We start from the raw sequence: 55,397 nt of genomic DNA, 5'->3' as shown, positions 1-55,397 counted from the left end.
TTCGTTTAAAGCGTTTGAATGCAAGCACCATGCACCTGCTCCGCGCTATAGTAGCGTCAAAATGGCCCTTTGCGGCCAAGCAGCTTTAGGAGGACAACACCATGGGTCCCTTCCCGCACGATGCACCGCCCGCAACGATCAGCAAGGCCAATCCCGCCGGCACCGACGGCTTCGAATTCGTCGAGTTCGCGCATCCCGAACCGGAAAAGCTCGCTGACCTTTTTACCCGCATGGGCTATGTACCGGTAGCCAAGCACCGCACCAAGAACATCACCGTCTGGCGGCAGGGCGACATCAACTATGTCGTCAATGCCGAACCGGACTCGCATGCAATGAAATTCGTCGACAAGCACGGCCCCTGCGCTTCCTCGATGGCCTGGCGGGTGGTCGATGCCAAGCACGCGTTCGACCATGCTGTCGCCAAGGGCGCCACACCCTATGAAGGAGTCGACAAGGCGCTCGATGTGCCGGCGATATCAGGCATTGGCGGCTCACTGCTTTATTTTATCGAGGTCTACGGCGACAAAGGCTCGGCCTACGAAGCCGAATTCGACTGGCTGGGCGAGCGCGACCCGAAGCCGGAAGGCGTCGGCTTCTATTATCTCGATCACCTCACCCACAATGTCTATCGCGGCAATATGGACAAATGGTGGGATTTCTATCGTGACCTGTTCGGCTTCAAGCAGATCCATTTCTTCGACATCGACGGCAAGATTACCGGCCTGGTCAGCCGCGCCATCACCTCGCCCTGCGGCAAGATCCGCATCCCGCTCAACGAGTCCAAGGACGAGACCAGCCAGATCGCCGAATATCTGAAGAAGTACAATGGCGAAGGCATCCAGCACATCGCCGTCGGCACGGACGAGATCTACGGCGCCACCGACAGGCTGGCAGCCAACGGGCTGAAGTTCATGCCCGGCCCGCCGGAAACCTATTACGAGATGTCTCATGCCCGCGTACACGGCCATGACGAGCCGATCGAGCGGATGAAAAAGCACGGCATCCTGATCGACGGCGAAGGCGTGGTTGACGGCGGCACGACCAAGATCCTGCTGCAGATCTTCTCGAAAACCGTAATCGGCCCGATCTTCTTCGAATTCATCCAGAGGAAGGGCGACGAGGGTTTTGGCGAGGGCAATTTCCGTGCGCTGTTCGAATCGATCGAGCAGGACCAGATCAAGCGTGGCGTGCTGAAGGTGCAGGCGGCGGAGTAGGCAACGCCTATTTGGGCAAGCCGGCGGCCTTGCGCAGAATGTCGTTGATGCGGCTCTGCCAACCGGGACCGCCGGCGCGAAAGCGAGCGACCACATCGCTGTCGAGGCGCAGCGTCACCTGCTTCTTGGGATTGTCGAGCGCCGGCCGCCCGCGCGAACGGCGAATGCTCTCGGCTAGGTCCGGAAAAACTTCCGCGAAGGGACGAGCGTTTCGAAAATCCTCCTCTGTCCATTCCGGATTGTCCGAAACGGCATCCCAATCTTCCTTGCTGTAGCCGCGCCCCGGTTCGAATTTTGTCTGCAGCTTAGGTTTTGTCATTGTACAACTTTCTTTCAGCCGGGTTGGCTGGGCGCATCGAAATGATCGAGATGCCCTCGGAGCCGAGCCGGGCAAAGATCACGGCAACGACCCCGTCAATCATCCGACCGATTGCCATCCGACCAATTGCCATAAGACGATCAGCTAAGGAAAAATTCCTCATCCAGCGCGGCAAAATCCAACCCGTGTTTCTCGATGTCGGCCAGCCGTTTCGGTTCGTCCCAGACGATCTTCATTCGAAATTTATGTACCTACAATAATTAAGTCAAGCATTTTCGTAACTACAATTAATTGCCGCCATCAATCGCCAACCGCTCGACCTCCGCTTCCCTCAGTTGCAGATCATAGTCGAGGAAGAACTCGTCGAGTTGCGGCGGCTCTACCAAGGTGCCGGACAGCATCGCATGCACCTGGCCGCGATGATGGATGTCGTGGATGAAGAGGTGGGCGAGCAGGTCGCCGATGCGCTCCGGTATTTTTCCGTCCTCGCGCCGGTCGGTGATGACGCGGCAGTCGAGATCGTCGGCCGACAAATGATCGCAAAAGGCGATGAGCCGCCGGTCGGCCGCGACCTGGGCGGCAAACAGCGCTTGTGGTTCATCGAACGGCACGAAATCGTCATGGGCCGCGGCGCCAACGCCGCCCTCTTCGAGAAAATCGAGATAGAGATGATCGACCGCCAGGATGTGGTTGAGCGTTGCCATGATCGACGGAAAGAAGCTGGTTCGCTCGGCTTCGAATTCACCGGGCTCAAGCTGCAGCACGGCGCGATAGAGCCGGTCGTTCGACCAGAGGTTGTTGCGCGCCATGCGGCTGAAATGGTCCAGCAAGTCCATGACTTCACTCCGCTGACTGGACCAAGGACACGCCCGCCCACAGAAGCGCAAATCCGGCGAGAACGATCAGCAGCAGACGGTTCATGCGCCGGCGCATGGCTTGCGTCTCCTCGTCCCGCGCCACGTTCGTGTTGGTCACGGTGTGGAACATCATCGCGTTGCGCGGAAAGCCGCTGCGGTTGGTAAGCCCGGGCGAACGCGCCTCGATCCTATAGCTCAGCCGGATCGCCTGGATGAAGATCGCCAGCATGACAAGAGCCCAGACACCGCACAGAAGATAGACCGTCTCGCCTGTCATTCTCCGTATTTCTCGACCTTCTGCTCGATCGCACCAAAAATCGAATGTCCGATCCTGTCCTTCATCTCTATGCGTACCGTATCGCCAAGGCGCAGGAACGGGGTCGTCGTTTCGCCGGCCTCGATCGTCTCGATCATGCGCAACTCGGCAATGCAGGAATAGCCGGCGCCGCCCGCCGAGACAGGCTTGCCAGGGCCGCCGTCAAGCTTGTTGGAAACCGTGCCCGAACCGATGATGGTGCCGGCGGCCAGCGGCCGGGTTTTCGCGGCATGCACAATCAGCGCCGGAAAATCGAAGGTCATGTCCACGCCGGCGTTGGCGCGGCCGAACGGCTTGCCGTTGAGATCGACCAGCAGCGGCAGGTTGACCTTGCCGCCATCCCAGGCCTCGCCAAGTTCGTCCGGCGTCACCGCGACGGGCGAAAACGCCGAGGACGGCTTTGATTGGAAGAAGCCGAAGCCCTTGGCAAGCTCTGGCGCGGTGAGGGAGCGCAGCGTGACGTCATTGACCAGCATGACCAGCCGGATCGCGGCTCTTGCCGCATCGAGGCTTGCGCCTATCGGCACATCGTCGACGACGACAGCGACTTCCCCTTCCATGTCGACGCCAAGAGCCTCGTCGACCGTGCGGATCGGATCACGCGGCGCGATGAAACTGTCCGAACCACCCTGGTAGATCAGCGGATCGGTCCAGAAGCTTGCCGGCATCTCGGCGCCGCGCGCCTTCCGCACCAGTTCGACATGATTCACATAGGCCGAGCCATCGGCCCACTGGTAGGCGCGCGGCAACGGCGAATGGGCATCATGCTCGTGAAAGCGCGCTGACGGGACCGCATTGTTCTCCAGCGATTCCGCTATTGTCGCCAGATGCGGCGCAATCCGGCTCCAGTCGTCGAGCGCCGCCTGCAGCGTCGGCACCAGAAACGAGGCATCGGTGAACCGCGTCAGGTCGCGCGAGACGACGACCAGCCTTCCGTCGCGCGTCCCGTCCTTCAATGTGGCAAGCTTCATGCGGTTTCCTCTCCTGATGCGGCTTTGGTGCCGCTTTGAATTTTGTTATACGCATGATCTCTTCCGAAAACCGTTCTCACTTTTCGCTAACGCGGTCCTTCGGTTCGGGATCATGCTCCAGTCCCACAACAAGGCCGTCGTGGGCAATCGTCAAGTCTCCGGCCCATGTTTTCCTGACGGCGGCGATCCAATCGGCCTCGCCGATCTCGGGATCATCGGCCGGGATGAGGTGGTTGAGCACCAGTCTTTTGGCTCCTGCGTCACTGGCGATGCGCCCCGCCTCCTCAGCAAAACTATGGCTGGCGAGCAGATGCTCCCTCAGCCGCGCGCCATTGCCGGTTTTCGCGACGAGCCGCTCGATGCCGTCTTCCAGCATGGCTTCATGGACGAGAATGTCGGCGCCTTTGGCGAAATCCGCCAATGGCGGAAAGAACGCCGTATCGGCGGAAAACACCACGCTCTGTCCGGCATGCTCGAAGCGCAGCGCAAAGCAGTCGTTCACCGGCGGATGGTCGACGCGTAGCGCCAAAACCTTCAGGCCGCGCTCCTCCATCACCCGGCCTTCGCCGAACTCGAAGATCGAAACCAAATCTGCGATATCAGGCCGGCCTTCGTCGACTATGCGTATCTCGATGTCGAATTCCATCGCCTGGCAAAAGCGCTGCCAGTAATGGCCGGTGCCGGGCGGGCCGAACACGGTGACCGGTGTCGCCAGACCCGCCGTCCAGGCGGTGTGGATCAGCGGACCGAGTTCCAGCACATGGTCGGAATGCAGATGCGTGATGAAGACCAGGTCGAGCGACTTCAGGCTGATGCCGGTCTCGGCCAGCCCGTGCGTCACGCCAAGCCCGCAATCCACGACGATGGTACGTCCGCCGAATTTCAGCAGCGACGAACTCGGCCACGGACCGCCCGGCCGGAGCGCCGGGCCGCCCTTCGAGCCCAGCAGCACCAGCCGATCCCGCATTGGATCAGCGCTCAAGACCAGTCGCCCTCGGGCGTGCCGTTGAAGCGCTTCTTCAGATCGGCCCAGCAGTCGATGTAATTGTCCTGCCGGGTTTCAACCTCGGCGGCGTAGCGGGTCAGCATCTGTGGGAATCGCGTCTCGAACATGAAGGCCATGGTGTTGTCGAGCTTGACCGGTTTCAGCTCGGCGCGCGAGGCCTTTTCGAAGCCAGACGCGTCAGGCCCGTGGGCCAGCATCAGATTGTGCAGGCTGATGCCACCGGGAACGAAACCCTCTTCCTTGGCGTCGTACTGGCCGTGGATCAGGCCCATGAACTCGCTCATGATATTGCGGTGATACCAGGGCGGGCGAAACGTGTTTTCGGCCACCAGCCAGCGCGGCGGGAAGAGGACGAAGTCGATGTTGGCGGTGCCCTCTTCGCCGCTCGGCGCGGTCAGCACCGTGAAGATCGACGGATCGGGATGGTCGAACAAGATCGCGCCGACCGGCGAAAACGTTGCAAGATCATATTTGTAGGGCGAGTAATTGCCGTGCCACGCCACCACATCCAGCGGCGAATGATCGAGTTCGGTGACATGGAACTGGCCGCACCATTTCACGATCAGCCGGCACGGCGCCTCCTTGTCCTCGAACCAGGCGCAGGGCGTCTTGAAATCGCGCGGATTGGCCAGGCAATTGGCGCCGATCGGGCCACGATCCGGCAGCGTCAGCTTGGCGCCGTAGTTCTCGCAGACATAGCCGCGCACTGTTTCATCGACCAGTTCGACCTTGAACACGAGGCCGCGCGGCAGCACGGCGATCTCGCCCGGTCGCAATTGAATGACGCCCATCTCGGTGACGAAGCGCAGCGCCCCCACTTGCGGCACGATAAGCAACTCGCCGTCGGCGTTGAAGAAATGGTCGTCGGCCATCGATCGGTTGGCGACATAGACATGGGCGGCCATGCCGGTCTGGCCGAGCACGTCGCCGGCGGTGGTGATCGAGCGCATGCCGGCAATGAAGTCGGTGGGTTCCTTCGGCATCGGCACCGGGTTCCAGCGGTACTGGCCAAGCGCCAGTTCGTGATCGCCGACATTCGGCGCGCTTTTCCACAGCGGATAATCCGCCACCTTGAAGCGGCCGGTGTGCCTGACGCTCGGCCTGATGCGATAAAGCCAGGAACGCTCATTGGTGCCGCGTGGCGCGGTGAAGGGCGAGCCCGAAAGCTGCTCGGCATAAAGGCCGTAGGCCGGCCGCTGCGGCGAATTCCGCCCTTGCGGCAGCGAACCGGGCAAAGTCTCGGTTTCGAAGTCGTTGCCGAACCCCGGCATGTAGGAAAAGGCCATGGCATCCTCCCTGGATTGACCAAATTGGTTTCATTTGTAACCATCGAAAATGTAACTATCAATCGTGATGGAGCAGACCATGGAGGCTGACACCCTCGAACTTGAAAGCTTCCTGCCCTACCGGCTCTATCGCCTTGCCGATGCTGTCAGCCGCGAATTTTCCAAGGTTTACAAGGACCGCCACGGCCTGACGCGGCCCGAATGGCGCACGCTGGCCGGTCTCGGCCAGCACGGCACGATGACGGCAACAGCGCTCGGCGAACAGTCGGCCATGCACAAGACCAAGGTTTCGCGCGCCGTCGCCGAGCTCGAACGACGCCGCTGGCTGACGCGAAAACCTGATGAAAAAGACCGCCGTGTCGAGCATCTGACGCTGACCAACGCGGGCCTTGCCGCCTATCGCGAGATGGTGCCGTTGGCAAAAGCGTTCGAGCGGGACTTGCTGGGAAGGCTGAACGCGAGCGAGCGAGCGGCGGTCACGGATGGGATGGCGGCACTTAAGGGGGCATTGGATAGATCAACGACGCAGCTATGAAACTGCTACGCAGCGATCCTTCCCACCCCTCCAACGTTTCCGGAACGGCACCCGGCCAACACTCACCAGTCCATCACCACCTTGCCGGAATTGCCGCTCTTCATCGCCTCGAAGCCGGCCTGGAAGTCATCCACACCGATGCGGTGCGTGATCAGGCCGCCGACATCGAGCGGACCCTGCACCAGCGCGATCATCTTGTACCAGGTCTCGAACATTTCGCGGCCGTAAATGCCCTTGAGATGCAGCATCTTGAAGATGACCTTGTTCCAGTCGATCTCGAAGCCGGTCGGCGCGATGCCCAAAATGGCGATCTTGCCGCCATTGTTCATGGTGTCGATCATGTCGCGGAAGGCGGGTGCCGCACCCGACATTTCGAGGCCGACGTCAAAACCTTCGGTCATGCCGAGCGCCGGCATGATATCGCGCAGCTTTTCCTTCGACGCGTCGACCACATGCTGGACGCCGAGTTTTTTCGCCAGCGCCAGCCGCACCGGGTTGATGTCGGTGATGACCACCTTTCGCGCGCCGACGCACTGCGCCACCAGCGCACCCATGATGCCGATCGGCCCGGCGCCGGTGACCAGCACGTCCTCGCCGACCAGATCAAAGGACAGTGCGGTGTGGACCGCATTGCCCAGGGGATCGAAGATTGCGGCGATCTCGTCGGGCACATCGTCGGGGATCGGCACGACGTTGTGCTGCGGGATCGCCAGATATTCACCGAAGGCGCCTGGCCGGTTGACGCCGACGCCGAGCGTGTTGCGGCACAGATGCCCCCTGCCCGCCCGGCAATTGCGGCAATGGCCGCAGACGATGTGGCCTTCGCCCGAAACACGCTGGCCGATCTTGTATTCGGTGACCGCCGCGCCGAAGTCGGCGACTGTGCCGACGAATTCGTGGCCGGTCACCATCGGCACCGGCACGGTCTTCTGCGCCCACTGGTCCCAATTGTAGATGTGGACGTCGGTACCGCAGATCGCGGTCTTCTTGATCTTGATCAGAACGTCGTTCGGGCCGATTTCCGGCACCGGCACTTCTTCCATCCAGATGCCCGGCTCGGCCTTGGCCTTGACCAGCGCCTTCATCATGTTCGACATTCTTTTGTCCCTTGAAACTCTTGATCCGGAATCTCTTTTCGGTTCCGGCCGTTCAGGAAATCACACCAAGTTCGCGCCCGACCGCGCCGAACGCCTCGACCGCACGGTCGATGTCGGCGCTGGAATGGGCGGCCGACATTTGCGTGCGGATGCGCGCCTGGCCCTTCGGTACCACCGGAAACGAGAAGCCGATAACATAGATGCCGCGCTGCAGCATGCGCGCCGCCATCTCCTGCGCCAGCGTCGCATCGCTGAGCATGACCGGAACGATCGGATGATCGGCGCCGGTCAGCGTAAAGCCGAGCTTACCCATTTCAGACCGGAACCGCGCCGCATTGGCATACAGGCGCTGACGCAGCGCATCGCCATTTTTGATCAGTTCGAAAACCCGGATCGATGCGCCGGCGATCGCCGGCATCAGCGTGTTGGAAAACAGATAGGGACGCGAGCGCTGGCGCAGCCAGTCGACCACCTGGCTCTTGCCCGATGTGTAGCCGCCCGACGCGCCGCCCAATGCCTTGCCGAGCGTGCCGGTGATGATGTCCACCCTGCCCTCGACGCCGCAATGCTCGGCCGAGCCGCGCCCGTTCTTGCCGACGAAGCCGACTGCATGGCTGTCGTCGACCATCACCATTGCATCGTACTTGTCGGCGAGATCGCAGACGCCCTTCAGATTGGCGATGATGCCGTCCATGGAAAATACACCATCGGTGGCGATCAGCCGAAAACGGCAATCCATTGCCTCCTTCAGCCGCGCTTCCAGATCGGCCATGTCGTTGTTGGCGTAACGGAAACGCTTTGCCTTCGACAGCCGCACGCCGTCGATGATCGAGGCATGGTTCAGCGCGTCGGAAATGACCGCATCCTCCTCGGAAAGCAGCGTCTCGAACAGGCCGCCATTAGCATCGAAGCAGGAGCCATAGAGGATCGTGTCCTCCATGCCGAGAAAGCCAGAAATCGTCGCCTCGAGCTGCTTGTGCTCTTCCTGCGTGCCGCAGATGAAACGCACCGACGCCATGCCATAACCATAGCGGTCGAGTGCCTGCTTGGCCGCATCGCGCAAGTCGGCGCTATCTGCGAGGCCAAGATAATTGTTGGCGCAGAAATTCAGCACCCTCTCGCCGCCCACCTCGATCTTAGCCGATTGCGTCGAGGTGATCACCCGCTCGGATTTGTAGAGGCCGGCCGATTTCAGCCCTTGAAGCTCGCTGTCGATATGGGAGAGGAATGCCGCGCTCATGATCTGGCCCTGTTGAGATTCAATGGACTGTCGCCCCGCGCGGGCGAAAAATCCACCGCAAAAGCGACGGCTTCGGTGACCCGACGGTCAGTGGCCAGAATGCCGCCCCAGAATGCCGCCAAATGGCAGATGTTCAAATGCAGCTGCGGCGCGAAAGAAGGCGATAACCATTTTGCGAGCTTTCCACCGCTGCTGCTCTGTCGGCTTCCGGAGCTGTTAACCTTTCAAGCCAATGGTTCTCATACCCAACAATCTGTCGGCGAGAGGGACCGCCCCAGAAAATGTCGCAGCAACCGATGCAAACCATTTCGGGCAAGCTCATACTGCTGATCAAGGCAGGCTATTGGCTGGCGCTGCTGATCATTGCAGCCATGGTGATGGCCTCCTTCATCCTTCTCCAGCAGATGATGGCTGGCCATCGGCACGACGACACGCTGCTCGATATTGTCGGCATGCAAAAGGTGCTGTCGCAACGCATTGTCTTCCTTGCCAACGCGGCAGGAGCAGCTACGCGCAACCAACAACCGGCTCTGGTCACCGCATTCAAACAGGCCACGGCCGACTTCGAGAGGAACTACGACCTTCTGCTCGAGCGTGTGGTCGCCGACCCGGCGTCGCCGGCAAGGCTCGATCCAAAATCAGTCGAGAACGTCCTTTTTGCCAAGCCGTTTCATCTCGATTACTTCTCGGTCGGGCTTATCGCCAACGGCGAACGCCTGGTTTCGGCGTTTGAATCGCAACTCGGCATGGCCGACAATGGCGGCTACAAGGGTGGCGGCGAACGCGTCAACCTCGACGCTTCCGTCCCCAATGCGGCCCTGTCGGGCTATGCGGCACTCGGCCAGCGCATCAGCGCCCAAGCCGACGCGCGATCGGAGAGCCTTCTCGATCTCCATCGAACGCTGTTCTACTCCACCCTCGGCGTCATCGTGCTGGTGGCACTTTTCATCTTCAGGCCGATGTCGAACGCCATCCTGCGCAAGACGCGTGAACTGATCGATACCCGCAATTCCATGGCCTTCATCGCCGTGCATGACGGCCTTACCGGCCTGCACAACCGCACCTTCCTGACCGACCATTTCGATACGCTGATCAAGGGCGCGCAGCGCCGGCGAGAGCGGCTTGCGGCGGTCCACCTCGACCTCGACCGGTTCAAGCAGATCAACGACACGCTTGGCCACGCCGCCGGCGACTATGTGCTGGTGGTGACGGCGCAGCGCATGCGTGATTCTTGCCGGGCGTCGGATCTCTGCGTGCGTCTCGGCAGCGACGAGTTCGTGATGATCCTCAACGGTGCCGGCGGCACCGAGGACATCAACACGGTCGCCGGGCGCGTCCTGTCGCAGATCAACGAACCGATCGTCTATCGGGGCGCGACCATCCTTCCGGGCGCCAGCGCCGGCGTCGCCGTCTATCCGGTCGACGCCGACAATGCGCAAGATCTGCTCGTCCATGCCGACCTCGCGCTCCACGCCGCCAAGAAGCAGGGTGGCGGCAGTCTCTCATTCTTCTCCGAGGAGTTGCGGCATGAACTCGACTACCGCAAGCGGCTCGAGCATGACATCAGGATCGCTATCGCGGAGAAGACGTTCCAGGTCTATTTCCAGCCACAGGTTTCGTTGTCGAACGGCACGATCGGCGGCATCGAGGCGCTGGTTCGCTGGAGACATGCCGAGCGCGGCATGATCGCACCGGGCGAGTTCATTCCCATCGCCGAGAAATGCGGACTCATGCCTGCGATCGGCCGCATCGTCATCGCCAAGGCAATCGGCGAGGCGGCGGAGTGGAACCGTGCCGGCATTGCCTTCGGACGGCTCGCCGTCAACGTCTCCGGCTCCGAATTGCGTGAGGCCAATTTCGACGCCTTCCTCTTCGGTGCGCTGGAAAAGGCTGGGCTGCCGCCACAAAAACTGTCGCTCGAGATCGTCGAATCCGTCATTCTCGACGACGAGAAGACCGGCATCGCGGCAAAGCTGCGGCACATCCGCGCCGCCGGCGTCCATCTTGAACTCGATGATTTCGGCACCGGCTACGCGTCGCTCAGCCACGTCAACCCGAACGAGATCGACAGGCTGAAGATCGATCGCCGCTTCGTCCAGAACATCAATGAGAACGGCGACAACACCAAGATCGTGCGTGCCATCACCGAACTCGCCCGCGGCCTTGGCATCTCGATCGTCGCCGAGGGCGCCGAAACCGAGGCTGAGCTCGATTCGCTGATGGCGATCGGCTGCGACCAGGTGCAGGGCTACTCGATCGCCTTCCCGATGCCGCAGGACCAGGTACGCGAATGGCTGCTCGCGCGGGCGCCGAAGAGAGCCAGGCTGACGGTGTTGCAGGGAAGGCTGGCGTAAGGCGCCAACCTGACACGCCGCTTCGGAAATGGCGGCCTGATGGGGTTACGGCCGGTCTGTAGCTGGCTGCCGCTACATCTTGGGCTCGCTGAACAATGCGTTCGGCAGTTGGGATCAATCGACATTCGCCCGCAGCGTCGCCAAGACTTCCGCGAACTCCGCCAGCCTGTCGTCCGACAACCCGGTCCGCAGCCGCTTGTCGAAGGCAATGGCTGCCGTGCGTAATTTCAGGAACAGCGCCTCTCCCGCTTCGGTCAGCTCGACCTGATGGACGCGGCGGTTTTCCGGATCGCGGCGCCGGGTCAGCAAACCTTGCGTCTCCATCGCGTTCAGGTGGTGGGTCAGCGTCGCGCCTTGGATTCCGATCATGCCGGCGAGCTCACGCTGGTTGGCCAGTTCGCGCGACTTGATCGACAACAGGGTGACCCAGACCGGCAGCGTGCCGCCCGCCTCGACCAACGTGGCGTCAAAGGCCTGGGCGACAAGCTTTGCGGTGCGGGCGAGATTCATCCCGACTGGCGGGCGGTCAAAAAGCGTCATGATCCGACACTAGAGTAAGGGAAAGGCCGATGGAACTGGCCCTTTGACTTTACATTGACATCTAATCATTTGATATCTAACTTTATGGTTGGCGGTAGGAAAGGAGGAACGCGGTCATGCAGTATGTCTACATCATCGTCCTCGGCTTTCACGTATTGGCCGGTGTGTTCTGGGCTGGAACGACCATCGCTGTCGCCCGCGATCCGGAGATTCGGATCGAACGGTTTTTCCGGCCGCAAATGAACGCGGCCGGCATGGTTTTCCTGACCGGCGCCCTGCTCTGGTATTTCTTCCACAGCGGCTCTTTCGGTTCGATGGAAATGGTTCTGGCCCTGGGTATCGCGACGGCCTTGATTGCCGCCGGCGTCCAGGGCGCGCTCGTCGGCTCAGCCAGCAGGCAGCTTGCCGGAACTGATGCGGCGACGGAAACCCAGCTGCGCGCGAAGATGACACGAGGCGAACGCATCGCTGGTGGGCTGCTGATCATCACCGTACTCTGTATGGCCACCGCCAGGATGTTCTGAGTAGGGCCTGCCGCAATCACGGTTCACTGGCGAGGCGGACAGCACCGGCAGCCAGTCGGCCTTGTTCCAGCCGGTACGGCGACCGAGATAGGTGATCTGGATCATCACCTTGCAGTCATGCTCGTGGCAGGCATCGGCGAGTTCAGTGAGCCAAGGCACGATGCGGTCGTCATAAACCTGCCGAAGGCGGCGGGCTGTCGCGCGAGACGATCGCCGAACCGGCGGTCATGGTCAGCGCCATGCCGCCCTTGGCCTTTTCGGCGTGGTAGAGCCGGTAACGCTCTTTCGGCATGCCGTCCTCGGAAAAGGCCGGCTCATGGCTGGTCGACATGATCCGATTCTTCAGCGTCAAATGTTTGAGTTGGTAGGGCTGGAGAAGCGGATCGCTGGTGGTCATCGTCTTCCTGTTTCAAAGTGTGCTAATGAGCGGCAAATTTTTGTTTTTGCGCATGTCGTACCCAAATCCGCGCACCCTCGGGTCGGGCCCGTGGGCAGGCTTTTGGGCGACATGCAGTAAGGAACCCGCCGATGACCGATACGAAAAACCTTACCCAGCTCGGCTCCAACGTCGAGGCGCCACAGAACCCTGAAGCAGCAGTCCTGGAGACCGTGCCGTTTTCGCGCGGCGACGGGCCGCCGGCAATCGTTCGCTTCACCTGCCCGGAATTCACCTCGCTCTGTCCGGTCACCGGCCAGCCGGACTTTGCCCACATCGTCATCGACTATGCACCCGACACGCTGCTGGTGGAATCGAAGTCGCTGAAGCTGTTCATGACCTCGTTTCGCAACCATGGCGCCTTCCATGAAGAGTGCACCGTCATGATCGGCCGCCGCATCATCGCCGCGACCAAACCACTGTGGTTGCGGATTGGCGGCTATTGGTATCCGCGCGGCGGCATTCCGATCGATGTGTTCTGGCAGACCGGCGCGCCGCCGGAAGGCGCATGGCTGCCCGACACCGGTGTTGCGCCCTATCGCGGACGCGGCTGAATTCTGCTGCGAGATGTTCGGCGGGACAGCAGGTACGCCAACTCTGGTTTTCGAGCGCCATCAGGCGATCGACGCTGTATGTCCCATCCTTCATCGGTCCCATCTCACTCACACTGATATTGGCTGAGCGCCCATTCGCCGGTCACCGACAGAAGGTCCGATATCTTCCAGTCGCCGTCGACCTTTTTGAACTTCCATTCCAGCCGGTGCGGATTGCCGGCAACGACAAAGGCGACGATGACCTTGGCCTCATCGCCTTTGGCCGCTTCAACAGTCTTCAGGCTGTTGTCGATCTCGGCCCTGTCGTACGCCGCATTGTCGAGCGCCATGTTGGGATCGAGGCATTCGCCCTGCCCCGATTTCCGCAGCGCATCGTTTTTGTCGAGCACCGACTTCGCGGGATCGACGAAATGGCTGCGCTGAGCCGGATCGAGCTCGAGCCCGACATGCTCGTAAAACGGTTTCACCACCGCCGTCGGCGAACCTGGCCGCACCGGAGCTGCCCGTGCATTTTCTGCTGGCGGCGACGCGGCCACCGGAGTTGCAGGTGCCGCATTGTCGGCCGGCGCATTTGCGGGCGGCGCGCTGAACAGGCCCTGGCCTGCGGTGCTGCTCAAACCCGCGGCCAGCAGGCACGCAGTCGCCAGGGCCAGGGCGCGGGCCATGGCATCACTCCGGAGTCTGGCCAGCCAGGCATTCGAGCGCACTCAGCGTCCAGCCGCTGGTCTTCGAGGTGATGTCGGCAACCTTCCATTGGCCGTCGACCTTCTTCAGCGACCAGACCATTTCGCGTTTGGATTCATCGTCTTCCGGGAAAAGGTTGAAGGTCACTGTCACGTTGGCGCTGTCGCCATCCACTGCTTCGGACAGCTTCAACGTCTTGGCGACTGTCTTCTCGTCAAAGTCCTGCGCGTCGAGACCGGGGGCGAAGTCGATGCAAGGCACCTCGTCCGGCTTGTTCTTCTGCGCCTGGTCGTTGAGGTCGAACAGCCTTGTCACCGGCTCGGTGAAACGGTCGCGGTATTTCGCGTCGGCCTCGAACTTGACCTCGGGCATGTAGAAGAACTTCACCGCATTGGAGGCCGGCCCGGCCAGGGCGGCCGCAGGCGCTGCGATCGAGAGAGCGGCGGCAAGCACAATCAGTCTCATCCGATAATCTCCAGGCTTTCGTGGTTTGAACCCGTTCAATACCACGAATCCTGCATCCCGGCTTTTTTGCGGCCCATGAAATCCGCCACATGAAATCCAAGGGGGCGTTAACTCAGACGCCCCTGGGCGTAAAACTCAGGCGTCCAGCCAGACGTTCTGGAGATCCATCTCGAAAGTCTGGTGGACAGCGTAGTTCTTCACCTTCTTGTTCATGTGGTAGAAGCGCGGAAGTCTGAACCATGATTTTTGCGCGGCCATTGATGATCCTATTGCCCCGCTGCGCAAGCTCGACAAGTCCCTGCAAACGTGCCCTCGGTAGGCTGGCATTCGCGTAATTCCTGTCCGACGTTGGACTGAAAATGCCGCGTTCGCTATCTATCAACCATAAGATGCCACTGGAGAGCCAAAGCAGGATTCCTGCGGAACAACTCCCAGGCCAGGCCCGCTCGGAAGCCTGATGTGTCCCTCTTCAACGGACACACCGTTCTTCTCGTCATAGTGGCCTTCGATATACGGAGCCGCGATCCAGACGCCCTCGTTCAGGCGGGGACTGACCGTCGCACCGATTTGAACACAGGCAGCGGCGAGGATATCGCCGCCCCACCCATCGTCGCAAGTGTGGGGCATTGAACGTGCCTCGCAAAGATCACGCACCGTTGCCATTGCATGGAGACCACCAATGCGCGTCACATTCGGGTCAACGGTCTCGTGACCATCCAATCCGGTAAACGCATCCTGTTTGCCTGCCTTCGACACTTTTGATGTAACCAAGCACCACGTCGTTCGTTGCGACGGCTTTCGACCCTCGGAAGTAGGGACCGTAGAGTGGAGAAGACTCCTCGAGCATTGTCGGACTTACCAGAGGTCAACGTGAACGATCCTTCCTCACGAAGGAATCCAAGTCCAAGTCTGACAAGGTTCACCTGCCCCATGAGTTTGCCTTGCAAGCCGATTGCATATTGCTCGATGGTGAACTCGGCGAGCGGGGCGAAATGAACCCTGCCCGCTGTGCATATCAGGGCATCGAACTCGCCGACCTGGCTGAACATTCGACTTATGGACGAGGGATTGTCGATATCGACCTGGAAATCGCCGGTGCTTCGGCCGACAGCGATGACATCGTGGCGCCTGCCGAGTTCGGCCGACACGGCCTTGCCGATTTCGCCACTCGCACCAACATGAACGATTCTCACGAAGCCCTCGCCTCTGCGCCTTAAACGCCCAACGGTTCAAGCGATCGGCGAAGCTCCGCTTCCTGATCTGCCGATAGCTTTCTCAATGGGCTGCGAACATTGGGGCGAAGAGCTGGATGATCGATCTGCGCGATCGCAGGTCGTGTGAGAACTGGTCGAAGGCCACGAACGCTGTGTCTAAAAAATATTGCAGGGCCTCACTTCTGTTCATCTCGGAGCCCTTGTTGTGAGCGGACGCTATCGTCCGTTGCCGGACGCTAGATATCTTTCGCCAGTCGCAGGGCGTCGTAGATCGCGGCGTGGGTGTTGCGAGCTGAAACGGCGTCGCCGATACGAAAGAGTTGGAATTGGCCCTGCGCATTCCGCACCACCGACTGTGGTTGCCCGGCGATGAGCTCATCTTGCGAAATCTCTCCGTGATTGGTCGATTTCGGTTTCAGTTCGAAATAGATGTCGTCCAGCGGAATGGTGCCGTGATTGACGACAACCTGATCCACGACGCGCTGTTTGGATATGCCGCCGTAGTCACTGCCGACATTTGCAATGAGCTGATTGCCATTCTTTTCAACTGACTCGAGCCGATAGGTAACGGTGAAGGTCACATCGAGTTTTTGAAGAGACCTCATGTAGGGCACGAGGTTCATAGCCATGACCTCGGGTGAGAATGACCGGTCCGGTGTCATGATTTCAACCTTCGCTCCGGCGCCGGCGAGGAATTCCGCGGCCTGGAGTGCCGCGTGGTCACCGGCGTCGTCGAAGATGAGGACATTGGTTCCCGGCTTTGCGTCTCCGGAGATGATGTCCCAAGACGACACCACGAACTCGTTGCCCTTGGAAAGGACGTCGGTGTGCGCCACCCCGCCCGTTGCGACGATGACAACGTCCGGATTTTCCGCCTCGATGGTTTCGGCTTCCGCCCAGGCATTGAACCTGATGGTCACTCCATGTTTTTCGCACTGGGCCATGCGCCAATCGATGATGCTCATCATCTCCTTGCGGCGCGGGCTCAGCGCTGTCAGCCGGATCTGCCCTCCAGGGTCGCTGGCGGCCTCGAAGACCACGACCTCGTGTCCCCGCTCACCCGCCACGCGGGCGGCCTCGAGGCCAGCCGGACCTGCACCGACGACGACAATCTTCTTGCGGCTGTCGGCCTTGGCGACAATATGCGGCATGGTCAGCTCACGGCCGGTCGCGGCGTTGTGAATGCAGTATGCCGCCCCGCCCTGATAGATACGGTCAAGGCAATAGTTAGCGCCCACGCAGGGCCTGATTTCGTCTTCGCGCTTTTCGATGATCTTGCGCACGATGTGGGGGTCGGTCATATGCGCGCGCGTCATGCCGATCATGTCCACCTTGCCCGATGCGATCGCGTGGCGGGCAGTCGCCACATCCGGTATTTTCGCTGCGTGGAAAGTTGGGAAGTTGGTCGCGGCACGAATCTCGCCGGCAAAATCAAGATGCGGCGCATTCGCCATTCCCTGAATTGGAATGACGTCCGTCAGGCCCGCATCGGTATCGATGTGCCCGCGGATCACGTTGAGGTAATCGATCAGTCCGCTTTCCTTGAGACGCTTGGAGATTTCCATGCCCTCGGACTTGCCAGTGCCACCGGCGAGACGTTCATCCGCAGTATATCGCACGCCCAGGATGAAGTCCTCGCCGACCCGTGACCGGATCGCCTTCAAGACATCCATGCAGAAGCGCATGCGGTTATCAAGCGAACCGCCATAAGGGCCGTCAAGTTCGTTCGTGAGAGGAGACGTGAACTGGTCGAGCAGGTGGCCGTAAGCCTCCAACTCGACGCCATCCATCCCGCCCGCCTTCATCCGCTCAGCGGCATCCGCAAAGTCCTTGATGATGCGCTCGATATCCCAGTCTTCAATTTTCTTGGGAAACGCGCGGTGGGAGGCTTCACGATGATGGGACGGCGCCACAACGGGAAGCCAGTCACCTTTGTCCCAGCGTGTACGCCGTCCAAGATGGGTTAGCTGGATCATGATAGCGGCGCCCTCTTCGTGCACCGCATCTGTCATCTGCCTGATCCACGGCACGATCTCGTCCTTGTAGGCGAGCAGGTTGTTGAAAACCGGGGGGCTGTCCTTCGAGACCGCAGCGGACCCGGCTGTCATCGTCATCGCCACACCGCCCTTCGCCCTTTCAACCGTGTAGGCAAGATAGCGCTCCTTCGGCATCCCGTCCTCCGGATAAGCCGGCTCGTGGGAGGTCACGATGATGCGATTGCGCAGGGTCAAATGCTTGAGTTTGTACGGCTGCAGAAGGGGATCGCTCGACATCTGACGGACTCCGGGCTGAGATGGCAAGTGCGAACGCTATCGAAAATGTACATGCATGTCAAGTTTCGCTTCTGAGAAGTCGATGGAGTCGACATAGGTGTACATTTTGCTGGTTTTCACTTTGATATTTTGTTAGGCTGATCACTCATGGAGCAAATTTCGAACGATAGCGGATGGCGCGGATCGCCGGAGGGGTGGCTTGAAGCCGCCTACGACCTGCTTCTTGAATCCGGCGTCGACACGGTGAGAATATCGCCACTGGCCAAGAAATTGGGCCTGTCGCGCACCAGCTTCTATTGGTTCTTCAAGGATAGAGAAGAACTGTTGGCTGCCCTCGTGACCCGTTGGCGGGACAAGAACACCGGCAACCTCGTCAAGCAGGCTGAGGCATATGCCGAGACGGTCGCCGAAGCGATGCTGAACGTTTTCGACTGCTGGCTCGACAAATCCTTGTTCGATTCCCAGTTCGAGTTCGCAGTCAGAAGCTGGGCGCTTCAATCCCCTGACATTCTGGCGGAGGTGCAGAAAGCCGACCAGACCCGTCTCGATGCGTTGAGCCAGATGTTTGTCCGCTTTGGTTACGACGAAGGCTCAGCCGATGTTCGAGCGCGCACCATCTACCTCGTGCAGATCGGCTACATCTCAATGCAGACCAGCGAAGATCTCGCGGACCGCATGAAGCGCATTCCCGGGTACGTGGAGATTTTTACAGGTAAGGCCCCGCGGAAGCGCGAACTCGACCGGTTCTTCGCCAGACACGGCCATTCGGCGGGCTGAGGAAGCGTTTCGACAATGGGTGAACCCTTGAGCATCGGAATAATCGGCGGAGGTGGCTGGCTTGGACGCGCTATCGCCGAGGCCATCATTGATGCGCAAACAGTCGCCGCAGAGCACCTGACGCTCTCTCATCGAAGTGGGCAACCCGACTTTCTGCCAAACGCTACATGGACCAGGGACAACCAGGAACTGGTGGATCGATCTGATGTCATCATCGTCTCGGTCCGGCCCCAGGATTGGCCTGCCATCGACATTACTGCGTCCGGCAAGCTCGCCATGTCGGTTATGGCCGGGATCACTCTCGACCAACTAGCGGGACGTCTTAAAACCGACCGCGTCGTCCGCACGCTTCCGAATGCAGCGGCAAAGGTGCGGAACTCCTATACTCCCTGGATAAGCTCTCAGAGCGTCACCGCCGATGACCGCAATGTCGTTCGCCGGATTCTGGAGGCCTGTGGCGCTGCCGATGAATTCAAAACAGAAGCAGATATCGACTATTTGACGGGCCTCACCGGATCCGGTCCAGCCTTTCCGGCGCTTTTGGCGGCGGCGATGATGGACGACGCCCTCAGCCGAGGAATGGATCCAGATATTGCCCGGCGGAGCGTCAGCGCGGTGCTTGTTGGAACCGGAAAACTCCTCGAGGCTCGTCCAGACAATCCCCAAGATATCGTCCAGACCTTCCTCGACTACCGCGGCACCACCGCGGCAGCGATCGAGGCCATGCGCGCAGCCGGGTTTGAATCTGCCGTGGCAGACGGCCTTGCCGCGGCGCTCCAGAAATCCGTGACTATGGGACAAGCCACCTGACTGCCGAACGAGCCGGGGCCTCCCTCCGACCGCTGGTGAGAACTATGTCAAAACTCTTTCCGCATCTGTTCTCGCCAGCAAAGCTGGGCAGTCGCACCCTGCGAAATCGGATCGTGTTCGGGGCTCACACCGCCAACATGGCCGAAAATGGCGTGCCGACCGAACGACACGTTGCCTACTATGCCGAGCGAGCGCTCGGTGGGGCCGGCATGATTGTTGTCGAACCCATGCCCGTCCATCAGGCCGCCGTCCTGACACGCGGCAATTTTCGACCTGGCGACGATAGCGTCATTCCTCATTTCCAACAGGTCACGCGCGCGATCAAGGACCACGGGGCGATCGCCATCCAGCAGCTCTATCACGTCGGAGCGCATGGGGATTCGGACAACTCATTTCACGCGCATTGGTCGCCCTCGGGCCTGCCGAGCTATCATGACAGCGACGGTTCCCACGCCATGTCCGAGGGTGAGATTTGGGAAACCATCGACAGCTTCGTTCAGGCGGCGCGCCGCTGCCAGGAAGCCGGTTTCGACGGCGTCGAAGTCTGGGCTGCTTATCTCGGACTGGTCGATCAGTTCTGGACGCCCTGGACAAACCGACGCGAGGACCAATGGGGAGGGTCGCTCGACAACCGCACGCGGATCTCCAGCGAGATCCTAACCCGCATCCGCGAAACATGCGGCCGAGATTTCATCATTGGACTCTCGGTCAGCGACGAACCCGACTACACAGTAGCGCTCAGTCGCCAGGAACTGGCGGAGATCATTCGGCTGCACGATGAACAGGGGCTGATCGATTACGTGACCTGCGGCACCGGCAGCTACCTCGATTTCTACAAGATAATGCCGACCTTTCTCTATCCGGAGAAGCTTGGCACCGATCTCGCAACGACCCTCAAGGCCGTGGTCAAGACGGCCCTCGTCGTCGCCGAAAGCCATATCAGGACGCCTGAAAACGCCGAAACCGTGCTCGGCGAGAAAGCTGCAGATCTGATCTCGATCGTCCGGGGCCAGATCGCCGATCCGCATCTGGCACGCAAAGCCGCGGCAGACCGGCCCGAGGATGTGCGCGGATGCATATCCTGCAACCAGATGTGCTGGGGCCGTCGTTCGCGCGACTACTGGATCAGCTGCCTTATCAATCCCTCTGCGGGGCGCGAGTTTGAATGGGGTGGTGACCGGTTCACGTCCGCTGCCATCAAGAAACGGGTGCTTGTCGTCGGCGGCGGTCCCGCCGGCCTCGAGACGGCTCGGGTAGCCGCCGAGCGAGGGCACGACGTGGTGCTGGCTGAAGCCTCCAGTAGATTGGGCGGGAACTTTCTGCTCGCAGGACTGCAGCCACGCCGAGGGCAAATCCTCGACCTTCTCGGGTGGTATGAGCGCCAGCTTGACAAGCTGAACGTCGACGTTCGACTCAACACCTACGTCGAGGCTTCGGAAATCGCCTCTTTCCAAGCTGATACCGTCATCCTGGCCACGGGATCGGTGTCGCCCGAAACCGGATTTCAGAAGGCTTTGCCGGCAATGCCGAGCCTGCCAGGCATCGGAAAGGGCAATGTTTTCTCGATCGAGTCCGTTATGGCCCGCCATGCACGACCAGGTAAGCGCGTGCTTTTGCTCGACGAGGGCGGAGGCTGGCGCGGTTGTGGCACGGCCTGGAAACTTGCCGAGGATGGCCATCAAGTGACCATTCTCACGCCCGATCCGTTGGTCGGCAAGGAGCTGCAGCGGACAGCTGCCGATTTCCCGCTGCGACGGACATTGCGCCAGCTTGGCGTCACATGGTTGTTGGATGTCAGCGTGCTGGAATGGCACGGGGACGGCGTGACCATCGTTGACCACAACACCCGTGGAGAGAGCTTTGTGCCGGGCGATTGCCTTGTTCTCGCAACCACCAATGTAGCAGCGAATTGGCTGGCGAAAGAGTTGGAAAGCACGTCCCAGCCTTTCATGGAGGTCGGCGACGCCGTCGCTCCGCGCCAGGCGCCCTATGCCTTCCACGACGGACGGAAAGTTGCCTTGCGGCTATGACACGCGGAGGTTGTGCTTGCGCTTCATGAAGTCCTTGGCGGTCTCGACTGCCACGGCCGCGTCGCGGCAATAGGCGTCGGCGCCGACGGCCTTGCCGAATTCCTCGTTGAGCGGGGCGCCGCCGACCAGCACGACGTAGTCGTCGCGGATGCCCTTTTCCTTCATCNTGTCGATGACGACCTTCATGTAGGGCATGGTCGTNGTCANNAGCGCCGACATGCCGATGATGTCAGGCTGGTGCTGTTCGATGGCGTCGAGATATTTTTCTACCGCATTGTTGATGCCGAGGTCGATGACGTCGAAGCCGGCGCCCTCCATCATCATGCCGACAAGGTTCTTGCCGATGTCGTGGATGTCGCCCTTGACCGTGCCGATCACCATCTTGCCCTGCTTCGGCGCGCCGGTGGCGACAAGCAGCGGACGCAGGATGAACATGCCCGCCTTCATCGCGTTGGCGGACAACAGCACTTCCGGCACGAACAGGATGCCGTCGCGAAAATCCTCGCCGACGATGCGCATGCCTTCGACCAGTGCCTCGGTCAGCACCTTGTAAGGCACCCAGCCGCGCTCAAGCAGGATGTTGGTGCCTTCCTCGATCTCTTCCTTCAACCCGTCATAGAGGTCGTCGTGCATCTGCTGCACCAACTCGTCGCCGGAAAGCTCGGAAAGGATGATCTCGTCGTCGGACATTTTTAATCCAGCTGCACACAGTGACGTTTCAAAAGTCGGCCGGCACCTGCCCGTGCGAACAAGTGCCGGCCTAGGTAGCCCCGGGAGTCGGGCTTAAGCGTCCAGCCAGACGTTCTGGAAGTCCATTTGGTAGGTCTGGTGCATTCCGTAGTTCTTCACCTTCTTGCTCATGTGGCTGTAGAGCTTCTGCCAGAACGGCTGGATGATGACGCCGGAATCCTGCAGGATCTGCTCGACGTCTTTCATCACCTCCTTGCGCTTGGCAGGATCAGCCAGCGAGAGCGCCTGTTTCAGCTTGGCGTCGAAATCCGGGTTGGCATAGGCCGTTTCGTTCCAGGCCTCGCCGGTGCGATAGCCGAGCGCCAGCACCTGGACGCCCAGCGGCCGCATGTACCAGATGGTCATCGAGTACGGATACTTCGTCCAGTCATTCCAGAAGGTCGAGCCCGGCAGCACCGTACGCTTCACCTTGATGCCGGCATCGCGCAATTGGCCGGCGATCGCATCGCCGGTGTTCTTCTGCCATTCGTCCTCGACGGTGATCAGCTCATGCTCGAAGTCGGCCTGCCCGGCATCCGCCATCAGCTTCTTGGCGGCGGCGGCATCGCGTGTCTTTTTGGGCAGCGGATAGTATTCGGGATGGATCGGGGCGACATGGTGGTTCTCGCCGACGGTGCCGAGCCCGGCGTAGCCGAGCTGCATGACGGCATTGTTGTCGACAGCCATCTGCAGCGCATTGCGCACTCGCTGGTCGTCATAGGGCTTGTGAGTGATGTTGGTGCGGGCAACGAGCGTGGTCGCCGTCGCAACCTCCGACTTCACCAGGTCCATCTTATCAAGGGCATCGATGAAGTCGGCCGGCGTTTCGAAATCGAGGTCGATCTCGCCGGATTCGAAGGCATTCAGCGTGGCATTGAAGTCAGTTCCGTAGTCGATGAATTCGACGCTATCGAGAGGCGCTTCACCGCCCCACCACTTGCCGTTCTCGCGCCGCTTGACGACCGCCTTCGTACCTACTTCATAGGACACCAGTTCGAAGGGCCCGGTACCGATTGGCTTCTTGATCGGGTCGGCGCCATCCTTGTCGAAGTCGCGATGCACGACCAGAGCCGGATAGTCGGTGAAGCCCGGTATGATCGCGATGTCGGGTTCGGACAGCTTCAGCTTGACCGTGTGGTCGTCGACCTTGGTGATGGCGCCATCCCTGGCCTTGCTGGTTTTTGCGTCGATCAGCGCACCGACGCGCGCGGCCATTGAATTGCCGGAAGCGCCCTTCTCGCACCAGCGGTTGAGATTGGAGACCACGTCATCGGCGTTGAAGGCATCGCCATTGTTCCAGGTGATGCCTTTGCGCAGATGCAGTGTGTATTCGGTGGCGTCGTCATTGACGTCCCAGCTTTCGAGCAGGACCGGCTCGAACGTGAACTGGTGCGTATAGCGGACGAGCGGCTCCAGCCAAGTCCGGGTGACGTTTGCCATCTCGGTCCAGTCATAGGTGCGCGGATCCTTCTGCGCCTTGACCGACATCGCGACGTGCAGCGTTCCGCCCTTTTTCGGTTCATCGGCCAGGGCCCGTTCCGGCACGGCAAGACCGATCATACCGTAGGCAAGGGCGGTCGATGCCCCGAAGGCGCTTGCCAGCGCCAGAAACTCGCGCCGGTCCATGCGACCCGCACGCGTCTCTTCCGCCATCACCTCGATGGCGCCCGGCACGCGATCACCGTTGCTTCTGAAGAATGTCATTTTTTCCTCCCGTTCTGGTTCTCGTCAGGTCTTCGCCTGTCCTATTAACTAACGCTGTCCGGCAGCTTCTCCTCGCGCAGCGCGATCAAATCTTTGAGACCATCGGCGATGCCCTCATCGAGCTTCGGCTCCTCATAATCCGCGAGCATGTTGCGCGCTTTCTCGCGGCCGCGTGTGTCGTGGTCCTTTGCCCCTTCAGCCTTCCACTGTTCGTACGAATTGAAATCCATGATGCTGGGCATGAAGAAGGCCGACTGGAAATGCTCGAGCGTGTGCTGGGTGCCGAGGAAGTGGCCCTGCGGCCCGACCTCACGGATCGCCGCCATCGCTTCCTTGAAATCGTCAAACGACAGCCCGCCGGCATATTTGTACCAGCCGACAAGCTGTTCGCAGTCCGTCGCGAATTTTGAATAGCCGCAGGTCAGGCCCGCCTCGAGCCATCCGGCGGAGTGCCAGATGTAGTTGGCGCCGGCAAGGATAGCGGCATGCATCAGCATGTTCGCCTCGTAGCCCGCCTGGGCATCGTTGAGTTTCGACCCGACATGGAAGCCCGACGTGCGCCATGGCAGCCGGTATTTCCGCGCCAGTGCTCCCATCAGATACATCATCTGGGCGGCCTCGGGCGTGCCGCCCATCGGCGCGCCGGTCTTCATGTCGACCGTGACCATGAACTGTCCGTAGATCTGCGGTGAACCGGGACGCAGCAGCTGCGTGAAGGCGACGCCCGCCAGCGCTTCGGCATTGACCTGCGCCACCGCTCCCACCGCCGAGGCCGAAGTCGAGGCGCCGCACAGCGCGAACGGCGCCAGGATCAACGGCTGGTTGTGACGCGCATAGACCTTCATCGCGTCCAGCATGGTGGCGTCCCATACCAGTGGCGAGTTGCAATTGGTGATCGCGACCAACACAGGGTTGTCACGGACGAAATCCTCGCCGAACACGATGCCCGCCATCGCCATCGTGTCTTCGGCGCGATCCTTTGATGTCACGATGCCCATGAACGGCTTGTCGGAATGCTTCAGCGCCGAATGGATGATGTGGAGGTGACGCTTCGGCACCGCAATTTCCATCGGCTCGCAGATGATCGAGCTCGACGAATGCAGCGCCGGGGCCATGTAAGCGAGCTTGTGGAAATTCTGAAGGTCGGCGAGCGTGCCATAGCGCCTGACGTTGTCGAGGTCGCGCACGTAAGGCGCGCCATACATCGGCACGAAGATGGAATTCTTGCCGCCGACGCGGACCGAGCGCTCAGGGTTGCGCGCATTGAGCGTGAACTCCGGCGGGACTTTCGAGACCAGCTCCATCAAGAGCGCGCGGTCAATGCGGACGCGCGTCTCAGAGACATCGGCCCCGGCGGCCTGCCACAGTGCAATGGCCTCGTCGTCGCGGAACTCGCAGCCAACCTCTTCCAGGATGGAGAGCGACTCCTGGTGGATCAGTTCGACCGCCTCGTCCGGGACCATTTGGTATGCGGGTATGTTGCGAACCAGCGTCGGAAACGACGCCATCGGAGTTCCCCGCAGCGCCTTGCGGCCCAGGCGGCCGCCACCTCGGCGGCTGGCGTGTTCGGTGACTTCGGCGGCCGGTGCATTCATGGCAACTCTATCCTCCCAGAGCCAGTCAACTTAGCGAGACAAAATACAGCTGTGACGCTGGAAAATCCTGATCTCTTGTATAAGTTCAGCTTATGCGAAGCCTGCGCCACCTGCTGCCGTCCGCCGGCAGCCTGATCGTTTTCGAAGCCGCCGGCCGGCTGTCGAGTTTTACCGCCGCCGGGCGAGAGCTTGGCATGACGCAGGCTGCCGTGTCCTACGCGATCCGCGGGCTTGAAGAGCAGCTCGGCGCGAAACTCTTCCAGCGTCGCCATCGACAAGTCAGCCTGACCGAAGCCGGTGACCGCTTTCATGCCGACGTCTCGCTTGGCCTGTCGCACATCCGCAAGTCGGCGGAGGATTTGCGCCTACAGGCGACCGGCGGCCATGTGACGCTTGCCGCGTCGACGGCCTTCGGCTCCTTCTGGATGATGCCGCGCCTGCAGCAGTTCCGCGACGAACTGCCGGGCATCGACCTGCGCATCCAGACCGCCGACCGCGATCTCGACATCATCGCCGAGGGCATCCCGCTCGCTGTGCGCGGTGGCGAGCCCCGGGAATGGCCGGACTATCATTCATTGCCACTGGCCGACGAGGAGATATTCCCGGTTGCCGGCGTGAGCTATGTGGCGCGGTTCGGGCTGCCGGAAACCGTCGAGGATCTGCCATCACACCGGCTCATCCATCTCGAAGAGCCGTTTCGCGAAGCCGCGAGCTGGGACGAGTGGTTCGCCTCGGCCGGGGTCAACATCACCGATGCCGGGCGCGGATTGCGCATCAACGATTATGCGCTGGTGATCCAGGCGGTCATGGAAGGCCAAGGCATTGCGCTCGGCTGGGGCCACCTCGCCGAGCGCCTGCTGGCGTCGGGACTGCTGGTGCGTGCGACCGGCCACACGATGACGACCGGCAAGGGCTTTCATGTCATCTGGTCGAGAAACCGCGACCTCAGCGACAATGCTCGCAAGGTGCGGGACTGGCTGGCCGCGCAGGCGTGAGGCTCCCATTAATGCTCAATCAACCGTCACGACGATCTTGCCGAATTGCTCGTTCGACTCGAGAAAGCGATGCGCTTCGACGATTTGCTCGAATGAAAAGGTTTTGGCGATTACCGGCTTTAGCGAACCCGACATCAATCCGTCGACGATGAACGCCTTGGCAGCTTCCAACTTCACCGGATCGCCAGTGATCTCATGGACGAGATAGCCGCGCAGCGTCAACGTCTTGGCCAGCACATCGAACAGCGGGAACGGCGTCGGCTCGGGGCTCAAGCCGCCATATTCGATGAGAATGCCACCCCGTGCCATCGCCGCCGTCAGAGGTTCGAAAATCGGGCCGCCGACTGCGTCGAAAACTACTCGGATGTTGTCCGGACTGGCGATTTCCTTCAGCCGGGCTTCCAGATCTTCGTCCGCTGAAGCGACGACATGGGCCGCCCCGAACTTGAGCAGGGCCTCTCTCTTGGCAGATGTCCGCGTCACCGCGATCGCGGTCGCACCAACGATGTTGGCAATCTGGATCGCGGCAAGTCCGACACTGCTCGATGCCGCGGTAATGACGACGAAGTCGTCTCTGCTGAGCTTGGCAATGTCGATCAGTGCGCCATAGGCGGTGAGATATTGCATCCAGACGGCTGCCGCCTCTTCCCAGGCAAGCGATGGCGGGTGCTTGGCCACGAGATGGGCGGGATATGTGGCAATCTCACCATAGGCGGGCCAGCGGGCCATCGATAATGGCGGCACGACGCTGACGGCGTCACCTGGCGCAAAACCGTGCACGGCTTCGCCGACCGCTTCGACGACACCCGCTGCCTCAAGGCCAAGACCGGAAGGCAACGGCGGCGTCTGGATATAAGTGCCCGAACGCAGCAGCGCCTCGGCCCGGTTGAGACCCAATGCCTTGACCCGGATCTGAATCTCGCCCCGACCGAGCGCGGGAATATCGAGATTCTCGATGCGCAGAACCTCGGGACCACCATGCTCATGAAAGCGAACAACACGTGCCATGCGGCCATAACTCCAAAATATTTGAACCGAATACGCTATGCCATCGGCCATCCGGCAGATAAATGCTTGCATGGGCAAGACAGTAGAAACTGGGAGTTTTGAATATGGATCGCCTTACGAGCATGGCCGTGTTCGTCAAAACCGTCGATCTTGGCTCGTTCGCGGCGACTGCTGCCGCTCTCGATCTGTCCGGACCGATGGTTGGCAAGCATGTCCGGTTTCTCGAGGAGCGTCTGGGCGTGCGCCTCATCAACCGGACCACACGCCGCCAGAGCCTGACCGACTTCGGGCGCGCCTACTATGAGCGCTGCCGGATGGTACTCGCTGAAGCCGAAGCTGCGGATGCACTGGCGGCCGATCAACTTTCCGAACCACGCGGAAAGCTGCGCGTCATCATGCCCGTACACTTCGGCCGGCGCTGCGTTGCCCCGATCCTGCTGGAGCTTGCGCAGCGATATCCCGCTCTGGAACTCGACCTGTCTTTCAGCGATCCCATCGCCGATCTTGCAGAGGATGGCTGCGATCTTGCCATCCGGACCGGCAATCTGGAGGATCAGGCCGGCGTGATGGCGCGGCGCGTCGCGCGCCAGCGCATGGTCGTCTGCGCGTCGCCATCCTATCTCGAGATGCACGGGCAGCCACGGCGGGTAGAGGATCTCGGCAGCCACCAGACCATCATCTACCGCCGTTCGGGCCGTGTCGTTCAACCGTGGCTGTTTCCGCGTGATGGCCAGCGTGCGCTGGAGGTCATGCCGGTCAGCCGGCTGCGGCTCGACGACCTCGCTGCGATCGCCGATGCTGCGGCAGCCGGCATGGGGCTCGCCTGGCTGCCATACTGGCTGGTCCGTGAGCGCATTCAGGCCGGCGCACTTGTCGTGCTGTTGCCGGAACAGCCGGGATTTCTTTACGACGCCTATGCGCTCTGGCTGCAGACGCCTCACTTGCCGCTGAAGGTCCGCCTTGCCGTCGACGCGCTGGCAGCGGCACTGCCCAGGCTGATGACGTGAAATGCAGGAGCACGGTGAGCGGCGCGGATTCCTGAATTCGCCCCTCCCGCTTGGGCGACGAATCCGCGTATAGTACCCCATGCCCATTCGCCAGCTTTCCGAAACGATGATCAACCAGATCGCCGCCGGCGAAGTCATCGAGCGTCCGGCAAGCGTGGTCAAGGAACTGGTCGAGAACGCACTCGATGCCGGCGCTGCGAGAATAGAGATCGTCACCGCCGGCGGCGGGCTGAACCTGATCCGCGTCACCGACGATGGCTCAGGCATCCCGGAAAAGGAACTGCCGCTGGCGATCGCACGCCATTGCACCTCGAAGCTCGCCGATGACATTCACGACATCCACTCGCTCGGCTTTCGCGGCGAAGCGCTGCCGTCGATCGGCTCGGTGGCGCGGCTGTCGATCCGCTCGCGCACCGCCAACGGCGACAGCGCCGCCGAGATCGGCATCGAAGGCGGCCGCGAATCTGCCGTCAAGCCGGCGGCCGCCAATCGCGGCACCACGGTCGAGGTGCGCGACCTGTTCTTCGCCACGCCGGCGCGGCTCAAATTCATGAAGGGCGAGCGCGCCGAAAGCTCGGCGACCAGCGACGTGATCAAGCGTATCGCGATTGCTTTCCCGGCCGTGCGCTTCACGCTGGCCGGCTCCGACCGCTCGACGCTGGAACTGCCGGCGACCGACGACAGCCCGGAAGGCCGGCTGCGCCGCGTCGCGCAAGTGATGGGCGCCGACTTTCCGGCCAACGCGATCGCCATCGACGCCATGCGCGACGGTGTACATCTTGCCGGCCACGTTTCGATACCATCCTTCAGCCGCGCCAACGCGCTGCAGCAATACGCCTATGTCAACGGCCGGCCGGTGCGCGACAAGCTGATCGCCGGCGCCATCCGCGGCGCCTTCGCCGACGTTCTGCCGCGCGACCGCCATGCGGTGACGGTGCTGTTCCTGACGCTCGATCCGGCCATCGTCGACGTCAATGTCCATCCGGCCAAGGCCGACGTCCGCTTCCGCGATCCGGGGCTGGTGCGCGGGCTGATCGTCGGCGCCATCCGCGAGGCGCTGGCCAATGCCGGCATCCGTGCCGCCACATCAGGGGCGGCCGGCATGATGGCGGCTTTCCGGCCGGGCGCAGCATCCTATGCGCATCCAGGACCGGCCAACGGCCATCGCAGCTACGAAGCGGCCTACCGGGCCTACGGCTTCGCCGGTTTCGATCCGGCCCGCTCGCCGCAACGGCCGCTGGATGCAGGATCTGCAAATGGCGGCTTCGGCGAAAACGATCAGGCGGCGTTCGATGCCGGTTCGCTTCACAGCGCCGACGCGCGCGCCGGACAAGACGAAGCGGCGGAGACGCTGCTCGGCATGGCGCTGGGTGCCGCACGCGCGCAAGTACACGAGAACTACATCGTCGCGCAGACCAGGGATTCGCTTGTTATCGTCGACCAGCATGCGGCGCATGAGCGGCTGGTCTACGAGGCACTGAAGAACGCATTGCATTCGCGCGCCGTGCCGTCGCAGATGCTGTTGCTGCCCGAGATCGTCGATCTGCCGGAAGAGGATGCAGAGCGGCTCGCCTTGCATTCCGAAACACTGGCCCGCTTCGGCCTCGCCGTCGAGCGCTTCGGCCCGGGTGCGGTCGCGGTGCGCGAGACGCCGTCGATGCTCGGCGAAACCAATGTCCAGCAGCTGGTGCGCGACCTTGCCGACGAGATCGCCGACAACGACACCGTCGACACGCTGAAAGAGCGGCTGGACAAAATAGCCGCGACCATGGCCTGCCACGGCTCGGTGCGTTCCGGCCGCCTGCTCAAGCCGGAAGAGATGAACGCACTGCTGCGCCAGATGGAGGCGACGCCCGGGGCCGGCACCTGCAACCACGGCCGCCCGACCTATATCGAGCTCAGGCTCGCCGACATTGAGAGGTTGTTCGGGCGGCGATGAAGAACTCGCAGGGCGCAGCCCCCACCCGGACCTTCGGTCCGACCTCCCCACAAGGGGGAGGTAGGGAGCCTAGCCGCGGACGCCTCGCGAGGAACTTACCCTCCCCCTTGTGGGCCCTTGTGGGGAGGGTCGCTGCAAAGCAGCGGGGTGGGGGTCCGAAAAGACCCGCTGTATAGCGGCTCTTTTCGAGTCAAGAGACAGCCCCAACCCTCTGATTCACCGCCTCAAATTCACCACGATGACGCCGCCGAGCGCCAGCGCGCCACCGATGATGCCGAGCGGCGTCGGCACCTCGCCCAGCCAGAAGAAGCCGATCAGCGTCGCCACCGGCGAAACCAGATAAAGGAAGTTCGAGGCACGCGCCGCCGGCAGCCGGGAAAGTGCTGTCGCCCAGGCGGCGTAGGCGATGAGGCTCGGCACGATGCCGAGAAAGACGACGGCGCCGAGACCGGCGGTATCGGCAACTGCCGCCTGCGCCAGGCCGTTCGGCAGGAAGGGCAGCAGGCAGAGCGCGCCGAGCAGCATGTTAGAGGCCGAAATGGTCAGCGGATGATGGCGGGCAAACAGCGGCTTTTGCACGATGGTGTTGACCGCCGAGCACAGCGCCGAGCCGAGGACCAGCAGCGCGCCATTGTTGAAATGCAACCCTTGCCCCTCGCCCATGGCGATGATGCCGATGCCGGCGAAGGACAGGAATGTGCCGGCCCAGGCCAGGCCCGAGAAGCGTTCGCCAAGCAGCGCCATGGCCATGATCGCGGTGAAGATCGGGCTGACATTGATGATGAAGCCGGCGGCACCCGCCGAGACGGTCAGCTCGCCGAAATTGAGCATCGCCGTATACAGCGCGACGAAGACGGCGCCGCCGAAGGCAAAGCGCCACAATTCATCGAGCCGGGGCAGCGCCGGCCGCTTGACGGCGAGGAAGATCGCCGCCGGCACCGCCGCGATGGCGAAGCGCAGCGCGCCAAGTTCCAGCGGCCCGAAAGCGACGAGGCCGGCACGGATCGCCGGAAAGGCGGAGGCCCAGCCGACCACTGTCAACGCCACCGCAATGGCCGCCGTGGTGTCGATCCGCTGTGTCGTATTCAACGTGCCGGTACAAGCGTTCATTTCATTATTCCCGCGTTTCATGCTCTCAACATACAAAGCGCCTTTCCCGATCGGTTGACAAACGACCAAATCGAGGGTCAGCTGTGACTATGGATCACAGCTCAGACGCGATGCTGCCGCTCGAAACCCTGCGCGCCTTCGACGCCGCGGCACGGACGGGCAGCTTTTCGGCCGCTGCCGAAAAGCTCAATCTCACCCATGGCGCCGTCAGCCGGCAGATCGCCAAGCTCGAGGACTGGCTCGGGCTGAAAGTGTTCGATCGCGGCGCGCGAGGAGTCTCGCTGACGATCGAAGGCAACCGCCTGCATCTGCGCACCACTGAGGCCTTCGCGCTGATATCGAGCAATTCGGACCGCTGGATCGAGCCGCGCGGCACCGCCGTGGTGCGGCTGACCTCGATTCCCTCGGTCAGCGGGCTGTGGCTGATGCCGCGCATGGCGGCGCTGGAAAACAATCCGTCCAGGCTGCGCATCGTGCTCGACGTCGATATCCGCCAGGCGGACCTTGCCGACGAGGGCATCGATCTGTCGATCCGCTGCGGCCGCGGCCGCATCCCCGGCCGCGTCTCGGTGCAGCTGTTCGAGGAACATGTGTTTCCGGTCGCCTCGCCGGACCTCGCCCGCGAGATCGGCCGAGGCGACCCTGCCCGGCTGCTCAAATTCCCGCTGATCAACGATTCCGACGCCTCGGCCTGGCGTGCCTGGTTTGCCGCACAGGACATCGACTATCGCCCGCGTCCGCAGGACCGCCGTTTCGAGGACTACAATCTGGTGCTCGGCGCCGCAGCCCATGGTCTCGGCATCGCGCTGGCGCGGCCGCCGATGACCGAGGAGCAACTGAAGTCTGGCCGTATAATCGCCGCCGACGAGCGCGTCGTCCTCAGCCCGATATCCTACTGGCTCGACCGGCCTATCGGGCGCCCGCGCGCCGCCGCAGCCGAGCTTGCCCGGCGAATCGCGGCCCAAGCCGGACTGGCGGCGGAAAAGATCGAGGATTTCATCGCAGCCGAGCAGTAGGATGCGGGGCATCCACTTTGCCGGCCTGCTCGGCTGGTTGCCGTCCGAAACGAAGCCGACTGAAGCCAATCTTGCCTCGCTCCGAGCTTGACCTTGCCGGCATTTTGTGGCGATGACATCGTCATGAACCTTGGCTCCATGTCATGATGAATCGCTTTGAAGGCCCCGGCGGCAAGGAAGCCCGTATCCGCTACCTGGACGGCGACTTCCAGGTGACCAGCCCCGGCGCCTTCGTGCGCTGTGCGGTCACCGGCGAAAGCATACCGCTCGATGAGCTCAAATACTGGAGCGTCGCCAGGCAGGAGCCCTATGTGAGTGCCGCGGCCTCGCTGCGCCGCGAGATCGAGGCACATCCCGAACTGCGCAGCCGACGTTAGTCCGACGCAGATGAAAGCCGTTCTGTAGCGATCCTGTCCCGCCGGCGTCTCCGCAAATGTTCGACGGCCGCGGCGCTTGAAGGTTCTCTGGATCACCCCTGCAGCTTGCGCTGCCGCCAGGCATCCAGCGTCTCGTCGATGATGCGTTCGGGCACGTGGTCGGGATCGAACACGGTGTCGATCTCCAGCACATCGAGCTGTCCGAGGAAATCGGCCGACGCGGCATCGTGGCGCAGCCGGGCGGCGTCCTTGGCGGTGGTGATGAGGCCAAGTCCGGCACCTCGCGCTGTCGTTGCCAGTTCGGCCAGTTCGTCCTTGCCATAGAAATGATGGTCAGGAAACGACCGGGCCAGCGCAACCTCGCCGCCGGCCTGACGGACCGTGTCGAAGAATTTGTCGGGATGGCCGATGCCGGCAAAGGCCAGATATCGCTTGCCGGCCAGCCCCGCCTTGCTGGTTGGCCGCGTATGCGCCTCGAAGATCGGCCGACCGGCGCGCGCCGCCTGGCGAACGACGGCATCGGCAGCAAGGCCCTCGCCCATCTTCAGCAGTGCGCTGGTGAAAACCAGTTGGTCGACGATGCCAGCCCTGAGCGGACCGCCGGGAATGACGCGGCCGTTGCCGACGCCGTAGCGTGCGTCGACGACGACCAGCGCATAGTCGATGTGGATGCGCGCGCTCTGGAAACCGTCATCCATGATCAGGAAATCACAGCCATGCTTTTCCAGCAGGAGGCGTGCGCCGGCGGCACGGTTCGGCGTCACTGCGACCGGCGCATGCGCAGCCAAAAGCAGCGGCTCATCGCCGACATGCTTGGCGGCGTCATGGTGCGGATCGACGACATGCGGCCGCGCAAAGGAACCGCCATGGCCGCGCGACAGGAAACCTGGACTGAGCTGCATGCGCCTGGCCTGCCGGGCCAGTGCGATCGCCACCGGCGTCTTGCCGGTGCCGCCGACGGTGAAGTTGCCGACGCAAAGCACCGGCGCCTCGATCTTCTCGCGCGCCGCTGATCGCATGCGGCGGCCGGCAACCAGCGCATAGACAGCCGACACCGGCGCCAGCGCCAGCGCCCGCCAGTCCGGTTCTTCCCACCAGAAGGGGGGCGCTTCGCTGGCCATCTTAACGGCCGTTGGCGCCCTTGAGGCGCGATTTGACGACCAAAGGCTGAATGTAGGGTTCGAGCGACTTCAAGGTGAGCGCCAGCGCGCCGCGCATCTCTTCGACAGTCGCCGCACCGGCGGCCATCATCTCGTGGCGAGCCACCTCGTTGGTCAAAAGGAAATTGACGGCGCCGGCCAGCATGTCGCGGTCGCGCACCAGCTTGGCACCGCCGCTATCGAGCAGGCGCTGATAGGTCTCGCGAAAATTCTGGACATTGCGGCCGGCCAGCACCGCCGTGTCGAGCATGGCCGGCTCCAGCGGGTTCTGGCCACCCTCCGAGGTGAGCGAACGGCCAACGAAGGCGATCTCTGTCAGCCGGAGATAAAGCCCCATCTCGCCCATCGTGTCGCCGAGCAGAATGTCCGTATCGGCGATGATCCGGTCGCCCTTGCTGCGCCGAGCGAGTTTCAGGCCCATGCCGGAAATCTGCGCGGCAAGCGCTTCGGCGCGATCGGGATGGCGCGGCACGACGATGGTCAAAAGACCGTGGTGCCGCTTGTGCAGCATCGCGTGAACCTCGGCGGCGACCGCCTCCTCGCCGTCATGGGTCGAGATCGCCGCCCAGGTCGGGCGGGCGCCGATCTGGCGCTTCAGCGTGTACAGCGCCCTTTCATCGGCCGGCGGCGGCGTGGTGTCGACCTTGAGATTGCCGGATACGGTGACCGGCCGGGCGCCGAGCGAGAGGAAGCGCTCGCCGTCGACATCCGACTGGGCGACAACATGGGCGAGATTCTCGAACAGCGCCTCGGCTATGTTGGCGCGCTTCTTCCAGGATTTGTACGAACGGTCCGACAGCCTGCCATTGACCAGCACCTGCGGCACACGCCGTGCGCCGAGTTCGAGGATGGTCATCGGCCAGATCTCCGATTCGGCGATGATCGCCAGATCCGGCCGCCAATGGTCGAGGAAGCGGCTGACCGCCGGCTTGAGGTCGAGCGGCACGTATTGGTGGATGATGCGGTCGCCGAGCCGTTCCTCGGCAACCTGAGCGGAGGTGACGGTCCCCGTCGTCAGAACGATATTGACGCCGTAGTCGAGGATGCTCTCGACCAGCGGCACGACGGCGATCGTCTCGCCGACGCTCGCCGCATGGATCCAGATCAGCGGCCCTTCGGGGCGCTCGCGCCCGGCGATGCCATAGCGCTCGCGCCGGCGAATTCGATCCTCCTTGCCTCTGGAGGTGCGCCAGGCGACATAGGGCCCGACCAGGGGATAGGCGGCTGCGCCTGCGAAACGATACGCCGTCAGGAAAGTGCGCGCCCAGCGCTCGCTCATTTTGGGCCATCCACGAGGCGGTAGGCCTCGGCGGTCGCGGCGTTGAGCGCGGCCGTGACCTCCTGGCGCTTGCGTTCCATTTCAGCCTCGTCGGCATTGGCCGGAACGAACACCGGCGCTCCAAGCACGATCGAGGAGCGGCCGAACGGCAGATTGATCGTGGTCTTGTCCCAGCTGCGCTCCAGCACCTTGCGGCGGCTGGTGGCGATTGCGGCGGGCAGGATCGGCCGGCCCGAAAGCCGCGCCAGGAGAACGATGCCAAGCCCAGCGTCGCGCGGCGTGCCATGCGGAATGTCAGCGATCATGGCGACGTTCTTGCCGGTGGCGAGTGACTTTTTCAGGGCGATCAGCGCTTTGGCGCCGCCCTTGTCGCGACGCTTCGAGCCTTCGCGTCCACCCGAGCCGCGCACCGCCTCGATCCCGAATTTCTCGATCATCAGTGCGTTGAGCTCGGCATCGGCACTACGCGACACCATGGCGACTACTGGCCGTCCCCCGGGATAGTAGGCCGGAGTCAGAAGATGCTGGCCGTGCCACAGCGCGATGATGGCGGGTTCGAACTGCGAGTAGGCGCCGCCCGATATCTGCGCCGATCCGTCGACAGCACGATTGGTCAGGCGGACGAGGCGAACGAACTGCGCAAACAGGCTGGCGATGGCGTTCTTGACGAATCGCGATTGCGCCAGCGGTTCGCGTATCTTGCGCCAGAATGTCTTCGGGGTGCCACCGCGACGCCGCCTTGCCGCGGACCTCGTGGCCGGCCCTTTCACGCCTTCATGATCCATCAATATCAACCGGCAGGCTTGTTGTCGGGGTCGAGCAACCGGTGCAGGTGAACGACGAAATAACGCATGTGGGCGTTGTCCACGCTGGCTTGGGCCTTGGCTTTCCACGCCGTTTGCGCGGATTGATAATCCGGATAGATGCCGACGATGTCGAGCGCGTCGAGATCACGAAATTCTGTCCCGCCCAGCGTCTTCAGTTCGCCGCCGAACACCAGGTGCAAAAGCTGCTTCTTGCCGTCTTCCGCGGTCATGTCGGTCCTTCACATATCGTGAGTTTGTGACAGGTCTAGACCAAAGCCGCCGACTTTGGAACCATTGATGACATGTTCAACCATCCAGCCCTGCGACGACGGCGGCGAGGACGGGGAGCAGTTCGCCGCTGCCGGCAACCAGCGCGCCATGCTGGATCACTTCGCCGGCATAGCGCGGTGCGCGGCCCTTCTGGTCGAGCAATGCGCCGCCGGACTCGCGCAGGATGAGATCCGCCGCGGCGATGTCCCAGTCATGTGCATTGGGTTTGACGAAGGTCGCGTCGAGCTTGCCATTGGCGACCATCGCCAGCCGGTAGGCGAGCGAGGGAATATAGGGCACGCGGCTCAGCCGCCCCTGCCATTGCGCCGGCATCAGGGCGATCAACGGCTTCGGCCCGCCAATTTCGACCATCGCTGCCGGGCGGCGCACGGCAATGCGACTGCCATTCAGGAACGCCCCCTCACCTGGCAGCGCCCAATAGGTCTCCTCGGTGGCGGGGCATTCGAGAACGCCGGCAAGCGTGCGGCCGTCCTCGACCACCGCGACGCTGACGCACCAGGAGCGCAGGCCTTCGAGGAAGCCGCGCGTGCCGTCGATCGGATCGACGACGAAGGTGCGGCGGGCGGCAAGCCTTGCCGGATCGTCGGCCGTCTCCTCCGACAGCCAGCCATAGTCCGGCCGCGCTGCAAGCAAGGTTTGGCGCAGATAGGCGTCGGCGGCGTGATCGGCCTCGCTCACCGGTGAGGTGCCGCCCTTCATCCACACTTGCGGATTGTTGCCGAAATAGCGCATGGCGATGGCGCCCGCCTCGCGGGCAGCGTCGCGCAGCAGCGGCAGATCCTCACGAGCCCCGGCGGCGGAGGCGACCTGGTCAAGCTCCGGCAAGGGTCATGCCTTCGATCAGCAGCGTTGGTGCGGCGGTGCCGAAATTGCGATCGAGATCGCTCGCCGGAACCATGTTGAGGAACATCGTCTTCAGGTTCGAGGCAATGGTCACTTCCGCAACCGGATAGGCGAGCTCGCCATTCTCGATCCAGAAGCCGGAAGCGCCGCGGCTGTACTCGCCAGTCACCATGTCGACGCCCTGGCCGAACACCTCGGTGACGTAAAAGCCTGATTTGAGCGACTTGATGAGGTCCTCGGGCGTCCGCTCGCCCGGCTCGATGGCAAGATTGGTCGATGACGGCGAGACCGAGGAGCCGTTGCGCGAGCCGCGCCCGTTGGTGGTCAGCCCCAATTCCCGCGCGACTGAGGTCGACAGGAACCAGTGGTTCAAAACGCCCTTCTCAACCATGAGCAGCTTTTCGCCCTCGATGCCTTCGCCGTCGAACGGACGCGACGCCTGGCCACGGAGCCGGAGCGGCTCGTCGGTGACGGTGATCGCGGCCGCCGCCACCTGCTTGCCCATCATGTCGCGCAAAAAGCTGGTCTTGCGCGCGACGGAGGCGCCATTGATGGCGCCGGCGAGATGGCCGGCGATGCCGCGGGCGACGCGCGGGTCGAACACCACATCGACCGGCCCGGTCGCCGCCTTGCGCGCGCCGATGCGCCGCGCGGCGCGTTCACCTGCCTTGCGGCCGATGTCTTCGGGCGCGTCGAGATCGGAGAAATGCTGGCGCGAGGAGTATTCATAGTCGCGCTCCATGCCGGTGCCCTCGCCGGCGATGACGCTGGTCGAGCGCGAAAAGCGCGAGGCGACATAGTGGCCGACAAAGCCGTGCGAGGTGGCGAGCACCAGCCCGCCAAGCCCGGCGCTGGCGCCGCTGCCGGCCGAATTGGTAACGCCCTTGACGGCAAGGGCCGCCGCTTCCGCGGCCAGCGCCGCTTCCTTCAACTGGTCGGCCGAGACTTCCGTCGGATCGAACAGATCGAGGTCGCGCGGCTTCTTGACCAGCAAGGCAGGATCGGCGAGGCCCTGATAGGGATCTTCCGGCGAGACTTTCGCCATCGCCACGGCGCGCTCGGCTAGCGCTTTCGGATCGGAGGCAGCGGTTGCCGAGACGCTCGCCACCCGCTTGCCGACGAAGACGCGCAGCGAGACATCCTCGCTCTCGGACGCCTCGGTGCCCTCGACCTTGCCAAGCCGCACCGACACGCCGGTCGAACGGCCGCGCACCGCAACCGCGTCGGCGGCGTCGGCGCCGGCCCGTTTGGCAGCCTCGACCAGGGCCGCCACCCGGTCGGTCAATTTCGCTGAGTCCAGCGTATCGGTCATGCGCATAGTCCTGTTTTTCCGCCTGACATAAGGGGCGGCCGCTCCGCACCATCTATTGTTCTGATGTGGCTTGTGCAATGGTAGAAGTGGCAAGGGGGGCAGATCGGCCAGCAGACACCCGGTTTTGGGCGGCATGATCGAAGCGGGTGCTCAAAGGTTGCTTCGCGGCGGTTTGGGACTGGGCGATAGCCCATTGACGCCGTGCTCCGACCACAAGTGGACGTTCGACTGCGGTAACGCCTTTGTCCTTCCACGTATGATCGGCACCTGCTCGAAACCGCTAAATTTAGCGATTTCTTGTGTGTCCTTGGAACTTTGTAGCTTGCGTTCCATTTTCAACGGCATGCGAGACCCTGTGATCCAAAGCATCAGGACTGCGGTGAACGTGTCGCCGCCGCGGTACTCGCTGGTCCTTCCCATATACAATGAAGAACAGGTGCTGCCGCGACTGATCGAGCGGATCAGTTCGCTGATCGGCCGGCTGGACGGCGAGACTGAGGCGATCTTCGTCGATGATGGAAGCCTCGATGGGAGCGTCGAATACCTTCGCAACGTCGTCGCCGTCGAGCCGCGCTTCCGGCTGATCGAGCTTTCCCGCAATTTCGGCCATCAGGTCGCGATCACGGCCGGCATGGATGCGGCTGCGGGTGATGCCGTCATCGTCATGGATGCCGACCTGCAAGACCCGCCGGAGGTGGTCCTCGATCTGGTGGCGAAGTGGAAGGAAGGCTTCGAGATCGTCTATGCCCGCCGTGTCAAGCGTGAGGGCGAATCCTGGTTCAAGCGCATTACGGCGAGTCTCTTCTACCGCCTGCTGGAGAAGATGACGTCGGTCGACATCCCCCGCGACGTCGGTGATTTTCGCCTGGTCGGGCGCAAGGCTCTGGAAACCTTCAAGCAAATGCCCGAACACGACCGTTTCGTCAGGGGCATGTTCGCCTGGATGGGGTTCAAGCAGACAGCGGTGCCTTTCGAACGCCCGGCGCGGACCCTTGGCCAGACCAAATACCCATTCTGGAAGATGATGCACCTTGCCGTTCACGGCATCGTAAGCTTCTCCGAGAAGCCGCTGCGCATGGCGCTGTGGGGCGGCTTGGCGATCTCCGCGCTTGCGGTGTTGTTCGGCATTTACGCCATCTTCGCCTGGATTTTTGAAACCGGCATCATTGCCGGCTGGACATCCACCGTGGTGATCGTGTCGCTGCTTTGCGGCATCAATCTTTTCATGACCGGCGTGGTCGGGCTCTATGTCGGCGGCATCCACGCCGAGGTGAAACGCCGTCCGCTTTACGTGATCGATCGGGTCGCCGGCTTCGACAAGGCGATGCGTGCCGCCAGTGAGAGCCGTCGACCGTTTCGAAAACCCAGGAACGGAGCCTCGGCTGATGGCCGAACTCTTCGACAGCTATAAATCGAACTATGGCGAGGCGGTCGCAGGATCCATCCAGTTTTCCGGACTCGGGCACGACTTTTTTCTGATCGCCAAGGCCGACCTGCTGCGGCGTCTCGTTGTCGAGCGTGGGCTTCGACAGGGCGGGGTGCGGGCGCTGGATATCGGCTGCGGCGTCGGGTCGCTCCACCCTTATCTCGAAGGCGCGTTCGAGAGCCTGGATGGCTGCGACGTCTCGGAAGAATCGATCCTGCGCGCCGGTCAGGACAATCCGTGTGTGACCTACAGGGCCTGCACGACGCCGCGCCTGCCTTATGGCGACGGCGCCTTCGATCTGGCTTTCGCCAGTTGCGTCGTCCATCACGTTCCGCCCGCCTCCTGGCTCGATTTCTTCCGGGAAATGCGGCGCGTCGTGCGGCCGGGCGGCGTCGCCTGCATCATCGAGCATAACCCCCATAATCCGCTGACGCGTCTTGCGGTGTTGCGGTGTCCGTTCGACCAGGACGCGGTCCTGCTCAACGCCGCCAAGGCAAGATCCCTTTTTCAGGAGACGGGTTTTCAGGATATCCGATCCGAGCACTTCCTGCTGCTGCCGTCGGCCAGGTCCTTCGCCAGACGACTCGAGCGCCTGCTCGCGCCTCTGCCGCTCGGGGCCCAGTATGCGTGCAGCGCGCATGTCTGAGGACCGTTCGACTGCCGGTGCCGGGCTGAAGCTGCTGGCGCGCTTCGGGTTGGTCGGCATCGCCGCGACAATCCTGTATGCTGCCCTGGCTATCGGTTTGGTCGAATCGAAATGGATCGGCCTTTCGCCGGTCCAGGCGTCGCTCGCGGCTTACGCGGCGGCTGCCGTGTTTTCATATTTCGCCCATAAATCAGTAACCTTCATGTCGAATGGATCGCATCGATCGGAAGCTGCGCGTTTTCTCCTGCTGACGGCGACAGGCTTTGCCGTGGCTTATGCGGCGCCGGCGCTTTTGACGGCGAAACTCGGCCTGCCGCCGATCATTGCCATTCTGGTTACATGCCTGCTTGTTCCGGCGGTCAATCTTCTCATGCTCGACCGATGGGTTTTTGCGCAGCGAGGACCCGGCGAGCACGGCGACCGCTCCACCTGATCCATGGCCTTCTGAGTTGGGCTCAGCCGAGGGCCTGGCTGGCCAGGGCAAAGATGCGTGCGTTCGCGGAACCCGGGATATTGCTTGCGCCCCGGAGCATGGCAACCGGCCCGCCCACATGGGCAAGCCCCAATCCTTCGAGCCAGGTTGAAAGGTCGGCGTCTTCAGGGATGTCGATGCGCACGCAGCGGCCCTGCATTCCCGAGAGGATGAAGGCGATCAGGGCTCTCGCCTGATCGCGATCCTCCGCCACGACCGGTCCGACGACCTCGCCCCTGCCAAATGCCCGCACGGCTGCGAAGGCCGCGATGCCGTCCTCGTTGGTGATGGCCGCAAAGTCCCTCGCCCGCCAAGGCGTTCATGAGTGCGGCGCGATCCGCACCGAAGGCGGCGCGATCGAGCGCGGTGAGTGTCGGAAGGTTCTCGGACCCGATCCATTCCACGGCCGGGGGCGCACTGACCTGCCCGACGGTGCCCTGGTGCTGCCGAACATCGTGCGCCGCGACAAAACCCAGCTTCTCATAAAGAGGCAGTCCGTCGGCGGTAAGGCGGCACTCGCGGTCACCGGCCTGCTCGAGCGCGGTGGTGGTCAGCCGCCGTCCCAGCCCGCGACCACGCATTGCCTCATCGACGATGATGGTGTTGAGCGTTGCGCAGGTTCTTCCGAAAGGCGTCATGAAGGCGGTTCCGACCACCCTGCCGGCTTCCAACGCGACCTGACCTTCGCTCACGGACCAGATCATGGCCCAGTCTTCCATCCGGTGCGGCCAGCCGGCCGCTCGCGACAGGGCCGTCGCTTCCTCAAGATGGTGCGCTTCAAAAGGCGCGAATGTGATGGACTGGGTGTTCATGGAGCACCAGGACTGTTGGAGTGGGAAGACTGACAGGACGATAGAACCGCCTCTTCCGCGTCGCTTGCCGAATGCCGGCGATATTCGGTGCCAGAATGCCAAAATGCCACTGCAGTCAGTGCATTCTGCGGCGCCGGTCGCCGACACTGCGAGCTGTCGTTGATTGCCGAGGCCGCCATGTCCCCTTTAATCCACCACATCAACAGCGATGAAACGCTGCCCAAGTCAGCGGACGTCGTGGTGATCGGCGGCGGGATTGTCGGCGCCAGCGCGGCCTATTCCCTGGCGCGGCGCGGCCTGTCGGTGGCGCTGATCGAAAAGGGCTATGTCGGCTGCGAACAGTCGAGCCGGAACTGGGGCTGGTGCCGCCGGCAGAACCGCGATGCACGTGAATTGCCGCTTGCCAATCTGGCGCTGCGGCTGTGGCAAGAGCTGACCGAAGAGATCGGGCACGACCTTGGCTTCCGCCGTTGCGGGCTCATCTATGCGACGGACGATCCAAAGCAGCTCGCCGAATGGGACAAGTGGCGCGCGGTTGCGCGGCGGTTCGACGTCAAGACGCGGATGCTTACGGCCGAGGAGGCCACTGCCGCCGTTCCTGCGGCTGGCGGCCGCAAATGGCTGGGCGGTGTCCACGCGGCAGACGATGGCAAGGCCGAGCCCTGGCTGGCCGCCCCGCGGATCGCCGAGGGCGCCCGCAAGCGTGGCGCGACCATTCATCAGAACTGCGCGGCACGCGGCCTGGAGATCACCAATGGGCAAGTGAGCGGCGTCGTCACCGAGAAAGGCCTGATCCGCACCAGCGCGGTGCTATGTGCCGCCGGCGCCTGGGCTTCTGCTTTCCTGCGCATGCATGCGGTTTCGCTGCCGCAGGCCAGCGTCCGTCAGACCACCTTGCGGACCGGTCCTGCACCGGATCTTGGCGGGGCAATCTTTACCTCTGACGGTGCCCTGACGCGCCGGATCGACGGCAGCTACACGATAGCCGCCAGCGGCAGGGCGACGCTCGAGATCACGCCGCAGGGGATCCGCTATGCCCGCCCGTTTCTGCCGATGTTCATCAAACGGCTGAAGGCCGTCGAGATCGGCGTAAGTCGCTCGTTCTTCGCAGGCCCGGAAACACTCGGTCGCTGGCATCTCGACAGGCCGACCCCCTTTGAGCGCATCCGCGTCCTCGATCCCGCTCCGGACAAGCGAATGGCGGCAAGCATCATGACGCAGATAAAGGCCCTGTTCCCCGCCGTTGCCGATGCCGGCATCGTGTCTTCCTGGGGCGGGTATATCGACTTCACACCGGACGCAGTACCGGTGATTTCGGCGGTGGACAGCATCGGCGGAGCGTTCGTCGCCGCAGGCTGTTCCGGACACGGCTTCGGCGCCGGCCCTGGCATTGGCCATCTGGCGGCAGATCTGGTCACCGGTGACGCGGCAAGCGTCGATCCGACGCCATTCCGCCTGTCACGCTTCACGGACAGATCGAAAATTGAAGTCGGCGCCTTCTGACGCGAGTGACCGCTGGCGACAGCAAAGGGCGCTGAGCGATCGTTACCTACGGGCTCAAGTGCGATCCGGACCGTTTGGTGACCACTCTGGCCGATGCGGTCGCCGCCGCACCCTCTTCCGGCATCCAATACATACAGGCTCACTTCAGGCACACAGCTTCACCACGCCCACGGCGCATGTCCGCCATCCGGCGTGGCAGTTCGTTCCTTTCGACGGGACGGAAGCTGTGGTCAGTTTTCAGCGATGACAAAGATCTTCTTGAGTGGATCCTTCAGCGCGAGCTGATTGACTGTTCCGTGCGCAACGAAGATCGCATCACCGGGTCCGGTCTCGAGCTTTGCTCCGTCGTCGGTCACTTCGGCCCAGCCTACCAGCGCCATGGCACACGCGTCCCTGTGCCCCTGCTCCTGGCCTGTCGCCAGAGCATTTCCGCGACCGTCAGATCCTGCAGCGCGAGCCCGGTCATATCGAAGACTGTGATGTCGGCGGCATCGCGCGTGAACGGAATTTTTCCGGTCAGAAGATCGCCGATTTCGGTCGCCCGGCAGCCGGTGTCCCACTGGCCTTCGCCGACAGCGGCCGATTGCTCGCAGTCGTCGGCAAAGAGCCGTACCCGGCGAAGCAGGCCGTCGGGCAGTTCTCGCTTGCCTTGCGTATCGGCACCCACGGCGTTGATGTGCGTGCCGGGCCGCACCGCTTCTGGTGGAAACAGCGGCCCGCTGCCAGGGGTCGCGGTGATAATGATATCGCTCGAGCCGATAGCTTTGGCGGCTTGGTTCGAATGGGCCGGCGCGAAATCCTCGAATGCCGCCTCGAACGCCGCGTCGGGGCGGCCGTCCGCCGTCAGGTATTGGATGGTGTCAAGCCCAGGCATGGCACGCAGTGCCAGGCTCAGCTGGATCCGGCCCTGGGTGCCGGTGCCGAAAACGCAGATCGACCGGCTTTCGGGGCGGGCCAGCAGGGTCAGGCCAATGGCGCCAGCCGCCCCTGTGCGCAAGGTGGTGATGGCGTTCCCGTCGATGATGCACAAGGGACGCCCGGTATGCGGGTCGAAGAGCACGATGGTCGCCTGATGCGGCTCCTTGCCGACCTCGCGGTTGGCTGGCCAGAAGCCCGCTGCCTTGAAGCCCAGAAGATCGGCTTTCGGCACGTCGCCCGACTTGATACCGAAAATGCCGCCGGTATGCAGCTTCTCGCGCACAAGCGGAAAGACCCTGCCTTCGCGCGCACTGTGAAGCTCGAAGGACCGCCGCACGGCATCGAGGACGGCATCCGGCTCCAACAGCGGCGCGACCTGATCGCCCGCAAGCAGCACCAGCTGCGACTCGTCTGCGGTGACGGACATGACATCTCCCCGGCTTTCCCTCATTCTAGCCAGCGGTTCTCAGGGGAAGACAGCGGTGTTGGCCAACGAGCGGCATTTCCTACGGTTTGTCGCCCGTCATTCGGGCGAATGTTGCGCCGAGCTTCCCATCGAATGCGATCGCCGGTTCGCGCAAACACATATCCTCGCAGACACAGCCCGCCGTCGGCCAGCCCGCCATCGGCCAGCCCACCATCGGACCAGCCCACTATCGGCGAAGTGTAGAAGGCGACCCGCAATGCCCCTCAATATCCCGACATTCGACGATGTTCTGACCGCCGCGGCGCGCCTCGCCGGATTGGCCCACCGGACGCCGGTGCTGACCTCGCGCACCTTCAACGAGCTGACCGGCGCCGAGGTGTTCTTCAAGTGCGAGAACTTCCAGCGTGGCGGCGCGTTCAAGTTCCGCGGCGCCATGAACGCGCTTCTGGCCTTGGATATTTCGGCGCGGGCGCGCGGAGTGGTGGCCTATTCTTCGGGCAATCATGCGCAGGCGCTGGCCTATGCGGCCGCGATCAAGGGCGTGAAGGCAGCGATCATCATGCCCAGGGATGCGCCCGAGCTGAAGGTGCGTGCCACCCGCGGCTATGGCGCAGAAGTGATATTCTACGACCGCTACAGCGAGAACCGCGAAGAGATTGGCAGCAGGATCGCCGCCGAGCGGGGAGCCGCCCTCATACCACCCTATGACCACCCCGATGTGATTGCCGGGCAAGGCACGGCGACACTTGAACTTATCCAGGAGGCCGGCTCTCTCGATGCCCTTTATGTCTGCCTTGGCGGTGGCGGCCTGCTCGCCGGCGCCGCACTGGCGGCAGCGGAATGTGCGCCCGCCTGCAGGGTCGTCGGGGTTGAACCGGAGGCCGGCAATGATGGTCAGCAATCCCTCGCGCGGGGTGAGGTCGTCACCATCGAAGTGCCGAAATCCATCGCCGATGGCGCGGTCGTCACCCATCTGGGCGCGCATAATTTTCCTGTCATCCGCGACAAGGTTGCCGCTATCACCACGGTCAGTGACGACGCGCTCATCGAAATGATGCATTTTTTCGCCGAGCGCATGAAAATCGTGGTCGAACCCACCGGTTGCCTTGCAGCGGCGGCGGTTCGCAGTGAATGGGAAAGCCTGCGCGGCCAGCGCATCGGTGTCATCGTCAGTGGCGGCAATGTGGATCTCACGCGCTTCGCCAGCTTGATCATGGCGGCCGCAGACAAAACGCCGCGCGAGCAGGCCATGGCGCGCCCCGGGCCGGAGACCTTTCGCTAAAGCGCGCTCAGGGCGCAATTGGGTACCGTGCGGCCCTGTACTGGTCGCCAGCGCACGGCAATGCTCGCGCGTCATGATACGCATGAACTGCAGGTCGTTGAGCGTGATCAAATGGCATCCAGCCGCAACGACACCAGCTTGATGGAGCGCTTGTAGATGTTGCTGGCGGCCGGAGTCGGCGGAATGCCGTCGAGATAGTCGAAGACGATTTCGAGTGTATCGGCCTTGCCGAGAGCCGCCGGTGGAACGACGAACGAGACCGTTCGTGGTTCTTTGCCAGACAGCGTCTCCGCATGCACCCGAACACCGTTCACCGAGATCACCACCCTTTGCGTGATCTGCGGTGGACGAATGACGGCCGCCATTTGCAGCGTGGCCATCAGGCTGTCGCGGAGCGGCGGTATCTTCACGCGAAGCCGCGAGGTCTCGCCTAGCGAATGGGTGCCGTCGCCTGCCGACCCCGACCAGCCGCAGACCTTTATGCTGGCTGCCCGTTTGGCGCCGTCGCTCCGGAACGACACCGTCTGGCCAAGTGTGTAGCTGCCGGTCGCATCGCGATTGAGGCAGGTCGTCGTCTGATCGATGTAAAAGGCGCGGTAATCGGCGTTGACGTTCGGATTGAGAGCAAGCGCAAGGATGACGGTCTCGGACCCAGCCAGAACCGCCGCGAGCGCGTAGCCACCGAGCCAGGCAGCGCGCCGATACGGGTCCGGAACGTCAGACCAGGGCAAGGTAGCCTCCGATCCACGCCACAGTCATCAAATAGCAGGCGCCAAGGAGGAGAACCAAAGCCCCGAGCCAAATCAGCTTCGACGCCGACAACAGGACGGCGAGCAACATTGTCAGGGGCGCAAGCCCAATGACATATCTGACCATCGAGGCCAGGTTGGTGATCAGCGGCAGGATGATGCAGAGCGCGCAGAAGAGTGCCGCGCCATATTGCCTGCGTACCGCCAGGACGGCCGACAGCGCCAGTCCGGCGATCGCGGCGAGCGCGCTCCATTGCGGCGCCGTGGGCAGCCATCCGGTGGTCGGAACAGCTGAGAGCCCGTCCCATAGAAAGACCAGCGGATTGCCCGCCACCCGTCCGAACGCGCGCTGGATGTGCAGGAATGCAAAGCCGTCTCCGACGGTGAGGTACAGGAACAGGATGTAAGCGAACAAACCGGCAGGCGAGATGAGGACAGCGACCAGCAGATCCGGTCGGCCAAGTACCCAGCGCGGGAAAGACGGCGCCGATCCGCCCTGCTCGCGGTGCTCGCTGAACATTTGAATGACGGTTGCAAAGACGACGAAGACTCCGACCAGCCTGGTCGCCGACAGCAGCGCGGATGAAACGCCCGCGGCGAGATAGCTGGAGCGCTTGAGCGCCAGAAAAACGCACGAGGTCAGCAGCACGAAAAGCGGTTCGCTCAGGAAGGTCGTGAAGTGGAACGAGAACGGGCCGCTGAGCAGAAACGCGCAATACAGCACATAGGCCCGCATGTTGTTCTCGAGCAGCGGCCACGCCACCAGACAGGCGGCGTAGCTGCACGCAATCGAGGTGACCGTCGCGATCAGTATCGTAGGGTATGGGAAAACAAACCGGATCGCCGCCACCAGCATCGGATAGAGCGGGAAGAAGCCCCAGCGACCGACATTGCTGTGGTTTGGAATGGGAAAGCGCTCATAGCCCTGTTCGCTGATGCCAACGTACCAGGCGCAATCCCACCGGCACAGCGCACGGGCATAAGCCGCGAAACCTGTTTCCTCCGACACCGAAGCAAAAGCCGCATAGCGGATGGCCAGTCCACCGATCACGAACAGCAACGGCACCGCCGCGACGGTCATGACCATGGCGCGAGCACCAGCGCTCGGACGCGCGACATCTTCGAGCGCCAACTCTGCCTCCACCCATTCGAGTGGCTAGCGCCACTCTCCCCTCTAAATTAGCGCCGGCGGGGCAAATTCAAGACATCCCTGTCGTCGGCGGCATCATCTTCGTCCACGGATCACGAGTCTCTCAGCCAGACCAGCATCTCGCCGGGATCGCGGTTGTCCCAGGCAAAATACGGCACGGCGGTGATTTTTGCTTCTTCAACCGCCGGCGGTTCGGTGCGGTAGAGGCCGTTGTCCCAGTCTTCAAACGCCTCTTTCCTGGCAACAGCCGAAAGCGTCACGACGCCGCCCAAAAGGTTCGGCTGCTGATGCGCCTCGATCTCGGCTGTCGGCGGCAAGGCGATGCGGTGCAGCTGGCCGGCATTGTCGGTCTCCTCGACGCAATAGATCAGCGGGCCGCGGGCAAGCGCGACGCGGCCGATATCCTGCCGCACCTGCGGGTTGGCATAGAGCCGGTCGATGGCCATTTCGAGGTCGAGCTCGACCTGGTCGCCCTTGCGCCATTCGCGCCGGATCGCGGCATAGCCGTCGCTGGTGACCGCCTGCAGATCGACCGCCTCCCCGTTCACCTTGAGCGCCGCCTTGCGGCACCAGGCCGGCAGGCGCAGGTGCAAGGTAAATGTCGTCGGCGCCTCGGGCTCGATCGTGATCGAGACCGCGCCGTCCCATGGATAGTTGCTGGTCTGGCGCAGCTCCATTTGCGTTCCTGCGATATCGAAACGAGCCGTGCTGTTTCCATAGAGATGGACGGCGAAGGCATCGTCGGACAGGCCGTAGAAATAACTGCCGATCGAGGCGACCATGCGGCCGATATTGGGTGGGCAGCACGGGCAGCGATGCCATTTCCAGCGGTTGTGCTTGCCCCGGCTTTCCAGCGGATTTTCATAGAAGAACAGCGAGCCGTCGAGCGACAGGCCCGAAATCGAGCCGTTGTAGAGCGCCCGCTCCATCATGTCGGCGTAACGCGCATTGGGGCCCATGCCGAGCATGCGGCTCGCCCAGAACACCAATCCGACCGAAGCGCAGGTCTCGGCATAGGCGGTTTCGTTGGGCAGGTCGTAGTCTGATGTAAAGCCCTCATTGTGCGACGACGGCCCGAGGCCGCCGGTGATGTAGAGGTTCTTGGTGGTGAGGTCGTCCCACAGCCGGTCGAGCGCCAGCCGCAGCGTGTCGTCGCCATATTCGGTGGCAATATCGGCCATGCCGGAATAGAGATACATCGCCCGCACCGCATGGCCGACCACCTTGTCCTGCTCGCGCACCGGCTTGTGCGATTGGCTGTATTCGTAGGTCTTGAAATGATAGGCTTTTGGGTCGGCGCCGCGGGCACGCGCCTCCTCGTCGAAATAATGCGGCAGCTGGCCGCGCTGGTCGATGAAGTATCTTGCCAGGTCCATGTACTTCTGCTCGCCGGTGACCCGCGCGAGCTTGACCAGTGCCAGCTCGATCTCCTCATGGCCGCAATAGCCTTTCTTCTTGCCGGGCTCGGGGCCGAAGGTCTCGGCAATATGGTCGGCATAGCGGCACATGATGTCGAGCAGCTTGCGTTTTCCCGTCGCCTGGTAGTACGCGACCGCGCCCTCGATCAGATGGCCGGCGCAATAGAGCTCGTGGCAATCGCGCAGATTGGTCCAGCGCAGGCCGGGCTGGATGCGCTGGTACCAGCTCGACAGATAACCGTCCGGCTGCTGCAGTCTGCCGTACATGTCGATGACGGCGTCGATCTTCTTCTCCAGCGCTTCGTTGCGGCGGCGGTACAGCGAGTAGGCGGCGGTCTCGATGGTCTTGCCCCAGTCAGAGTCCCAGAACATCTGGGTCGTCACCGTCGATCCGGTGAACTCGTTGCCGGCGGTGGCTGCTTCGTCCGGCGAAGGTGAGTGGAACGGAATGACGACGCCCGGAGATGGCCGATCCGGATCGATCTGCTCGAGCATGCGCGCCTCGACGCAGCGGTCATAGAGGATGCTGGCGGTCCTGGTGGCGACGGCATCGGCACGGTCGCCCCAGAAGCCGCGCACATCGACCTGCGGCACTGGCAGCGGGCGGAAGGCGCGTTTTGGCCTGTCCGACTTGCCGGTTTGGTCCAGCTCGGCAGCCGGCTTGGCGGATTGCGATGCGGTCATCAATTTACTCCGGTTCGGTTCGATTGGTCACTTCACGGCCCCTGCCATGAGGCCGCGGATGTAGAAGCGCTGCAGCAGCAGGAACAGCACCAGGCATGGCACCATCATCACGGTGACCCCGGCCTGCACCGCGCCCCAGTCGATGGCGCCGAAGCGGCCCGACTGCAGCGCCGTCATCATGATCGGCAGCGTGAATTTGGACTGGTCGGTCATCAGCACCAGCGCCGCCAGAAACTCGTTCCAGGCGCCGAGGAACGCGAACAGCGCGATGGTGACGATGCCCGGCCAAACCAGCGGCAGCATCACCCGCAGCAGCATGGTGACGTTGTTGGCGCCGTCCATGCGCGCCGCCTCCTCGATCTCGCGCGGCACCGCGTCGAAGGCGTTGCGCATCATGAAGATCGAGAACGGCAGCTGCAGCGTGACATAGACGCAAACCAGCCCGGTCAGCGTGTTGTGCAGGCCGATCTTGGTCAGCACCAGGAAGATCGGCGTCAGGATCGACTGGAACGGGATCATGATCGTCGACAGGATGAGGACGAAGAGCAGGTTCTTCAGCGGAAAGCGGAAGCGCGAGAAGCCGTAGCCGGCCAGCACGCTGACGATCACCGACAGCACCACCGTCATGACGGAGACATAGATGCTGTTTTGCGCCGGCAGCCAGAGACCGTCGCCGAAGGTGTTGAGCGTGGCGTAGTTCTCGACCGAAAAACCGGTCGTCGGCCAGGGCGGCAGCGGCGGCTGGCGCGATTCCTGCGCCGGCTTGAACGCCGAAAGCACGGTCCAGACGATCGGCGCCAGGAACAGCAGCGAGGCGACGATGCCCGTCGCGTGCTCGGCGATCTGCATGCCGATGCGGCGTTTGCGGCTCCTTGCCTGCGCCATCAGTCAACGCCCTCCGGTTGGCGCAGCAGCCGCAGTTGGATCAGGCTGAGCGCGACCAGGATGACCAGCAGGACCATCGACAGGGCGGCGCCGTAGCCGAGCTTGAACGACACGAACGACTGGTTGAAAATCCAGTAGACGGCGGTCAGCGTCTGGTTGCGCGGTCCGCCGCGCAGGATGATGTAGAACTGGTCGAAGGCGAGCACGGAGCCGGCAACCGACAGGATCAGCGCCAGCGCCAGCGTGCGGCGCATCAGCGGCAGGGTGATGGCGCGAAACCGCGCCAGCGGCCCTGCCCCGTCGATCATCGCCGCCTCCTGCAGATCCGGCGGGATCGATTGCAGGCCGGTCATCAGGATGATCATGGTAAAACCCGCCACCTTCCAGACGACCATGGCGATGATCGACCAGAACGCCGGCTGGAACGTCGCCAGCAGGTTGACCTTCTTCTCGGTCAGGCCGAGCTCGAAGGCGGCCGGGCTGAACAGGCCGGAATCGACATTGAGCAGCCACGACCACAGCAGGCTGGCCGAGGCAAAACCGATGACGGCCGGCATGAAGAACGACGTCCGGTAGAAGCCGGTCAGCGGCCGCGGCCTTTCGATGAACAGTGCCAGCGGAAAGGCGACGACGAAGATCGCGATGGTGACGATCACCGTATAGTAGCCGGTGAATTTGAGCGCGTTCCAGAACCTGGTATCGCGCAGGATCGCCCAGTAATTGTCGAGGCCAATGAACGAGTGCGCGCCCATCAGCGGCCAGTTGTGCAGCGACATCCACGCCGTCATGCAAAGCGGAATGATGAAGAAGACGACGACCAGCGCGACGGCCGGCGCGACATAGAGCAGGCCGATCCACTGCCGGCGGCCGGCGCCGACGAGCTTTCTGGGGCGGGCTGGGGTGGAGATGGCTGCGATGGAGGTCATGCCTGCTCTCTCGTTAGCGCTACGTCCCCCTCCCTTGAGGGGAGGGTCCGGCCGAAGGCCGGGGGTGGGGTCGTCTCTGACGCGCGCCAACGGAAAAGAACGTCGAGCACTTCCGAGACGACCCCACCCGGACCTGCGGTCCGACTCCCCTCGAGGGGGAGGTAGAGCCGGCGCCTTACTGCTGCGGCGCCGAATCGATGATCGACTGCATGGTTTCCTGCGCGTTGGCGATGGCGCCATTGACGTCCTCGCCGAAGAAGACCTCGTTGACCATCTGGTTCCACGGACCGTTGGCGGAGTTGATCAGATCGTTGAACACCACCGAATAGGGCGTGCGGCCCTTGGCCATGGCCTCTGCGGCGATCTTGTAGCGCGGGTCCAGGTCCTTCAACGCCTCATTGGCGATATCGCCGCGCACCGGCAGGCTGCCGTATTTCGCCAGGATGGTCTGGCCCTCGAGCGAATAGGCGAAATCGAGGAATTCCTTCACCACCGCGATTTTCGTGGTGCCCTTGGTGACGACGAAATTGTCGCCGCCGGCAAAGGACGACCAGCCGCCATCCTTGCCCGGCAGGAAGGTGACGCCGTAGTCGATGTCTGGGTATTGCGTGTTCAGCGCGCCGATGGCGAAGGCGCCGGACGGCGAGATGCCGATATTGCCGGCGGCAAACGCGGCAAAGAAGTTGGAGCCGGTATCGGTCTGCGCGCCCGCCGGCACCAGGTCCTTCTTGACCATCGATCGGTAAAGATCGATGGCGCCGCGCAGCTGCGGGCTGTCGAGCGTCGCCTTCGAGCCGTCCTCGGTGAGGATGTCGCCGCCCGAGGCCCAGATCAGCGGCGTGAAGGTGAAGATGTTGCAGCCGCCGCAATTGCCGGAGAAATAGAAGCCTTTGATATCGCCGCCAAGCGCGTTGACCTTTTCGGCATAGGCCTCGATCTCGGCCCAGTTGGTCGGCCCCTTTTCGGGGTCGAGGCCGGCCTGCTTGAACAGTTTTTTGTTCCAGATCAGCACCGAGCTATCGGCGGAGAACGGCAGCCCGTAGATGCGGTCCTTGTAGGTGCCGGTCTTGACGTGCGCCGGCGACAGGCTGTTGAAATAGGGCAGCGATTTCGCCCAGTCGGTGATGTCTTCCAGTTGGCCGGCGGCAGCGAAGGACGGCGTGTAGATCAGGTCGAGCGACAGCGCATCGGGCGCCGTGCCGCCGGCGGCGGCAGCGCCATATTTCGGGATGATCTCGGCATTGGGGATGATGTCCAGCTTGATCTGGTTCTCATGCCCCTTGTTGAAGGCATCGACGATGCGCGGCATGAAGTTCGAGCCGTCGGCGCGAACCCAGATGTTGGCGGTCTCGGCGGTCGCGGCCGGACCGACTGTTGCCAGCGTGGAAAAAATGCTCGCGGCAAAAGCGAGCCCGGCAATCGTAGTTTTCATGGTTCTCCTCCTCATTTCTTTCTCCTCATTCGGCAGCGCTGCCCTGCAGGCGCGCGCGACCTTTTGCCTTGATGCATGTCGTGATCCCAAACCGCTGCGCACTTTTGGGCGACATGCATTGCTTCAACCGCCCAGTGGACGGCCGCATGACTGACGCACCACCAGCCGGCACGGCAGTTTTCTTATGCCCGGCTCGGCGGGTTCGCCGCCGACAAGCGAAAGCAAGGTAAGGCCAGCCTCGCGCCCCAGTGCCGCCAGGTTCATGTCGACGGAGGTCAGCGGCGGGCGGGTTGCCTCGGCGACGATCTGCCAGTTGTCGAACCCGATGACGCCGACATCGTCCGGCACGGCAAGCCCGCGCTCGCGCAGCGCGTCGATGACGCCGCGCGCGATCTGGTCGTTGCCGCAAAACACGGCATCCGGCTTTTCGCCCCCTCGCTTCGACAGCCTGCCGTCAAAGAGCGTCTTCACCGCCTCGTGCCCCCACGCCTCCGACCACGATCCGAGCAATGGTTCCATGACCGGCAAGCCTTTCTCGGTCAGCAGGTCACGATAGGCGTGTGCCCGCGCGTGCACCACCGCAAAACTCGCCGGCCCGCTGACATGGGCGATGCGGCGCCGGCCAAGCCGGCAAAAATGCTCGACCGCCAGGCGCGCGCCGCCGGCATCATCAGAGACAAACGCGATGGCGCCGGGATCGGGCTGGGTGAAGGCGTAGATCACGGGAATGCCGAGATTGGACAGATCGACGGGCAGATGACGATCGATGCGCTTGCCGGTGGCGATGATGCCGTCGACGCGCTTGTCGAGCATGGCATCGACATGCAGCTGGCCGAGGCGCTGGTCGTCCTCGACATTGCACAAAAACACCGAGACGCCCTTGTCGACCAGCGCATCCGAAATGCCCGACATGACCGGCAGCGAAAAGCGGCCATAGGTGTCGTTGGTCAACAGGCCGACGGTAAAGGAGCGCCGGCGCAACAGGCTCTGCGCCAGGCTGTTCGGGCGAAAGCCGAGCCGCTGCGCCGTCTCGCGAATACGCTCGCGCGTCTCGGCGGTCATCCGCCCCTGCCCGTTGAGCGCTTTTGAGGCGGTGGCGACACTGACACCGGCGATGGCGGCCACCTCACGCAGGGTGACGGGCTTGGTGAAGACTGGCTGGGCGTCGGATGCCATGGTGCGCAGTGAATTCCTTAGTTGAGAAAAGGTTTTCTCTTATCATCTTGCGAAGTGCCGACTGGTGAGGTCAGCGAGGGCGAGGCGATTTGGGAAAAGGTTTTCTCAGAGGAGATTAGGGGAAGGATGCGGGGATGGCAAGAGGGATAGATTTGGTTTTGGGCGTGTCTGAGATTTCTTGCTAGGTGCGGTGATCTACGACCGCTTTGCGCCAGGAACGGACGTTCCCGTTTACGCCGAGAAGGTCGCGGCTCGAAGCCAAACCGGACGGTCATCCAATCCTGCCCGGGGACTCCAGCGGCGGGGTCAATCATCGTCATGCAGCCCGTAGGGGATCACGATCAGTGTGCGGGTCCGCTGCGCCTCTTCCGGCGATTTGCGTCGCGAGCGGCTCAGGTGCTCTTGAGCGTGCCGTTCATCCCTTCCGGATAGAAGCCGCCCTTGCTCACTCCGTCCTTGTCGGTGAGATAGACGATCCGGAGCACCTCCTGTGGCGTTCTGGTGAAGGCGATCGCATCGGGCGTCGAAGGAACGATGTTGGCTTTTCCATCCACCTGGATTCCCTGGTCCTTGTCTTCCGATCCGTCGATCTTGTCGCGGGCNTCGGANACGGCGTTGGCGACCTTCCAGGCTTCCTCTCNCTTCCGGTATAGCGTCGATCGCGCCATTCCCATGTGGTAGGCCTCGACCGCCAAGATGCCTGCGGCGGCGGCGAGGAAGTCCTTGTTTTTCAGAACCGTCGCCGCCCCGGCATATGCGGTGACGCCGACATCCTCGAACAACATCCCGCCGAGAACGAAGTTCGTTTCGTTGCCGAA

General features: G+C 62.7%; 54 protein-coding genes and 3 pseudogenes. 19 read left to right on the top strand and 38 right to left on the bottom strand.

Annotated elements, in window-relative coordinates; genetic code table 11:
* Positions 1-101 precede the first annotated feature (101 nt).
* Complete coding sequence (gene hppD / locus M727_RS0118295; protein WP_027153897.1) at positions 102-1,214, top strand: 4-hydroxyphenylpyruvate dioxygenase; 1,113 nt, start codon at positions 102-104, stop codon at positions 1,212-1,214.
* 7 nt (positions 1,215-1,221) lie between these two features.
* On the opposite strand, the gene M727_RS0118290 is transcribed toward hppD, so the two are convergent.
* The 7 genes and pseudogenes from M727_RS0118290 to hmgA all read right to left on the bottom strand — a co-directional run bounded on the left by M727_RS0118290 (position 1,222) and on the right by hmgA (position 5,969).
* The gene (locus M727_RS0118290) at positions 1,222-1,533 is read right to left on the bottom strand and encodes a BrnA antitoxin family protein (RefSeq protein ID WP_027153896.1); all 312 of its coding nucleotides are present in this window, start codon (positions 1,531-1,533) and stop codon (positions 1,222-1,224) included.
* Positions 1,520-1,769, bottom strand: a pseudogene (locus M727_RS36690) (BrnT family toxin). Before M727_RS36690 ends, M727_RS0118290 begins: the two are co-directional and overlap by 14 nt.
* 51 nt (positions 1,770-1,820) lie before the next feature.
* On the bottom strand, positions 1,821-2,369 hold the full coding sequence (locus tag M727_RS0118280; RefSeq protein WP_027153895.1) for a DinB family protein: 549 nt from the start codon (positions 2,367-2,369) through the stop codon (positions 1,821-1,823).
* 4 nt (positions 2,370-2,373) lie between these two features.
* The gene (locus tag M727_RS0118275; RefSeq protein ID WP_027153894.1) at positions 2,374-2,667 is read right to left on the bottom strand and encodes a hypothetical protein; all 294 of its coding nucleotides are present in this window, start codon (positions 2,665-2,667) and stop codon (positions 2,374-2,376) included.
* The gene (locus tag M727_RS0118270; RefSeq protein WP_027153893.1) at positions 2,664-3,677 is read right to left on the bottom strand and encodes a fumarylacetoacetate hydrolase family protein; all 1,014 of its coding nucleotides are present in this window, start codon (positions 3,675-3,677) and stop codon (positions 2,664-2,666) included. The genes M727_RS0118275 and M727_RS0118270 overlap by 4 nt, the downstream gene beginning before the upstream one ends.
* A gap of 76 nt (positions 3,678-3,753) precedes the next feature.
* Positions 3,754-4,659, bottom strand: a complete 906-nt coding sequence (locus M727_RS36685) for an MBL fold metallo-hydrolase (RefSeq protein ID WP_084646784.1) — start codon at positions 4,657-4,659, stop codon at positions 3,754-3,756.
* Positions 4,656-5,969: a homogentisate 1,2-dioxygenase gene (gene hmgA / locus M727_RS0118260; protein WP_027153892.1), complete on the bottom strand. Its 1,314-nt coding sequence runs from the start codon at positions 5,967-5,969 to the stop codon at positions 4,656-4,658. The genes M727_RS36685 and hmgA overlap by 4 nt, the downstream gene beginning before the upstream one ends.
* 79 nt (positions 5,970-6,048) lie before the next feature.
* On the opposite strand from hmgA, the gene M727_RS0118255 reads away from it, so the two are divergent.
* Complete coding sequence (locus M727_RS0118255; RefSeq protein ID WP_027153891.1) at positions 6,049-6,504, top strand: MarR family transcriptional regulator; 456 nt, start codon at positions 6,049-6,051, stop codon at positions 6,502-6,504.
* Positions 6,505-6,566: 62 nt separating this feature from the next.
* Here M727_RS0118255 and tdh read toward each other — a convergent pair whose 3' ends face one another.
* Together tdh and M727_RS0118245 are read right to left on the bottom strand one after the other, a co-directional pair.
* On the bottom strand, positions 6,567-7,601 hold the full coding sequence (tdh, locus tag M727_RS0118250) for an L-threonine 3-dehydrogenase (RefSeq protein WP_027153890.1): 1,035 nt from the start codon (positions 7,599-7,601) through the stop codon (positions 6,567-6,569).
* A gap of 52 nt (positions 7,602-7,653) precedes the next feature.
* On the bottom strand, positions 7,654-8,841 hold the full coding sequence (locus tag M727_RS0118245; protein ID WP_027153889.1) for a glycine C-acetyltransferase: 1,188 nt from the start codon (positions 8,839-8,841) through the stop codon (positions 7,654-7,656).
* Positions 8,842-9,122: 281 nt separating this feature from the next.
* On the opposite strand from M727_RS0118245, the gene M727_RS0118240 reads away from it, so the two are divergent.
* Complete coding sequence (locus M727_RS0118240) at positions 9,123-11,195, top strand: EAL domain-containing protein (protein ID WP_027153888.1); 2,073 nt, start codon at positions 9,123-9,125, stop codon at positions 11,193-11,195.
* 114 nt (positions 11,196-11,309) lie between these two features.
* Here the strand turns inward: M727_RS0118240 and M727_RS0118235 are convergent, their stop codons facing one another.
* Positions 11,310-11,735, bottom strand: coding sequence for a MarR family transcriptional regulator (locus tag M727_RS0118235; RefSeq protein WP_027153887.1), 426 nt, complete (start codon positions 11,733-11,735; stop codon positions 11,310-11,312).
* Between the two features lie 116 nt (positions 11,736-11,851).
* Between M727_RS0118235 and M727_RS0118230 the strand changes: the two genes are divergently transcribed.
* Positions 11,852-12,259: a hypothetical protein gene (locus tag M727_RS0118230; protein ID WP_027153886.1), complete on the top strand. Its 408-nt coding sequence runs from the start codon at positions 11,852-11,854 to the stop codon at positions 12,257-12,259.
* Positions 12,260-12,283: 24 nt separating this feature from the next.
* Here M727_RS0118230 and M727_RS40125 read toward each other — a convergent pair.
* Positions 12,284-12,656, bottom strand: a pseudogene (locus M727_RS40125) (N-methylproline demethylase); the annotation flags it as partial.
* A 131-nt stretch (positions 12,657-12,787) separates the two neighbouring features.
* Between M727_RS40125 and queF the strand changes: the two are divergent.
* Entirely contained in the window at positions 12,788-13,249 is a 462-nt protein-coding gene (gene queF / locus M727_RS0118220; RefSeq protein ID WP_027153884.1) for a preQ(1) synthase, read from the top strand.
* A gap of 104 nt (positions 13,250-13,353) precedes the next feature.
* Here queF and M727_RS0118215 read toward each other — a convergent pair whose 3' ends face one another.
* The 4 genes from M727_RS0118215 to M727_RS40120 all read right to left on the bottom strand — a co-directional run bounded on the left by M727_RS0118215 (position 13,354) and on the right by M727_RS40120 (position 15,169).
* Complete coding sequence (locus M727_RS0118215; RefSeq protein WP_027153883.1) at positions 13,354-13,914, bottom strand: hypothetical protein; 561 nt, start codon at positions 13,912-13,914, stop codon at positions 13,354-13,356.
* Between the two features lie 4 nt (positions 13,915-13,918).
* Positions 13,919-14,398: a DUF3828 domain-containing protein gene (locus M727_RS0118210; protein WP_027153882.1), complete on the bottom strand. Its 480-nt coding sequence runs from the start codon at positions 14,396-14,398 to the stop codon at positions 13,919-13,921.
* A gap of 135 nt (positions 14,399-14,533) precedes the next feature.
* Positions 14,534-14,656, bottom strand: a complete 123-nt coding sequence (locus M727_RS43795) for a hypothetical protein (RefSeq protein WP_280944171.1) — start codon at positions 14,654-14,656, stop codon at positions 14,534-14,536.
* 120 nt (positions 14,657-14,776) lie between these two features.
* On the bottom strand, positions 14,777-15,169 hold the full coding sequence (locus M727_RS40120) for an enolase C-terminal domain-like protein (protein ID WP_084646783.1): 393 nt from the start codon (positions 15,167-15,169) through the stop codon (positions 14,777-14,779).
* Positions 15,170-15,357: 188 nt separating this feature from the next.
* Between M727_RS40120 and M727_RS41545 the strand changes: the two genes are divergently transcribed.
* On the top strand, positions 15,358-15,615 hold the full coding sequence (locus M727_RS41545) for a hypothetical protein (RefSeq protein ID WP_027153881.1): 258 nt from the start codon (positions 15,358-15,360) through the stop codon (positions 15,613-15,615).
* Positions 15,616-15,848: 233 nt separating this feature from the next.
* Here M727_RS41545 and M727_RS0118195 read toward each other — a convergent pair whose 3' ends face one another.
* The gene (locus tag M727_RS0118195) at positions 15,849-17,885 is read right to left on the bottom strand and encodes an NADH:flavin oxidoreductase (RefSeq protein ID WP_027153880.1); all 2,037 of its coding nucleotides are present in this window, start codon (positions 17,883-17,885) and stop codon (positions 15,849-15,851) included.
* 147 nt (positions 17,886-18,032) lie between these two features.
* Between M727_RS0118195 and M727_RS0118190 the strand changes: the two genes are divergently transcribed.
* The 3 genes from M727_RS0118190 to M727_RS0118180 are packed head-to-tail and all read left to right on the top strand — an operon-like array spanning position 18,033 to position 21,502.
* On the top strand, positions 18,033-18,662 hold the full coding sequence (locus M727_RS0118190) for a TetR/AcrR family transcriptional regulator (RefSeq protein ID WP_027153879.1): 630 nt from the start codon (positions 18,033-18,035) through the stop codon (positions 18,660-18,662).
* Positions 18,663-18,677: 15 nt separating this feature from the next.
* Positions 18,678-19,472 (top strand): pyrroline-5-carboxylate reductase dimerization domain-containing protein, encoded by a 795-nt coding sequence (locus tag M727_RS0118185; RefSeq protein ID WP_027153878.1) that lies wholly within the window; start codon positions 18,678-18,680, stop codon positions 19,470-19,472.
* 44 nt (positions 19,473-19,516) lie between these two features.
* On the top strand, positions 19,517-21,502 hold the full coding sequence (locus M727_RS0118180; protein WP_027153877.1) for an FAD-dependent oxidoreductase: 1,986 nt from the start codon (positions 19,517-19,519) through the stop codon (positions 21,500-21,502).
* Here the strand turns inward: M727_RS0118180 and M727_RS0118175 are convergent.
* The 3 genes from M727_RS0118175 to M727_RS0118165 all read right to left on the bottom strand — a co-directional run bounded on the left by M727_RS0118175 (position 21,497) and on the right by M727_RS0118165 (position 25,530).
* Positions 21,497-22,192 carry a B12-binding domain-containing protein gene (locus M727_RS0118175; RefSeq protein ID WP_027153876.1) on the bottom strand — a complete coding sequence of 232 codons (696 nt, stop codon included), beginning with the start codon at positions 22,190-22,192 and terminating at the stop codon, positions 21,497-21,499. The two genes, M727_RS0118180 and M727_RS0118175, sit on opposite strands and share 6 nt — an antisense overlap.
* A 93-nt stretch (positions 22,193-22,285) precedes the next feature.
* Positions 22,286-23,935: an ABC transporter substrate-binding protein gene (locus M727_RS0118170; RefSeq protein WP_027153875.1), complete on the bottom strand. Its 1,650-nt coding sequence runs from the start codon at positions 23,933-23,935 to the stop codon at positions 22,286-22,288.
* Positions 23,936-23,979: 44 nt separating this feature from the next.
* The gene (locus tag M727_RS0118165) at positions 23,980-25,530 is read right to left on the bottom strand and encodes a trimethylamine methyltransferase family protein (RefSeq protein WP_027153874.1); all 1,551 of its coding nucleotides are present in this window, start codon (positions 25,528-25,530) and stop codon (positions 23,980-23,982) included.
* 92 nt (positions 25,531-25,622) lie between these two features.
* Between M727_RS0118165 and M727_RS0118160 the strand changes: the two genes are divergently transcribed.
* Positions 25,623-26,525 (top strand): LysR substrate-binding domain-containing protein, encoded by a 903-nt coding sequence (locus M727_RS0118160; RefSeq protein ID WP_027153873.1) that lies wholly within the window; start codon positions 25,623-25,625, stop codon positions 26,523-26,525.
* Between the two features lie 15 nt (positions 26,526-26,540).
* On the opposite strand, the gene M727_RS0118155 is transcribed toward M727_RS0118160, so the two are convergent.
* Positions 26,541-27,533, bottom strand: coding sequence for a zinc-dependent alcohol dehydrogenase family protein (locus M727_RS0118155; RefSeq protein ID WP_027153872.1), 993 nt, complete (start codon positions 27,531-27,533; stop codon positions 26,541-26,543).
* Between the two features lie 104 nt (positions 27,534-27,637).
* Between M727_RS0118155 and M727_RS0118150 the strand changes: the two genes are divergently transcribed.
* Complete coding sequence (locus M727_RS0118150) at positions 27,638-28,540, top strand: LysR family transcriptional regulator (RefSeq protein WP_027153871.1); 903 nt, start codon at positions 27,638-27,640, stop codon at positions 28,538-28,540.
* A 79-nt stretch (positions 28,541-28,619) separates the two neighbouring features.
* Complete coding sequence (mutL, locus tag M727_RS0118145) at positions 28,620-30,479, top strand: DNA mismatch repair endonuclease MutL (protein ID WP_027153870.1); 1,860 nt, start codon at positions 28,620-28,622, stop codon at positions 30,477-30,479.
* A gap of 216 nt (positions 30,480-30,695) precedes the next feature.
* On the opposite strand, the gene M727_RS0118140 is transcribed toward mutL, so the two are convergent.
* Positions 30,696-31,589 (bottom strand): DMT family transporter, encoded by an 894-nt coding sequence (locus tag M727_RS0118140; RefSeq protein WP_027153869.1) that lies wholly within the window; start codon positions 31,587-31,589, stop codon positions 30,696-30,698.
* Between the two features lie 89 nt (positions 31,590-31,678).
* Between M727_RS0118140 and M727_RS0118135 the strand changes: the two genes are divergently transcribed.
* Entirely contained in the window at positions 31,679-32,605 is a 927-nt protein-coding gene (locus tag M727_RS0118135; RefSeq protein ID WP_027153868.1) for a LysR substrate-binding domain-containing protein, read from the top strand.
* A 143-nt stretch (positions 32,606-32,748) separates the two neighbouring features.
* On the top strand, positions 32,749-32,982 hold the full coding sequence (locus M727_RS0118125) for a DUF2093 domain-containing protein (RefSeq protein WP_027153867.1): 234 nt from the start codon (positions 32,749-32,751) through the stop codon (positions 32,980-32,982).
* A 92-nt stretch (positions 32,983-33,074) separates the two neighbouring features.
* Here M727_RS0118125 and lpxK read toward each other — a convergent pair whose 3' ends face one another.
* The 6 genes from lpxK to M727_RS0118095 all read right to left on the bottom strand — a co-directional run bounded on the left by lpxK (position 33,075) and on the right by M727_RS0118095 (position 38,673).
* On the bottom strand, positions 33,075-34,103 hold the full coding sequence (gene lpxK, locus M727_RS0118120) for a tetraacyldisaccharide 4'-kinase (protein ID WP_027153866.1): 1,029 nt from the start codon (positions 34,101-34,103) through the stop codon (positions 33,075-33,077).
* A 1-nt stretch (position 34,104) separates the two neighbouring features.
* Positions 34,105-35,421 (bottom strand): lipid IV(A) 3-deoxy-D-manno-octulosonic acid transferase, encoded by a 1,317-nt coding sequence (gene waaA, locus M727_RS0118115; protein WP_023802309.1) that lies wholly within the window; start codon positions 35,419-35,421, stop codon positions 34,105-34,107.
* Positions 35,418-36,206: a lysophospholipid acyltransferase family protein gene (locus M727_RS0118110; protein WP_027153865.1), complete on the bottom strand. Its 789-nt coding sequence runs from the start codon at positions 36,204-36,206 to the stop codon at positions 35,418-35,420. Before M727_RS0118110 ends, waaA begins: the two co-directional genes overlap by 4 nt.
* Before the next feature lie 5 nt (positions 36,207-36,211).
* Positions 36,212-36,457 (bottom strand): DUF4170 domain-containing protein, encoded by a 246-nt coding sequence (locus M727_RS0118105; protein WP_027153864.1) that lies wholly within the window; start codon positions 36,455-36,457, stop codon positions 36,212-36,214.
* Positions 36,458-36,533: 76 nt separating this feature from the next.
* Entirely contained in the window at positions 36,534-37,343 is an 810-nt protein-coding gene (locus tag M727_RS0118100) for a 3'(2'),5'-bisphosphate nucleotidase CysQ (RefSeq protein ID WP_027153863.1), read from the bottom strand.
* Positions 37,330-38,673, bottom strand: coding sequence for a TldD/PmbA family protein (locus M727_RS0118095; protein WP_027153862.1), 1,344 nt, complete (start codon positions 38,671-38,673; stop codon positions 37,330-37,332). The genes M727_RS0118100 and M727_RS0118095 overlap by 14 nt, the downstream gene beginning before the upstream one ends.
* Before the next feature lie 343 nt (positions 38,674-39,016).
* On the opposite strand from M727_RS0118095, the gene M727_RS0118090 reads away from it, so the two are divergent.
* From M727_RS0118090 to M727_RS0118080, 3 genes are read left to right on the top strand one after another with little or no spacing between them, the layout of a single operon-like run.
* Positions 39,017-40,084, top strand: coding sequence for a glycosyltransferase family 2 protein (locus M727_RS0118090; RefSeq protein WP_156941554.1), 1,068 nt, complete (start codon positions 39,017-39,019; stop codon positions 40,082-40,084).
* The gene (locus M727_RS0118085; RefSeq protein WP_027153860.1) at positions 40,059-40,745 is read left to right on the top strand and encodes a class I SAM-dependent methyltransferase; all 687 of its coding nucleotides are present in this window, start codon (positions 40,059-40,061) and stop codon (positions 40,743-40,745) included. Before M727_RS0118090 ends, M727_RS0118085 begins: the two co-directional genes overlap by 26 nt.
* Positions 40,738-41,178, top strand: a complete 441-nt coding sequence (locus M727_RS0118080; protein WP_245268693.1) for a GtrA family protein — start codon at positions 40,738-40,740, stop codon at positions 41,176-41,178. Before M727_RS0118085 ends, M727_RS0118080 begins: the two co-directional genes overlap by 8 nt.
* Before the next feature lie 22 nt (positions 41,179-41,200).
* On the opposite strand, the pseudogene M727_RS36680 reads toward M727_RS0118080, so the two are convergent.
* Positions 41,201-42,029, bottom strand: a pseudogene (locus M727_RS36680) (GNAT family N-acetyltransferase).
* A gap of 177 nt (positions 42,030-42,206) precedes the next feature.
* Between M727_RS36680 and M727_RS0118070 the strand changes: the two are divergent.
* On the top strand, positions 42,207-43,532 hold the full coding sequence (locus M727_RS0118070) for an FAD-binding oxidoreductase (protein ID WP_027153859.1): 1,326 nt from the start codon (positions 42,207-42,209) through the stop codon (positions 43,530-43,532).
* Between the two features lie 230 nt (positions 43,533-43,762).
* On the opposite strand, the gene M727_RS41540 is transcribed toward M727_RS0118070, so the two are convergent.
* Together M727_RS41540 and M727_RS0118060 are read right to left on the bottom strand one after the other, a co-directional pair.
* Complete coding sequence (locus M727_RS41540) at positions 43,763-43,912, bottom strand: hypothetical protein (RefSeq protein ID WP_156941551.1); 150 nt, start codon at positions 43,910-43,912, stop codon at positions 43,763-43,765.
* Positions 43,900-44,877: an ornithine cyclodeaminase family protein gene (locus tag M727_RS0118060; RefSeq protein WP_027153858.1), complete on the bottom strand. Its 978-nt coding sequence runs from the start codon at positions 44,875-44,877 to the stop codon at positions 43,900-43,902. Before M727_RS0118060 ends, M727_RS41540 begins: the two co-directional genes overlap by 13 nt.
* Positions 44,878-45,133: 256 nt before the next feature.
* Between M727_RS0118060 and M727_RS36675 the strand changes: the two genes are divergently transcribed.
* Positions 45,134-46,159 (top strand): threo-3-hydroxy-L-aspartate ammonia-lyase, encoded by a 1,026-nt coding sequence (locus M727_RS36675; protein ID WP_084646782.1) that lies wholly within the window; start codon positions 45,134-45,136, stop codon positions 46,157-46,159.
* A gap of 107 nt (positions 46,160-46,266) precedes the next feature.
* Here the strand turns inward: M727_RS36675 and M727_RS0118045 are convergent, their stop codons facing one another.
* The 8 genes from M727_RS0118045 to M727_RS0118010 form a co-directional block, all read right to left on the bottom strand.
* Positions 46,267-46,890, bottom strand: a complete 624-nt coding sequence (locus M727_RS0118045) for a hypothetical protein (protein ID WP_027153857.1) — start codon at positions 46,888-46,890, stop codon at positions 46,267-46,269.
* On the bottom strand, positions 46,877-48,040 hold the full coding sequence (locus tag M727_RS0118040; RefSeq protein WP_027153856.1) for a hypothetical protein: 1,164 nt from the start codon (positions 48,038-48,040) through the stop codon (positions 46,877-46,879). Before M727_RS0118040 ends, M727_RS0118045 begins: the two co-directional genes overlap by 14 nt.
* 110 nt (positions 48,041-48,150) lie before the next feature.
* A complete protein-coding gene (locus tag M727_RS0118035; RefSeq protein WP_027153855.1) occupies positions 48,151-50,160 on the bottom strand; it encodes a glycoside hydrolase family 127 protein in 2,010 nt (669 codons plus the stop codon).
* Between the two features lie 27 nt (positions 50,161-50,187).
* Positions 50,188-51,045, bottom strand: a complete 858-nt coding sequence (locus M727_RS0118030; protein WP_027153854.1) for a carbohydrate ABC transporter permease — start codon at positions 51,043-51,045, stop codon at positions 50,188-50,190.
* Complete coding sequence (locus tag M727_RS0118025) at positions 51,045-51,971, bottom strand: sugar ABC transporter permease (protein ID WP_027153853.1); 927 nt, start codon at positions 51,969-51,971, stop codon at positions 51,045-51,047. Before M727_RS0118025 ends, M727_RS0118030 begins: the two co-directional genes overlap by 1 nt.
* A gap of 175 nt (positions 51,972-52,146) precedes the next feature.
* Positions 52,147-53,403 (bottom strand): sugar ABC transporter substrate-binding protein, encoded by a 1,257-nt coding sequence (locus M727_RS0118020; RefSeq protein ID WP_027153852.1) that lies wholly within the window; start codon positions 53,401-53,403, stop codon positions 52,147-52,149.
* Between the two features lie 123 nt (positions 53,404-53,526).
* Positions 53,527-54,579, bottom strand: coding sequence for a LacI family DNA-binding transcriptional regulator (locus M727_RS0118015; protein ID WP_027153851.1), 1,053 nt, complete (start codon positions 54,577-54,579; stop codon positions 53,527-53,529).
* 392 nt (positions 54,580-54,971) lie between these two features.
* A partial coding sequence (locus M727_RS0118010) for a ferritin-like domain-containing protein (RefSeq protein WP_027153850.1) occupies positions 54,972-55,397 on the bottom strand: 426 nt, incomplete at its 5' end.

This window comes from Mesorhizobium sp. WSM2561 (assembly GCF_000513915.1).
Lineage (GTDB): Bacteria > Pseudomonadota > Alphaproteobacteria > Rhizobiales > Rhizobiaceae > Mesorhizobium > Mesorhizobium muleiense.
Note: the sequence above shows the minus strand (reverse complement) of the source record. Positions and strands in the feature narration are given on the sequence as shown.

Coding starts and splice junctions, on each gene's coding strand:
- hppD (WP_027153897.1), top strand. CDS start 102: ATGGGTCCCTTCCCGCACGATGCACCGCCCGCAACGATCAGCAAGGCC.
- M727_RS0118290 (WP_027153896.1), bottom strand. CDS start 1,533: ATGACAAAACCTAAGCTGCAGACAAAATTCGAACCGGGGCGCGGCTAC.
- M727_RS0118280 (WP_027153895.1), bottom strand. CDS start 2,369: ATGGACTTGCTGGACCATTTCAGCCGCATGGCGCGCAACAACCTCTGG.
- M727_RS0118275 (WP_027153894.1), bottom strand. CDS start 2,667: ATGACAGGCGAGACGGTCTATCTTCTGTGCGGTGTCTGGGCTCTTGTC.
- M727_RS0118270 (WP_027153893.1), bottom strand. CDS start 3,677: ATGAAGCTTGCCACATTGAAGGACGGGACGCGCGACGGAAGGCTGGTC.
- hmgA (WP_027153892.1), bottom strand. CDS start 5,969: ATGGCCTTTTCCTACATGCCGGGGTTCGGCAACGACTTCGAAACCGAG.
- M727_RS0118255 (WP_027153891.1), top strand. CDS start 6,049: ATGGAGGCTGACACCCTCGAACTTGAAAGCTTCCTGCCCTACCGGCTC.
- tdh (WP_027153890.1), bottom strand. CDS start 7,601: ATGTCGAACATGATGAAGGCGCTGGTCAAGGCCAAGGCCGAGCCGGGC.
- M727_RS0118245 (WP_027153889.1), bottom strand. CDS start 8,841: ATGAGCGCGGCATTCCTCTCCCATATCGACAGCGAGCTTCAAGGGCTG.
- M727_RS0118240 (WP_027153888.1), top strand. CDS start 9,123: ATGTCGCAGCAACCGATGCAAACCATTTCGGGCAAGCTCATACTGCTG.
- M727_RS0118235 (WP_027153887.1), bottom strand. CDS start 11,735: ATGACGCTTTTTGACCGCCCGCCAGTCGGGATGAATCTCGCCCGCACC.
- M727_RS0118230 (WP_027153886.1), top strand. CDS start 11,852: ATGCAGTATGTCTACATCATCGTCCTCGGCTTTCACGTATTGGCCGGT.
- queF (WP_027153884.1), top strand. CDS start 12,788: ATGACCGATACGAAAAACCTTACCCAGCTCGGCTCCAACGTCGAGGCG.
- M727_RS0118215 (WP_027153883.1), bottom strand. CDS start 13,914: ATGGCCCGCGCCCTGGCCCTGGCGACTGCGTGCCTGCTGGCCGCGGGT.
- M727_RS0118210 (WP_027153882.1), bottom strand. CDS start 14,398: ATGAGACTGATTGTGCTTGCCGCCGCTCTCTCGATCGCAGCGCCTGCG.
- M727_RS43795 (WP_280944171.1), bottom strand. CDS start 14,656: ATGGCCGCGCAAAAATCATGGTTCAGACTTCCGCGCTTCTACCACATG.
- M727_RS0118195 (WP_027153880.1), bottom strand. CDS start 17,885: ATGTCGAGCGATCCCCTTCTGCAGCCGTACAAACTCAAGCATTTGACC.
- M727_RS0118190 (WP_027153879.1), top strand. CDS start 18,033: ATGGAGCAAATTTCGAACGATAGCGGATGGCGCGGATCGCCGGAGGGG.
- M727_RS0118185 (WP_027153878.1), top strand. CDS start 18,678: ATGGGTGAACCCTTGAGCATCGGAATAATCGGCGGAGGTGGCTGGCTT.
- M727_RS0118180 (WP_027153877.1), top strand. CDS start 19,517: ATGTCAAAACTCTTTCCGCATCTGTTCTCGCCAGCAAAGCTGGGCAGT.
- M727_RS0118170 (WP_027153875.1), bottom strand. CDS start 23,935: ATGACATTCTTCAGAAGCAACGGTGATCGCGTGCCGGGCGCCATCGAG.
- M727_RS0118165 (WP_027153874.1), bottom strand. CDS start 25,530: ATGAATGCACCGGCCGCCGAAGTCACCGAACACGCCAGCCGCCGAGGT.
- M727_RS0118160 (WP_027153873.1), top strand. CDS start 25,623: ATGCGAAGCCTGCGCCACCTGCTGCCGTCCGCCGGCAGCCTGATCGTT.
- M727_RS0118155 (WP_027153872.1), bottom strand. CDS start 27,533: ATGGCACGTGTTGTTCGCTTTCATGAGCATGGTGGTCCCGAGGTTCTG.
- M727_RS0118150 (WP_027153871.1), top strand. CDS start 27,638: ATGGATCGCCTTACGAGCATGGCCGTGTTCGTCAAAACCGTCGATCTT.
- mutL (WP_027153870.1), top strand. CDS start 28,620: ATGCCCATTCGCCAGCTTTCCGAAACGATGATCAACCAGATCGCCGCC.
- M727_RS0118140 (WP_027153869.1), bottom strand. CDS start 31,589: ATGAACGCTTGTACCGGCACGTTGAATACGACACAGCGGATCGACACC.
- M727_RS0118135 (WP_027153868.1), top strand. CDS start 31,679: ATGGATCACAGCTCAGACGCGATGCTGCCGCTCGAAACCCTGCGCGCC.
- M727_RS0118125 (WP_027153867.1), top strand. CDS start 32,749: ATGATGAATCGCTTTGAAGGCCCCGGCGGCAAGGAAGCCCGTATCCGC.
- lpxK (WP_027153866.1), bottom strand. CDS start 34,103: ATGGCCAGCGAAGCGCCCCCCTTCTGGTGGGAAGAACCGGACTGGCGG.
- waaA (WP_023802309.1), bottom strand. CDS start 35,421: ATGAGCGAGCGCTGGGCGCGCACTTTCCTGACGGCGTATCGTTTCGCA.
- M727_RS0118110 (WP_027153865.1), bottom strand. CDS start 36,206: ATGGATCATGAAGGCGTGAAAGGGCCGGCCACGAGGTCCGCGGCAAGG.
- M727_RS0118105 (WP_027153864.1), bottom strand. CDS start 36,457: ATGACCGCGGAAGACGGCAAGAAGCAGCTTTTGCACCTGGTGTTCGGC.
- M727_RS0118095 (WP_027153862.1), bottom strand. CDS start 38,673: ATGACCGATACGCTGGACTCAGCGAAATTGACCGACCGGGTGGCGGCC.
- M727_RS0118090 (WP_156941554.1), top strand. CDS start 39,017: ATGCGAGACCCTGTGATCCAAAGCATCAGGACTGCGGTGAACGTGTCG.
- M727_RS0118085 (WP_027153860.1), top strand. CDS start 40,059: ATGGCCGAACTCTTCGACAGCTATAAATCGAACTATGGCGAGGCGGTC.
- M727_RS0118080 (WP_245268693.1), top strand. CDS start 40,738: ATGTCTGAGGACCGTTCGACTGCCGGTGCCGGGCTGAAGCTGCTGGCG.
- M727_RS0118070 (WP_027153859.1), top strand. CDS start 42,207: ATGTCCCCTTTAATCCACCACATCAACAGCGATGAAACGCTGCCCAAG.
- M727_RS41540 (WP_156941551.1), bottom strand. CDS start 43,912: ATGGCGCTGGTAGGCTGGGCCGAAGTGACCGACGACGGAGCAAAGCTC.
- M727_RS0118060 (WP_027153858.1), bottom strand. CDS start 44,877: ATGTCCGTCACCGCAGACGAGTCGCAGCTGGTGCTGCTTGCGGGCGAT.
- M727_RS36675 (WP_084646782.1), top strand. CDS start 45,134: ATGCCCCTCAATATCCCGACATTCGACGATGTTCTGACCGCCGCGGCG.
- M727_RS0118035 (WP_027153855.1), bottom strand. CDS start 50,160: ATGACCGCATCGCAATCCGCCAAGCCGGCTGCCGAGCTGGACCAAACC.
- M727_RS0118030 (WP_027153854.1), bottom strand. CDS start 51,045: ATGGCGCAGGCAAGGAGCCGCAAACGCCGCATCGGCATGCAGATCGCC.
- M727_RS0118025 (WP_027153853.1), bottom strand. CDS start 51,971: ATGACCTCCATCGCAGCCATCTCCACCCCAGCCCGCCCCAGAAAGCTC.
- M727_RS0118020 (WP_027153852.1), bottom strand. CDS start 53,403: ATGAAAACTACGATTGCCGGGCTCGCTTTTGCCGCGAGCATTTTTTCC.
- M727_RS0118015 (WP_027153851.1), bottom strand. CDS start 54,579: ATGGCATCCGACGCCCAGCCAGTCTTCACCAAGCCCGTCACCCTGCGT.